Source organism: Streptomyces sp. WM6372, assembly GCF_001279655.1.
In the GTDB taxonomy this organism is placed as follows: Bacteria; Actinomycetota; Actinomycetes; order Streptomycetales; family Streptomycetaceae; genus Streptomyces.
In genome coordinates this window covers 1-55,815 of the sequence record NZ_LGDB01000226.1, presented here as the reverse complement: position 1 = coordinate 55,815, position 55,815 = coordinate 1, and the positions used below count along the sequence as shown (strand labels likewise).

Sequence of the window (55,815 nt, the reverse complement as noted above, 5' to 3'; positions counted from 1 at the left end):
GAGCCGGGCGCGGACCTGCGACGGCAGGTCGGTGCGCACCCGCTCGTCGTCCCAGTGGCGGCGCTCCAGGGTCTTCTGCACCGCCTCGGCCACGTCCACGTCGTCGAGGTTGAGCTCGGCCGCGCGGGCGTCGAAGCGGGATATCTCCATGAGGTCCTCGACGAGGACGGCGAGTTTGCCGGTCTCGGCGCTGACCAGCCGCAGGGCGGCGGCCGTGTCGGGGTCGAGGCGCTCGGCCTCCTCGTCCAGGACCTCGGTGACGGCGAGCATCCCGGCCAGCGGGGTGCGCAGTTCGTGGGAGACGTCGGAGGCGAAACGGCGGGCCCGGACCTCGGCCTCCCGCAGTTCGTCCACCGACTGTTCGAGGGCGACGGCGGTCTCGTTGAAGGTGCGGGCGAGTCCGGCGAGCTCGTCGGAGCCGCGGACCTCGATCCGCGTGTCGAGACGGCCGCTGCCGAGCCGCTGGGCGGCGCGGCGCATGTCCCGCACGGGGCGCAGCACGCTGCGCGCGGCGAGCAGGGCGGGGATGACGGCGATGGCGAGACCCGGGACGGCGCCGCGCTTGGCGGCTTCGACCATGGCGTCGACCGTCTTGCCCTCGGTGGTCAGCGGCATCGTCGCGAAGAGGACCAGGCCGGTGGGTTCCCGGACGTCGTGGTGGAGCCAGACGGCCGGCATGCCGACGGCCAGGTACGGTCTGCCCGCGGGATCGGTCACCCGTTGGAACGCGCCGTGCGGATGGGCCGTCACCTGGCGGCGGAGCTCGTCGGTGACCACGGTGGAGGTGGGCGCGCTGGTGCTGGAGGCCCGCAGGGTGCCGTACTCGCCGAAGACGTTCCAGGGGTTCGGCTTGCCCCTCTTCCCCAGCTCGGTGACGATCCGCTGGAGCTGTGCCTGGTCCAGCGGCAGATCGAGGGGCTGGGTCTCGATCTGGTCGCGCAGGGTGCTGACCGCGGTGTCCTGGCTCTGCTTGAGGACGGCCGTGCGGGCCTGCTGGTAGGTCAGCGTCGCCGTGGTCACCGCGCTGATCGCGGCGACGAGCAGGAAGGCCGCGATCAGGCGGGTGCGCAGCCCGAGCGGCGCGATGCGCCTCACAGCGGGCCGAAGCGGTAGCCGAAGCCGCGCACGGTCTGGATGTAGCGGGGGCTGCCGGCGGGGTCCTCGACCTTGGTGCGCAGGCGGCGTACGCAGGCGTCCACGAGCCGGGCGTCGGCGTGGTAGCTGTGGTCCCAGACGTACTCCAGGAGCTGCTGGCGGGAGAAGACCTGCTCGGGCGAGGCGGACAGGTGCAGCAGGAGTTTGATCTCGCTGGGGGCGAGGGGGACGCGCTCCCCGTTCTTCGCGACGGTCAGTCCGGCCCGGTCGATGGCGAGCTCGCCGTGGAACTCGACCTCGGGGCGGCTGCCCGCCGGGGCTCCGAGGCGGCGCAGCACGGCCTTGATGCGGGCCTCGATGACCTCGGTGCGGGCGGGTTTGACGATGTAGTCGTCGGCGCCGGCTTCGAGGCCGACGACTATGTCGAAGTCGTCGCCGCGGGCGGTCAGCATGATGATCGGGAGCTGGCTGGTCTCGCGGATGCGGCGGCAGACCTGCACGCCGTTCATCCCGGGCAGCATCAGGTCGAGCAGGACCAGCTCCGGGAGGAAGGTCCCCATCAGCGCGAGGCCCGCCTCGCCGGTTTCGGCGGCGGCCACCTCGTGGCCGCGGCGGCGCAGGCCGAGGCCCACTCCTTCCCGGATGGAAGGGTCGTCCTCGATCAGCAGTACGCGTGGCATCCGGTCATTATCCAAGATGGCTCTATGTCTCGTTCTCCCGCTAACGGCCGGTCTTGCGCCGCAGGGAGTCCAGCAGGTCGGTGATTTCGGTGAGGCCGAGCGGCCTGGCGAGGAGGACGACGACCAGCGCGAGCGCCGCGGTTCCCGCACCGACGGCGGCGAAGTCGCCGAGGCCGTCGGCGGCGCGGGCGGCCGCGTAGGCCGCGGCCACCCCGGGCAGGCAGGCGGTCAGCAGCCGCAGGTGGGTGCGGAGCGCGGTGGCGCGGCGCTGCGTACGGGTCCCGGTGCGCGGGCCGAGCCGCCGCGCGAGGGTGTACGCGGTCACCGCGAGGCCCGCGAACAGGGCGACGGAGTAGGCGCCGGCCATGCCGGTGACCGCCCAGCGCGGGGGCAGCAGCAGGTAGGCGGCGGCCGACAGCCCGGCGTTCAGGGCGGCGATGACCAGGTTCAGGAAGAAGGGGGTCCGGGTGTCGGAGAGGGCGTAGAAGGCGCGCGAGAGGACGTACTGGCCGGAGAAGGCGATCAGGCCGGGTGCGAAGGCCGTCAGCATGCCGGCCATGACCGCGGTGTCGGCGGCGCCGGTGCGCCCGTACCCGAAGACGCTGCCCATCACCCAGGGGGCGAGCGCGGCGAAGAGCGCGGCGGCGGGCACGACGAGTGCGGCGCTGGAGCGCAGCGCGTACGACACGTCCCGGCGGAGCGCGCCGAGGTCGCCGTCGGCGGCGGCCGCGCTCATCCGGGGCATCAGGGCGGTCACGAGGGAGACGGTGATGATGCCCTGCGGGACGATCCACAGCTGGTAGGCGTTGCTGTAGGCGGTGTATCCGGCGCCGCCCGCGAGCCCGGCTTCCACGGCCCGGTGCCCGGTGGCGGTGGAGAGCCGGGTGACGACCCAGTAGCCGATCTGGTTGGTGAAGACGAGCATGACCAGCCAGCCCGCGTTGCGCAGCGGGCGGGCGAGGCCCTGGCCGCGCCAGTCGAAGCGGGGGCGCCAGCGGAAGCGGGCGGCGCGCAGCGAGGGGACCAGGGCGAGGGCCTGGATGACGATGCCGGCGGTGGTGCCGAGGCCGAGGAGGCGGGTCTCGCCGGCCGTCAGGCCCTCGGGCGCGTCGTGGGAGACGTACAGGAAGAGCCCGAAGACGCCGATGATCACGATGTTGTTGAGGACGGGGGTCCACATCATCGCGCCGAACCGGCCGCGGGCGTTCAGCACCTGGCCGAGCAGGGTGAACAGCCCGTAGAAGAGGATCTGCGGCAGGCAGTACCGGGCCAGCGCCACGGTGGTGCTCGCCTGGCCGCCGGTGTACGGGGTGTACGCGGAGACGATCAGCGGCGCGGCCAGCACGGCGACGGCCGTCAGCGCGACGAGCGCCGCGGTGCAGGCGGTGAGCAGCCGGTCGGTGTAGGCGGCCCCGCCGTCCTGGTGCTCCTTCGCGGCCCGCACGAGCTCGGGGACGAAGACCGCGTTGAGCGCGCCGCCGATGAGCAGCATGTACAGGATGTTCGGGACGGTGTTGGAGACGGCGTAGCTGTCGCCGAGCAGCCCGGTGCCGAGTGCGGCGACGACGACGGCGGAGCGGACGAACCCGGTGGCGCGGGAGACCATCGAGCCGGCCGCCATGAGGGCGCCGCTGCGCAGCACCGAGCTCTTCCCCGGTGCCGCGTCGGCGGCGCCTTCGGCGGACGGGCCGGTGGCCGGTCTGGTGTCGGTGGTGGTCACCGGCGGGCCAGGTAGGCCTGGAATGCCTTGTGGAGCGCCGTGTTGGCGTATCCGTCCATGGGGGTCTCCCACTCGCCGAGCGTTTCGACGACCTGCCCGCCGGTGCCGAGCTTCCAGCGCAGCAGCCCGAAAGAACGTTCGTCGGGGTCAAGGGTGGAGGGTACCCCGCGCATGTCGTACTCGTCGGCTCCGAGGTCGTGGGCGTCGCACATCATCCGCCACTGGAGCGCGTTGCTGGGGCGGACCTCGCGGCGGTGGTCGGCGGAGGCGCCGGTCTGGTACCAGACCCGCTTCCCGGCCACGATCATGGTGTGCGCGGCGAGGATCTCGCCCTGGTGGATGCCCAGGTAGAGCCGCATCCGGCCGGGTGCCTCGGCGTTGAGGACCTCGTACTGCTGCTCGTAGTACGCGAGCGAGCGGCCGAGCCGGAAGCCGTCGCGCTCCTCGGTGATGCGCAGCAGCCGGTAGAACTCGGGCAGGTCGGCGGCGGTGCCGAGGACGGTCTGCACGCCCGCCTTCTCGGCCTTGCGGACGTTGCGCCGCCACTCCTGGTTGAGGCCGGACCACAGCTCCTCGCGGGAGCGGCCGGCGAGCGGCACGCGGAAGACGTGGCGGGGCTGGGCGTCGCCGTCGTCCTCTCCGCCGCAGCGCTTCCAGCCGCGGGTGCGCAGCCGGTCGGCGAGGGCGGCGCCGACCGGGTCGACCTCGGTGGCGAGCACGTCGGAGATCTGCCGGCCCGCTCCGGTGGCGGACTTGACGGCGGCGGCGTCCCAGCGGCGGTAGGCGGGCGTGGGGCCCATCCGGACGGCGAAGGCGCCGGCGGCGCGCAGATGCCGCTTGAGGGGGTCCAGCCACCGGTCGATGTGCGGGTCGGACCAGTCGGCGACCGGGCCTTCGGGGAGGTAGGCGAAGTATTTGCGGGTGCCGGGGAATTGCCGGTAGAGGACCAGCCCGGCACCGGCTGTTTGTCCGTCGGGATAGTGCCATCCGACCCTTTCCGAGCGCCAAAGGTCCTTTACCTCGGCCCAGGACGGGTACTGGAGAAAGCTCGCGTTCCGGTTACGGGAAAGGAAGCCCTGGTATTCCGGTACGGACATCGGACGCACACTCAGCTCCCGCTCCGGGGACTGGTGTCGCTGGGCGGAGCTCACGAGCAGTGCGCACACGGCGAATCGGCCTTCCTGTACGTCCGGGGATGCGGGACGCACAGGACTCTCACAGGAGTCCGTGACCGGGGTGCGCGGCGATTGTGACCGGACGATGACCGTTTCGCTGCGGTCCACGTCACAACCGAAAGTCGGATCTTTTCGGCGGATTGTGCAACCTACAGTCGTGCCGTCCGCATCTCCATTTGCGAACGATCATTACTTGGAGGGGTTTTCGTTGAGCCGCACACGCCGTACCGCACGCAGTCGCCACGCCATGCTGGCCGGGACCGCACTCATGGCCGCCGCGCTGACCGCTTGCGGCGGCTCGGGCGGAAACGGGAGCGCGGGCGCTTCCGGCACTGCGGACGCGAAGAAGAAGCCGGACATGGCGATGTCCGTGAACCTCACGGGAGATCAGGCCAAGCCCGGCGAGCCGGTGAAGGTGACCCTCGCCGAGGGGAAGCTGGCTCTGGTGAAGGTGTCCGACGGCAAGGGCGGCGAACTGCCCGGGAAGATAGCCGACGACGGCAAGACGTGGACCTCCGAGCGCAACGCCTCGCCGGGCACGGACTACAAGGTCGAGGCGCAGAACACCGACAGCCAGAGCGCGAGCGCCCAGTTCAAGACGGTCGCCGCGGACAAGGTGAACAAGGTCACGATCAACCCGGGCAAGGCCAACCCGGTGGTGGGCGTCGCCCAGCCGGTCTCGATCGTCTTCGACAACCCGGTGAAGAACAAGGCCGAGGTCGAGAAGCACCTGAAGGTCACCACCTCGAACAACACCGAGGGCTCCTGGGGCTGGTTCAAGGACTACACCGGCAACGACCGGGTGGACTGGCGGCCGAAGGAGTACTGGAAGTCCGGCACCGACGTGAAGGTCGAGATGAACCTCAACGGGGTGGACTCGGGCCAGGGCGGCGGGATGTTCGTCAAGGACTACAACACCGAGTTCAAGATCGGCAAGGACCGCCGGCTCCAGGTGAACCTCGACACGCACAAGATGACGGTGACCGAGGACGGCCAGGCCGTGAAGACGATCCCGGTCTCGGCGGGCACCCCCGGCGGCCAGAAGGCCTCCTGGTCCGGGAAGATGGTGCTGATGTCCAAGGAGGGCACCATCCGGATGGACTCCCAGACGGTGGGCCTGGGCGACTCCTACGACAAGATGGTCGACTACTCGATGCGGGTGACCTGGTCGGGCATGTACATCCACGCCGCCCCGTGGAACAGCGGCAACTTCGGCCGGGCCAACACCAGCTCCGGCTGCGTGGGCATGAGCGACTCCGACGCGAAGGCCCTGTTCGCCGAGGCCCAGGTGGGCGATGTGGTCGAGGTCACCGGCGACGGCTCCAAGGGCAAGGCCGACATCGGCAACGGCTACGGCGAGTGGAACCTGTCCTGGGACGAGTGGAAGGCCAAGAGCGCCCTGGCCGGCGGCGCGGGCGGCGCCGGCGCCACGCCCCAGAACGGCTGATCCGCGCACGTGACGCCCGTTCAACCGCCCTGGGCCCGGACCCGCACCAGGCCCGGGCGGTACCCGCCGTCACCCCCACCGCCCACGACGTCACCGAGGGCCGCCGGCCCGCCCTCGGGATCGACACCGCCGACCCCCTCTACGTCGAGCACGACCCCACCGGCGCACAGCTGACCTTCTCCTCGCCGCGCACCGATCCCTCGTACGTCTCGGTGCCGCTGCGCGAGCAGTGATCTGCGGCTGCTGCCGGGCGGGGCGGCTCTTCGGAGCTACCGTTGCGTGCCCGGCAGCACCGTTCCGGGATCGGGCTCGACGACCTCGACCGCCTCGGTCTTCACGCTGCGCCGCTCGAACCGCGCCACCCAGCCGGCGAACCAGGAGAGCAGCATGCACATCCCGATGTAGATCGGGGAGATGATCATCACGACGGGGATGAACGGCAGGTCGTAGTCGAGGTTCGAGGCGATCAGCTTGCCCGCGTGCAGGAACTCCTCGTAGGTGATCAGGTAGCCGAGCGAGGTGTCCTTCAGGGCCACCACCAGCTGGCTGATGATGGTGGGCAGCATCGCCCGGACCGCCTGCGGGGCGAGCACGAACGTCATCACCTGGGTCTTGCGCATGCCGAGCGCGTACGCCGCCTCGCGCTGGCCCCGGTCGACGGAGTTGATGCCCGTACGGAAGACCTCGGCGAGCACCGAGCCGTTGTAGAGGGTCAGGCCCGCCACCAGCGCCGGCAGCGGCTGGACCTTCAGGGCGACGAAGATGAAGAAGATCATCACCAGCACCGGCATGGCCCGGAAGAACTCCACGCACAGGGTGGCCGCCCAGTGCACCGGCCGGTGCACGGAGAGCCGCCCGGCCGCGAGCACCGCGCCGAGCACGAGCGAGAACACCGAGGCGTACAGGAAGGCCTTGAGGGTGTTCCCCAGCCCCTTGAGCAGCAGTTCCTGGATGCCCTTGTACGTGAAGGGGCTCCACTTGGCGGAGGTGAACTGGTCGGTGTCGAAGAGGAGGTAGAGGATCCAGGCGAGCAGTCCGAGGATCACCACCGTGGAGGCGATCCCGTAGAGGAAGTGCCGGCGCCGGGCCTGCGGGCCGGGCAGGTCGTAGAGGGCGGTGGACTCCAGCTCCCCGTGGAGCGCGTGCGCGGTCATCGGGCGATCCCCCAGCGCTTCTCCAGCACGTTGAAGAGCGCGCTGATGGACAAGGTGATGATCAGGTAGCCGACGGCGATCCAGACGAAGGTCCAGATGATGTTGTAGCCCAGCTCGCTGAGGGTCTTGTACGTGCCCAGCAGCTCGGTGACGCTGAAGGCGCCGGCGATCGCCGAGTTCTTGGCGAGGGCGATCAGCGTGGAGCCGATGGGCGGGATGACGCTGCGGAAGGCCTGCGGCAGCACCACCGAGCCCAGGGTCTGGGTGAAGCTCATGCCCAGGCTGCGGGAGGCCTCGCCCTGGCCCTTGGGCACGGTGTTGATGCCCGAGCGCAGCACCTCGCAGATGAAGGCGGAGGTGTAGCAGCCCAGCGTGAGGACCGCGAACACCTGGAACGGCAGGACCAGCCCGAAGCGCGGCAGACCCAGCAGCACGGCGAAGAAGAGCAGGGTGAGCGGGGTGTTGCGGAGCACGGTGACCCAGACCGTGCCGAACACCCGGAAGGAGCCGACGGGCGCGACGCGGAAGGAGGCCATGACGAAGCCGAGGACCAGGGCGAGGAGCGAGGCGTAGACCGTGAGTTCGACGGTCCCGAGGAAACCCTTCCAGTAGAGCGGGAAGTTCTGCGTGAGTACGTCCATGGTGGTGGGCTCTCCCCTCAGCTCGCCGGGTAGCGGTCGATGGCGGGCGGCTTCGGGGCGGGTACGCCGGACAGGCCGAGCGTGGCCTCGTACGCCTTCTTCCAGTTCCCGTTCTTCTCCTGCTCCTCCAGGGCGTCGTCGAGGGCGAAGCGCAGGGCGTTGTCGCTGCGCGGTACGCCGATGCCGTAGGGCTCCTTGGAGAAGGGCGCGCCGACGACCTTGAGCTCCTCGGGGACCTTGGCCGCGTAGCCGAGGAGGATGGAGTCGTCGGTGGAGACGGCGTCGACCTGGTAGGTCAGGAGGTTGTCCACGCAGGCCGAGTAGGTGTCGTAGGCGACCAGGACCGCCTGCGGGTACTCCCGCTGGAGCCGCTGGTAGGGGGTGGATCCGGCGGCGGAGCAGACCTTCTTGCCGGCGAGGTCGTCGGGGCCCTTGATGTCCTTCTCGTTCTTGCGCACGAGCAGGGACTGGCCGGCCATGAAGTACGGGCCGGCGAAGCCGACCTGCTTCTTGCGGTTGTCGTTGATCGTGTAGGTGCCGACGTAGTAGTCGATCTGGCCGTTCTGCAGGGCCGTCTCGCGGTTGGCCGAGGCGATCGTCTTGAACTCGGTCGTCTTGGGGTCGAAGCCGAGCGAGGCCGCCATCATCTTGGCGATCTCGACGTCGAAACCGGAGTAGCGGCCGCTCGCGGGGTCCTTCTCGCCCAGGTACGGCTGGTCCTCCTTGACGCCGACCACGAGGCGGCCGCGCCGCTTGGCGCGCTCCCAGGTACGGGACTGCGGCAGCTCGAAGCCGCTCGCGACCTTGTAGACCGGCAGGTCCTCGGGTTGAGGGCCCTTGACCGGGGGGCTGCCTTCCTTGCCGCAGCCGGCGAGGAGGGCCAGCAGGACGGAGACGAGGAGTAGGAGGCGGAGACGGAGGCGGGCGCGCGGGCGCGCGCCGGGGGTGCGCTTCATCGGCCCGCCCCTCAGTGCTTGAGGATCTTGGAGAGGAAGTCCCTGGCCCGCTCGCTCTCCGGGGCGGTGAAGAACTCCTCCGGCGTGCGGTCCTCGACGATCCTGCCGTCGGCCATGAACACGACGCGGTTGGCGGCGGAGCGGGCGAAGCCCATCTCGTGCGTGACCACGACCATCGTCATGCCGTCGGCGGCGAGCTGGCGCATGACCTCCAGCACCTCGTTGATCATCTCCGGGTCGAGGGCCGAGGTGGGCTCGTCGAAGAGCAGGGCCTTGGGGTTCATGGCGAGGGCCCGGGCGATCGCGACGCGCTGCTGCTGGCCGCCGGAGAGCTGGGCGGGGTACTTCGGGGCCTGGTCGGCGAGGCCCACGCGGCCGAGCAGCTCGCGGGAGCGTTTGTCGGCCTCGTCCTTCTTGCGCTTCCTGACCTTGACCTGCGCGAGCGAGACGTTGGCGAGGACGGTCTTGTGCGCGAAGAGGTTGAAGGACTGGAAGACCATGCCCACGTCGGCGCGGAGGGCGGCCAGCTCCTTGCCCTCGTCGGGCAGCGGCTTGCCCTCGAGCAGGATCGTGCCCGACTCGATGGTCTCCAGGCGGTTGATGGTCCGGCACAGGGTCGACTTCCCGGAACCGGACGGGCCGATGATCACCACCACCTCGCCGCGGCCGACGGTGAGGTTGATGTCCTGGAGGACGTGCAACGCCCCGTAGTGCTTGTTGACGTCCCGCAGCTCGATCAACGGATCGACGGCCATACGCTGCCCTGCCCACCTGTCGGAGTGTCGAGGTCAGCGCAAACTATCCAGCGACGGAAGGGCACTTCCGCTCGACACGCCTAAAGGCGACATAAAGATCAATCGGGTCAGCCTTCGGAGGCTTCGGCGTACGCCTGGGAGAGTTCCGGGGAGCCCGTCATCGCCCACGACACCCCCGACTCCACCACGTTCAGCTCGCGGCCCGAGGCCAGGCGGATCACCGGCTGGCCGTTGGGCCAGACCTGCCAGGCGGCGCCCAGTGTGGTCCGGATGATCACCGTGCCGAGGTAGAAGCCCGCGTCGTTGCCGAGCCAGGGCACGACCTCGGGGTCCCGCCGCCAGCGGGGCATCAGCTGGTCGAGCGCCTCCAACGAGGCCGGGCTCTCGTCGAGTTCCAGCCCCGCCGCGCGCGCGTGGACGCGCAGCATCTCGCATTCCGAGAACAACTCGTTGACGCCCTCGGGGTCGTCCGCGAGGGCGGCGGCGAGTCCCGCACCCCGTTCCGTTTCGTGCCGGTTCAGCCAGTTGTCCAGGAAGGGGATGTTCATACCGCCCAGCCTGGCACCAGGATCCCGCGCTGGCCACAGGGCGCGCGGGATCCGTCCGCCACGGCCGGCTAGGGGGTGTCGAGCGTCAGGTCCACGACCACCGGCGCGTGGTCCGAGGCTCCCTTGCCCTTGCGCTCCTCGCGGTCGACGTAGGCGTCGGTGACGGCCTTGGTGAAGGGCTCGTTCCCGTAGACCAGGTCGATGCGCATGCCCCGGTTCTTGGGGAAGGCGAGCTGGCGGTAGTCCCAGTACGTGTACGGCCGGTCGTACTTGAGCGGGCGCGGCAGCACGTCGGAGAGCCCCGCGGCACGCAGTGCCTCCAGGGCGGCGCGCTCGGCGGGGGTCACGTGGGTCAGGCCCGCGAAGACCGCCGGGTCGTACACGTCCTCGTCGGTCGGGGCCACGTTGTAGTCGCCGAGCACCGCGAACGGGCGCGGGCCGGCCGCGTCTTCGGCGACGGCGGCGGTCAGCGCGCGGAACCAGTCCAGCTTGTACCCGTAGTGGTCGTGCTCGACCTCGCGCCCGTTCGGCACGTACACCGACCACAGGCGCACGCCGCCGCAGGTGGCGGAGATCGCCCGGGGCTCCTCGACGCCCTCGTAGTCGGGCCCGCCGGGCAGGCCCTTGACCACGTCCTCCAGGCCGACCTTGGAGATCAGGGCCACCCCGTTCCACCTGCCGGTGGCGTTGACGGCCGACTCGTAGCCCAGCTCGCGCAGCTGCTCGCGCGGGAACTGCTCCTCGGAGCACTTGGTCTCCTGGATGCACACGACATCCGTGCCGGAGCTCTCCAGCCAGGCCAGCAGACGGGGCAGCCGGGCGGTGATCGAGTTGACGTTGAACGTGGCGATACGCATGCCGTCCAACCTACCGCCCGGCACCGACCGTCACAGCTGGGCGGCGTCCCCGGCGGCGAGCCGCCCGTGGTCGGTGCCGCCGAGGGCCGCGAGGACGTTGTCGTAGATCGGCCGGGCGATGTCCGAGAGGTAGGCGTCGTGGATGTCGACGGCCCGGCGCGGCTTGACCTCGCGCAGGTAGTCGATCACCTCGGAGACCTTGTTCCAGGGTGCGTGCACCGGGAGCATCAGGGTGTCCACGGGCACCTCGGGGACGGTCAGCGCGTCACCGGGGTGGAAGAGCGAACCCTCCACGAGGAAGCCGACATTGGTGACCCGCGGGATGTCCGGGTGGATCACGGCGTGCAGCTCGCCGTGGACCTGGACCTCGAAGCCGGCGGCGCTGAAGGCGTCCCCGTGGCCGACGGTGTGCACCCGGCCCGGATAGGCGGGGGCCAGCCGCTCCGCGACGCTGCGCAGCGTCCAGAGCGCGGACTCCGGATTGGCGTCGAGGGCGGCGCGCAGCCGGCCCTCGTCGAAGTGGTCGGGGTGCTCGTGGGTGACGAGCAGGGCGTCCGCCCCGAGCCCCGCGTCGGGCTCGCTGAAGACGCCCGGGTCGATGACGAGCACGCGCCCGTCCTTCTCCAGTTGGACACAGGAGTGCAGCCGCTTGGTGAGCTTCATGGCAGAAGGCTAGGGGGTGTCCGGCCGTGGTCCGCCGAACGCCCCCGGCTACGGGGTCGCGGTGGAGACCACGTAGACCCTCGGCTTGGCCGGGTCCGTGAGGTCGACCGTGACGTCCCGGGTGGGGCGGGGGTTCGGCTGCTCCAGGGTGGTGCCGTACCAGGTGTTCTGCGGGCCCCAGCTCCAGCCCGCGATCGCCGCGTCGTGCGCCCCGACGGAGACCTCGCGGGTCAGCTCGGAGCGGCTGGTGCCGACGTCGGCGAGGAAGGTGTCCAGGTCGGCGGGGGTGACGGCGAACTGCACGTACAGCCGGCTGGTGCGCCAGTTGTTGGTCTCCAGGAACCCGACCCGCCACGCCTTCGGCGGGATCGGCACCTCGTAGATGCTGCGCTGCACCTTGGAGGGCCAGCCGGGGCGCACCTTGGTCGCGCCGACCTTGGCGGCCTTGTCGCGGCCGCTCTCGCGGCTCTGCCGGGCGGATACGGCGAGGTAGCCCGCGGGTACGCCCACCAGCAACAGGATGATGATCGCGGTGATCCAGCGGCGCCGGACGACGTGCTTGCGGTCCTCGGCCGGGGCGGGCGTGCCGCCCTCGTCGGGGGCGGGCGCCTGGTGGGGCAGGGAGGGCGGTGTCACTGCGTCTCCCCGTCCTTGAGGTCCGCGGGCTTCGTGTCCACGGCCTCGGCCTCGGCGGCCTTCAGCTCGGCGGCCTTGCGCTCCGCGGTGGCCGGGGAGTCGATCAGGCCCCACTGCGCGTAGCGCTCGTACCGCTCGACGCGCCGGCGCGTGGCGCGGCGGAAGCGTCGGGCGACGAGCCGGGCCAGGTCGGCGGCGCCGACCATGCCGGCCTCGGGGCCGAGCTGGGCCTTGGCGATGCGGGCCTCGGGGCGGTAGCCGCGGCCGGTGAGGTGGCGCCGGAAGGCGTCCCGGGCCGGGCCGATCAGCAGGTCGTCGGCCGCGCTGACGCCGCCGCCGATGACGAAGCAGGAGGGGTCGAGGGCGGCGGCGAGGTTGGCGATGCCGACGCCCAGCCACTGGCCGATGTCCTCCAGGAGCTCGACGCACATGGCGTCGCCCTCACGGGCCAGCTCGGTGATGAGCGGCCCGGTGATCTCCGCGACGTTGCCGCCGACCCGGGCGATGATGTCGTGCGCGACCGGGGAGTCGGCGGCGGCCAGCTCGCGGGCCTCGCGGACCAGGGCGTTGCCGGAGCTGTACTGCTCCCAGCAGCCGCGGTTGCCGCACGGGCAGCGGTGGCCGCCGGGGACGACCTGCATGTGGCCGAACTCGCCGGCGACCCCGAAGCGGCCGCGCTTGACCTGGCCGCCTTCGAGGATCGCACCGCCGATGCCGGTACCGAGCGTGATCATGACGAGGTGGTCCTCGCCGCGCCCGGCGCCGAAGCGCCATTCCGCCCAGGCGGCGGTGTTGGCGTCGTTGTCCACCATGACCGGGACCGCGAGCCGGGACTGGAGCGCGTCGCGCAGCGGCTCGTCGCGCCAGGCCAGGTGGGGTGCGAAGAGCACCCGGGAGCGGTCGGCGTCGACCCAGCCGGCCGCGCCGATGCCCACGGCGTGGACGTCGTGCCGGTCGGACAGGTCGAGCACCAGCTCGACGATGGTGTCCTCGACGACCTTGGGGCTCTTGGACTTGTCGGGGGTCTCGGTGCGGATCTTCTCCAGGATGACCCCGTCGGCGTCGACGACGCCGGCCATCACCTTGGTGCCGCCGATGTCGATGCCGACGGTCGGGACGCGCGGGGCGGTCAGGTGCGACCGGCGCTCACGGGTCCCGATGGTCCGCAGGACGGTGCCTCGCGCCGACCCCCGGTGGGTGAGCGCAAAGTCCCGGTACGTGCTCATCGAGTCGTGTCGTCCCTCAGGGTGCGGTGGTGCCGGACGCCGGATCGGCTGCTCCGGACGGGTGGTCCGGTCCTGATTCTGCCACCCGCTCCAGTTCGTGGCTCAGCTCGTCCAGCTCGGAGCCGCCCGCCATCTGCCGGGTGAGCTCGTCCAGGGTGATCGAGTCACGGGTGTGGCTGCCGGCCATCGTGCCGCGCTTGAGCAGCACGAACCGGTCGCCGACCAAGTAGGCGTGGTGCGGGTTGTGGGTGATCAGGACCACGCCGAGGCCCGCGTCCCGGGCCGCGGCGACGTACTTGAGGACCACGCCGGACTGCTTGACTCCGAGGGCGGCGGTCGGCTCGTCGAGGACGAGGACCTTCGCCCCGAAGTAGACGGCGCGGGCGATGGCCACGCACTGCCGCTCGCCGCCGGACAGGGTGCCGATCGGCTGGTCCACGTCGCGCAGGTCGATGCCCATGCGCAGCAGCTCGGCGCGGGTGGTCTCGCGCATGAACTCCACGTCGAGGCGGCGGAGGGGGCCGCGGCCCTTGGTGGGCTCGGAGCCGAGGAAGAAGTTCCGCCAGACGGGCATGAGCGGGACGACGGCCAGGTCCTGGTAGACGGTGGCGATGCCGTGGTCGAGGGCGGCGCGCGGGTTGGCGAGCACGGTCTCCTCGCCCTCGATCTCGAAGCGGCCGGCGTCGTGCCGGTGCAGCCCCGCGATGATCTTGATGAGGGTGGACTTGCCGGCGCCGTTGTCACCGAGGACGCAGGTGATCTCGCCGGCGTGCACCTCCAGGGAGACCCCCTGGAGGGCCCGGATGTTGCCGTAGAACTTGCTGACGTCGCTCATCTTCACGAGCGCCGTCACGGAGGACTTCTCGTACGGGGTCGCGGACACGGCCTTGGTCATCACTTCGCCTCCGCCCGCTTGCGGACCCATGCGTTGAGCAGCGTCGCCAGCAGGAGCATTGCGCCGAGGAAGAACTTGAACCAGTCCGGGTTCCACTGGGCGTACACGATGCCGTTGCTGGTCATGCCGAAGATGAAGGCGCCGACGGCCGAGCCGATGGCGGAGCCGTAGCCGCCGGTCATCAGGCAGCCGCCGATGACGGCCGCGATGATGTAGAGGAACTCGTTGCCGACGCCCTCGCCCGACTGGACGACGTCGAACGAGAAGAGGATGTGCTGCCCGGAGATCCAGGCGCACAGGGCGACGCCCATGTAGAGGCCGATCCGGGTCTTGACGACGGGGACGCCGGTCGCGCGGGCCGCGTCCGCCCCGCCGCCGACCGCGAAGATCCAGTTGCCGGCGCGGGTGCGCAGCAGGATCCAGGTGGCGACGGCGACCAGGGCCAGCCACCACAGGATGGTGACCTTGAGGGTGACCGAACCGACGTTCCACTGCGAGGCGAAGAGCGCGCGGGCGGAGTCGAAGCCCTCCATGTCGGCGATGGTCTTCGTCGAGACGGAGCCGCTGATCAGTTTGGTGAAGCCGAGGTTCAGGCCCGTCAGCATCAGGAAGGTGCCGAGCGTGATGATGAAGCTGGGCAGCTTGGTACGGGTCAGCATGAACCCGTTGAAGAAGCCGATGGCCAGGGTGACCAGCAGGGACACCCCCACGCCCACCCACACGTTGGCGGTCATCTGGTAGCTGAACATCGAGCTGACCAGCGCCGAGGTGGTGACCATGACGCCGGCGGAGAGGTCGAACTCGCCGCCGATCATCAGCAGGGCGACCGGGCAGGCCATGATCCCGATGGTGGAGGCCGAGTAGAGGACCGTGCTCAGGCTGGAGGCCTGGAGGAAGCTGGGCGCGGCGATGGAGAAGAAGACGAAGACGGCGGCCGCGCCGACGACCGCGCCGAGCTCGGGGCGGCCGAGCAGCTTGCGGACCAGCGAGGTGGGGGCGAGCCGTTCGTCGACGGCCGTTGCCGTGCTCATCGGCTGCCCCGCTTGATGAACTCCTCCAGCTTGCCGGCCTCGTCGGCCGTCACGATCTGAGGTCCGGTCAGCACCGGGCGGCCGCCGCCGAGCACGTTCGCGTTGTAGCGGTAGAGCCAGAGCAGGTCGATGGCCTCGTAACCCTGGAGGTAGGGCTGCTGGTCGACGGCGAAGCCGAGGGCGCCGGACTTGAGGTCGCGGGCGACGGACGCGTTGAGGTCGAAGGTGTCGACCTCGGCCTTGCTGCCCGCCGCGTCCTTCGCCTTGACCGCCGTCGGAGCGAAGGGGGCGCCGAGGGTGACGATCGCGTCGACGGAGGGGTCGGCCTGGAGCTTCGCCTGGATGGCCGCCTGGACGGAGGGCATGTTGGTGCCCTCGACGTACAGGTTCTCCATGGTCCCGCCGAAGGTCTTCTTCGCCCCGGCGCAGCGCTGCTCGTGGCCGACGTTGCCCTGCTCGTGCAGGACGCAGACGGCCTTCTTCTTGCCGCGCTTGGTCAGCTCGGCTCCCACCGCCTCGCCGGCGATCTGCTCGTCCTGGCCGATGTGGGTGAGGGCCCCGTACTCGGCCGACTGCGCGGATCCGGAGTTGACCGTGATCACCGGGATTCCGGCCTTGACCGCCTTGCCGATGACGTCCTTGAGCGCCTCGGGCTTGGCCAGGCTCACCACGATCCCGTCGACCTTCTGGTCGATGGCGTTCTGCACGAACTGGGCCTGCTGCTGAGCCTGGTCGTCGTGGGCGTAGACGAAGTTGATGTTGTCCTTCGCGGCGGCCTCCTTGGCGCCCTTCTGGACGATGTCCCAGAAGGTGTCGCCGTCTCCCGCGTGCGTGACCATCGCGAAGGTCCAGCGCGGGGTGGACACGGCGGGCCGGCCCGCCTGGGCGGCCTTCGCCCGCTCCTCGGCACGCTTGCCGCCCGTGCTGCTGCAGCCCACGAGGGAGGCCCCCAGTACCGCCGCGAGCACGGCGCCCACGACGCGTACCCCTGTCCGAACCCTAGCCACGTCTGCGTGCCCTTCCCTCGTCCTGTGTCTTGTGCGGTCCGCTGCTGCCAAAGCGGTCATTACGGTTCCAGCCGCTCAGTATCCGCCACAGTGGACCATGTGCGGTCATCGGGGCCTTCGAGCCCATCTGGGCCATACGGGTACTGTCGGGCGGATTGACAGCCCCCGGTGAGGGGGTCAGGTTGATTGCATGCGCATCGGGGTGATCGGAACGGGCCGGATCGGCTCCTTCCACGCGGCGGCACTGGCCCGCCACCCGGACGCCGGCTCGCTGCTGCTCGCCGACGCCGATCCCGCGCGGGCGGCGCGCCTCGCCGACCGGCTGGGGGCGACCGCCGCCCCGTCCGTGGAGCAGGTCTTCACCTGGGGCGTGGACGCCGTGGTCGTGGCCTGCGCCACCGACGGGCACGCCGAGCTGGTCCTGCGGGCGGTCCGCGGCGGGCTCCCGGTGTTCTGCGAGAAGCCCCTGGCCACCGATCTCGCCCGGACGCTGGCCGTGCTGCGCGAGGTGGCCGCCGCGGACGGGGTGCTCCAGCTGGGCTTCATGCGCCGCTTCGACGCGGGCTGCCGCACCGCGCGGGAACTGGTGCGCTCCGGAGCCCTGGGGCGGCTGCACACCGTACGGACGATGACCGCCGATCCGGCTCCGCCGCCCGCCGCGTACCTGGCGACGTCGGGAGGCCTGTACCGGGACTGCCTGGTGCACGACTTCGACATGGTCCGCTGGGTGACCGGGCACGAGGTGACCGAGGTGTTCGCGACCGGCTCCGACGCGGGTCCGGCGGTCTTCCGTGAGCTCGGCGACGTGGACACCGCCGTCGCCGTCCTCACCCTGGACGACGGGACCCTGGCCACCTGTACGGGCACCCGCTGCAACGGCGCCGGGTACGACGTGCGGATGGAGCTGGCCGGGGAGCTCGACCAGGTCTCCTCGGGGCTGGACGACCGTACGCCGATCGCCTCGACCGAACCGCACGGCCCGCCCCCGGCGAGCAAGCCCTGGACGGGCTTCCTGGAGCGGTTCGCCCCCGCGTACGAGGCCGAGCTGGCGGCCTTCGTCCGGCTGGTGCGCGGCGACGGCCCCAATCCGTGCGACGGCCGGGAGGCGCTGGCCGCGCTGCGGATCGCGGAGGCGTGCGAGGTGTCGCGGCGTGAGCGGCGCCCGGTCCGGATGGCGGAGCTCCCGGACCTGTAGCTGCAGGGGCGCCGGTGGGGCGGGCGGGGGTGGTACGGAATCGGCCACGGGCGGGGTTACCAGCGCACCGGGAGCCGGGTCACGCCGCGGATCAGGCTGCCCCCGATGTACGTCGGCGCCTCCTCGGCCGGGTCCTCGGCCAGGTCCGGGAAGCGCTCCAGCAGGCCGCGGAGCGCGATGCGGCCCTCCATGCGGGCGAGCGGGGCGCCGATGCAGAAGTGCAGCCCGTGCCCGAAGGCGAGGTGGCCCTGCGGGGCGCGCCGGATGTCGAACGCGTCGGGGGCCTCGTACCGCCCGGGGTCGCGGTCCGCTCCGGCCAGCGAGACGAGGACGGTGGCCCCGGCCGGGATGGCGGTGCCGCCGAGCTCCATGTCCGCGCGGGCGTAGCGGTAGGTGGTGTTCTGCACCGGGCCGTCGTAGCGGAGCATCTCCTCGACGGCTCCGTCGAGCAGGCCGTCGTAGTCGGCGCGCAGGGCGGCCAGTTGGTCCGGGTGGGCCAGCAGGGCGCGCGTGCCGTTGGATATGAGGTTGACGGTGGTCTCGTGGCCGGCGATCAGCAGCAGGAAGGCCATGCCGATCAGCTCGTTGGGCGACAGCGCGTCGCCGTCCTCGTCGCGGGTCCGGATGAGGGCGCTGAGCAGGTCCTCGCCGGGGTCCTTGGCCTTGGCCTCGACGAGCTCCGCGAGGTAGTCGCCGAGCTTCTGGTGCGCGGTGGTGCTCGGCGTGACGGAGGTGGGCGCGAGGACCTCCTTGGACCAGTAACCGAAGCGCTCGCGGTCCAGGTCGGGGACGCCGAGGAGTTCGCCGATGACGGTCATGGGCAGCGGGAAGGCGAGGGCCTTGATCAGGTCGGCCGTGCGCTGCGGGCGGGCGGCCATCGCGTCGAGCAGTTCGTCGGTGATCTGCTGGACGCGGGGGCGCATGGCCTGCACGCGGCGCAGGGTGAACTCGCGGGCGACCAGACGGCGCAGCCGGGTGTGGTGCGGCGGGTCGGCCTCCAGCATGTTGCTGTTGGCGGCGGTGGTCGCGATGCCCGGCAGGACCTCGCTGCTCGTCCAGTTCTTCAGCAGACCGGGGTGGTTGAGTGCCTGGCGGGACTCCTCGTACCCGACGACCAGGAACGTGGGCGCGTACTCGGCGGCCGTGACCTCGACCTCGTGCACCGGGCCCGCGGCGCGCAGCCGGGCGTAGAAGGAGTAGGGGTCTGCGTGGAAGTCCGCGTCGTTCACGCTGATGTCCGGTTGTGGCATGCGGTCACATTAATGTGACCGCTCGGTGCTGGAACCATCGATTTCCGGTCACGCCACGGCCCGGCGGCCCCAGGCGGTGCCGCCGAGGACGAGCGCGGCGCCCGCGAACCCGGCCGCGCCGAGGTGTTCGCCGCCGATGACGATGCCGACGGCGGCCGCCCACAGGGGTTCGGTCCCGAGCAGCAGGCTGACGCGGGAGGGCGAGGAGCGGCGTACGGCCCACATCTGCACGAAGAACGCGAAGAGCGTGCAGAAGACGGAGAGGAAGGCGAGCCCCGCCCACTCGGCGGGCCCGAAGGCGGCGGCCGCCGCCCAGGGGCTGTCGCCCGTGCCGGGTACGGCGGCCAGTACGGCGAAGACGAGGACGGCGCCGCCGAGCTGAACGGTGGTCAGCGACAGCGAGTCGGCGTCCTGGACGGCCTTGATCCGCGCCATCAGCAGGACGTGCAGGGTGCGGGCGAGGGCCGCGCCGAGGATGAGCAGGTCGCCGGCGCCGGGGACGGTGAACCCGGCGCCCTGCGTGAGCAGGACGACACCGGCGACGGAGGCCGCGGCGCCCGCGAGGAACGCGCCCGAGGGGGCCTCGCGCCGTACGGCGGCCTCGGCGAGCGGGGTGAAGATCATGGTCAGGCTGATGATCAGCCCGGCGTTGGTGGCGGAGGTGTGGACGACCCCGTACGTCTCCAGCAGGAAGATCCCGCCGAGTACGAGGCCCAGCACGCCCGCACCGGACAGCTGCCGGGCGGTGAGCGCCCGCAGCCGCTGCCACCCGGCGACGGCGAGCACGGGCAGCACGAGCGCGAAGCGCAGGACGAGGACGGCGATCACGGTGGGGGCCGTGGTGATGCCCTTGGCCGCGAGATAGCTGGCGCCCCAGACGACGGCGACGGCCAGGACCGGCAGGTCGGCGAGCCAGGCGCGGCGGGGGGCGGCGGTGCGTGCGAGCAGGGCGGGCGAGCTCACCAGGGACTCTCCATCGGCGTGAAGCGGGTGGAGACTGCGGCGGCTCCCTCGGGCGCGGCTCACCGTACCGGAGCCGATCATGGCGGTCGAGCGGTTTCACCGCCGGCCGGGGCCGGGGCGGGCCGGCCCGGTGGCCGCCTCCGGTCGCCGCCCTCCGGGGACCGTCCTCCGGGGGCCGTCCTCCGGGGGCCGCCCGCTCCGGCCCCGGTGGGCGGTGGCCGGGTCAGACGAAGGTGCCGAAGGTGGCCCGGCCCGTCGGGCGGTAGGTGAGGATGGCCGTGCCGTTCGGCGTCGTGCGCGACGCGGCCAGCTCGCAGGCCGTCGGCAGCCCGCCCGTGGGGAACAGCCGCTGCCCGGCGCCCAGGAAGACGGGGAACACCAGCAGGTTCAGCTCGTCCACGAGGTCCCGCGCCAGCAGCCACTGGGCCAGCGCCCCGCTGCCGTGCACCTGGAGTTCCCGGCTCCCCTCCAGCGCGTCCTTGACCCGCATGATCTCGGCCTGGAGGTGTTCGCCGTCGATGACCGTGGTCCCGGCCCAGGCCGGTTCCGTGAGCGTGGTCGAGGCGACGTACTTCGGCAGCCCGTTGAGCCGGCTCGCGATCGGGTGCGTGGGGTCGGTCACCTTCGGCCAGTAGTCGGCGAAGATCTCGTACGTGCGGCGCCCGAGCAGGAAGGCACCGGCCCGGTCGAACACCTCGTTCATGAACGCCCCCATGCCCTCGTCGCTGAACGGGACCAGCCAGCCGCCGTACGCGAACCCGCCGCTGGGGTCCTCCTCCGGTCCGCCGGGAGCCTGCATGACGCCGTCGAGGGTCACGAAGGTGGTGAGGGTCAGCTTGCCCATGGTTCTGCGCTCCTTGTGTCCGGTGTCTGCTGCACGTGTTCAGACTCCCGGGCGCCCCGGAACTCATCGGGGCGACGCGCACGAACGCGACGTCCGATTCCCGCCAGCGCGCGCCCCTCGCCGCTCGTTTCATTGAACCCGCAACGACTTGTCGGACGAGAGCGGGGAGAAGACCATGAGCAGCAGTGGCACGGTGGCACTGGTGACCGGCGGCGGCCGCGGGATCGGGGCGGCCACCGCCCTGCGCCTGGCGCAGGACGGGGCCGACGTCGCCCTCACGTACGTCCACGGCGCGCAGACCGCGGCCGAGGTCGTGGGCCGGATCGAGGCGCTCGGCCGGCGCGCCCTGGCGGTCCGGGCCGATGTGGGCGATCCGGCACGGGCGGTCGCCGCGGTGGAGGAGACCGTACGGGGCCTGGGGCGGATCGACACCCTGGTCAACAACGCCGGCATCGGCGTGCTCGGGCCGCTGGAGGCCCTGACCCCGGCCGATGTGGACCGGGTACTGGCGGTCAACGTGCGCGGCGTGTTCCTGACCACCCGGGCCGCGGCCGCGCGGATGGGCTCCGGCGGCCGGATCGTCACCATCGGCAGCTGCATGACCTCGCGGGTCCCCGGCCCGGGCGGCACCCTGTACGCGATGAGCAAGGCCGCGCTGACCGGCCTGAACAAGGCGCTGGCGCGGGAGCTCGGCGGGCGCGGCATCACCGCGAACCTCGTGCACCCGGGCCCGGTGGACACCGACATGAACCCGGCGGACGGCCCCCACGCCGCCGCGCAGAGCGCGCTGACGGCCCTCGGGCGCTTCGGCACCGCACAGGAGGTGGCGGGCCTGGTGTCCTTCCTCGCGGGCCCGGACGCCGCTTATGTGACGGGCGCCGAGTTCGCGGTGGACGGCGGCCACGCGGCGTAGCGGCCGCAGGCGCGGGCGCCGGGCGCCGGGGCGCGGGTGCCGGGCGCGCGGGTGCCGGGCGCGCGTCCGGCACCCGGATGCGCCGACGGGGCGCGCCGCTGCTGCGGTGCGCCCCGTCGGGGCGTGCGGGCCCCGGGGGTGTCGGCCCCCGGGGCAGTCACGGGGACGGCGTCAGCCGCCCAGCTCCTGGTGGCGGGCGGTCAGCGCGGCCGCGCCGGTCTCCGTCAGCGAGCCGTACAGGCGCAGGCGGGAGAAGCCGCCGTCCGGGAAGATGTCGATCCGCACGTGGGTGCCGACCGCCGGGGCGTCCAGTACGAAGCGGTGGTTGGTGTCGGGCTGCAGGCGGGTGCGCGGCAGGAACTCCGTCCACTCGCCCTCCTCGCCGGACTTGACGGACAGTGAGGCCCAGCCGGCCGAGTTGCCCTTGAGGTAGGCGGTGTCGATCTCGACGGCGCGGATCTCGGAGTCGGCCACCAGCTGGTAGCGGATCCAGTCGTTGCCGTCGTCGCGGCGGCGGGCGGTCTCCCAGCCGTCGTCCATCTTGCGGGAGCGGCCCGGGTTGATGGTGTTGGTCGGCGGGGAGTAGAAGCGGTTGGAGGCATCCTGGACGGAGCCGCCGTTCTCCAGGGCGACGACGTCGAAGGTGCCGAGCGCGGCGAGCCACTTCGGGTCGGGGCGGACCTCGCCGTAGACGCGCAGGCGGGCGATGCCGCCGTCCGGGTGCTGGTTCAGGCGCAGGTGCGTGAAGCGCTGCTCCACGTCGACCTCGAAGCCGTTGGCCGCGTGGCCGCCGACGGGGGTGCGCGGTACGAGGGTCGTCCACTTCACGTCGTCGGAGAGGAGCTCCTGCGCGGTCGGGGAGCCCTCGACGGAGGTGGCCTCCACCGAGACGGCCTGCGGCATGTTGCCGCGGAAGTGGGCGGTGTCGACGACGATGCCGCGGATGACGCCGGGGGCGCCGAGGCGGATCAGCGCCCAGTCGTGGTCCTCGGCGGTCGGCCAGGGCTGCCCGGCCGAGACGCCGCGCCGGCGGCGGGTCTCCCAGCCGTCCATGACCTTGCCCTTGTGGCCGAAGTGCTCGGGGTCGAAGTGCGCGGCCTCCTCGACGAGCAGGTTCTCGCGCTGGGCGAAGAACTCGTCGTTGGCGGCGAGGACGCCCGCGCCGAGCTGACGCGCGGCGAGGTTCGCGTGCTGGGTGAACGGGAAGTCCGCGGTGCGGTAGTCGGCGTACGGGTCGCCGCCTCCGTACGGGTTCGCGTTACCGGTGAAGGAAGGAATCGCCACTGGTCAGTTCTGCCTTTCGAGGAGTCGGCCCGTGGGCTCGGTCGGGGTGCCGTGGTCGGCGATCTGCCTGCCGCGCAGCCAGGTGGACTTCACGACGCCGTGCAGGGTCTTGCCCGCGTACGCCGTGACCCGGTTGCGGTGGTGCAGTTCCGCGGGATCCACGGTGAAGGTCTCTTCGGGGGCCAGCACGGCGAAGTCGGCGTCGCGGCCGGCCTCGATCGCGCCCTTGTCGGCGAGGCCCGCGAGCGCGGCCGGGGCGGCGGACATCCAGCGCACGACGTCCTCGAGGGTGCGTCCGCGGCGCCGGGCCTCGGTCCAGATGGCGGGCAGGCCGAGCTGGAGCGAGGAGATGCCGCCCCACGCGGTGGCGAAGTCGTCCGTCTTCAGGTCCGCCGTGGAGGGCGAGTGGTCGGAGACGATGCAGTCGATGGTGCCGTCGGCGAGCGCGTCCCACAGGAGGTCCTGGTTGGCGGCCTCGCGGATGGGCGGGCAGCACTTGAACTCGCTCGCGCCGTCCGGCACTTCCTCGGCGGTGAGGGTGAGGTAGTGCGGGCAGGACTCGACGGTGATCCGGACGCCCTCGGCCTTGGCGGCGGCGATCAGCGGCAGCGCGTCGGAGGAGGACAGGTGCAGTACGTGGACGCGCGCGTCCAGCCGCTTCGCCTGGGCGATCAGGTTGCCGATCGCGGTGTTCTCGGCGTCGCGCGGGCGGGAGGCCAGGAAGTCGGCGTACTTGGGTCCGGGGACGGCCGGGGCGGAGTCCAGGTGGTGCGGGTCCTCGGCGTGCACGATCATCAGGCCGCCGAAGCCGGTGATCTCGGCGAGGGAGGTCGCCAGCCGCTCCTGGTCGAGCTCGGGGAACTCGTCGACGCCGGAGGGCGACAGGAAGCACTTGAAGCCGTAGACGCCGGCGTCGTGCAGCGGGCGCAGGTCCTTGACGTTGTCCGGCAGGGCGCCGCCCCAGAAGCCGACGTCCACGTGCGCCTTGGTCCGGGCGACCTCCTGCTTGACGCGGAGGTGGTCGACCGTGGTGGTCGGCGGCAGGGAGTTCAGCGGCATGTCGAGGATCGTGGTGATGCCCCCGGCCGCGGCGGCGCGGGTGGCCGTCCAGAAGCCCTCCCACTCGGTGCGGCCCGGGTCGTTCACGTGCACGTGGGTGTCGACCAGGCCGGGGAGCAGGACGTCGTCCCCGAAGTCCTCGAACCGGGCGCCGGCCGGTACCTCGGCGTCGTGCGGCAGTACGGCGACGATCTTCCCGGCGGCGACGGCGACCGAAGCGGCGCGCGTCCCCCCGGGGGTGATGACGCGAGTCGAGCGCAGTACCAGTTCCACGTCGTCGGACACGCCGGAACCTCCCCATCTACTTCCACAGAGCGAAATTCAACGTTCTGTTGACGGAGTCTCGCCGCCGATCCGGGGCCCGTCAAGAGCGGCCGGACAGAGCACCGACACACCGGTGCCGCAATTGGATGTTTCCACAGGATGGAATTAAGATTTCACTATCCAGAATGTAGCTACCACCACCGGGGGCGGACGGGTAACTTCCCGAGGAGGTCCGCGACCCGGACAAACCCCCTCTGACCGGCGGGGACGGCTTCGACCCGGCTCTAGGGCCGACGCCGACCGACCGGTAGGCTGCTTCCTTGCCTGCCAGCACCGAAAGGACCGCGCCGTGCCGACGTCCAGCGCCAGCACCACCGACGCTTCCGCGAAGCCCACCGCCGCCAGCGGTGGCGTTCAGTCCCTTGAGCGCGCCTTCGATCTGCTTGAACGCATGGCCGATGCCGGGGGCGAGGTCGGCCTCAGCGAGCTCTCCACCGCCAGCGGTCTGCCGCTGCCCACCATCCACCGCCTCATGCGCACCCTGGTGGCATGCGGCTACGTCCGGCAGCAGCCCAACCGACGGTACTCCCTCGGCCCCCGGCTGATCCGCCTCGGCGAGTCCGCGTCGCGCCTGCTGGGGACCTGGGCCCGGCCCTACCTCGCCCGCCTGGTCGAGGAGACCGGCGAGACGGCGAACATGGCCCTGCTCGACGGGGACGAGATCGTCTACGTCGCCCAGGTGCCGTCCAAGCACTCCATGCGCATGTTCACCGAGGTCGGCCGCCGCGTGCTGCCGCACTCCACCGGCGTGGGCAAGGCGCTGCTCGCGTACACGCCCGCCGACGAGGTACGGGCGCTGCTGGCGCGCACCGGGATGCCGGCCGCGACCGAGAAGACCATCACCACGCCGGAGGGGTTCCTGGAGGCCCTGGAGCAGGTCCGCAAGGCGGGCTACGCGGTCGACGACAACGAGCAGGAGATAGGAGTCCGCTGCCTGGCCGTGTCGGTGCCGAACTCGCCGACCGCCGCCGCGATCTCCATCTCGGGTCCGGCGGGCCGGGTGACCGAGGCCGTGGCCGAGTCCTTCGTGCCGATCCTGCAGAACGTCGCGGCCGAGCTGTCGGTGGCGCTGCAGAGCCAGAGCCCCGCGTAGCTTCCGTCCGTACGTGAAGGCCCCGGCCCCCTCCGCCGCGAGGGGGCCGGGGCCTTGGCGTACGTACGGGCGCGGGCGCTCAGGCGGCCGGGACCCGCTCGGACTCGGAGTCCGTCAGACAGCCGTCGGCCATCGTCGCCGTCCGGTCCATCCGCTCCAGATGGGCATGGTCGTGGGTGACCAGCACGGTCGCGGTGGAGCGCTCGCGGGTCAGGGTGACCAGCAGGTCGAGGACGGCCGCCCCCCGCTCGTGGTCCAGGGCGCTCGTCGGCTCGTCGACCAGGAGCACGGCCGGCTCGTTCATCAGGGCGCGGGCGATGTTGACCCGCTGGCGCTGGCCGCCGGAGAGCTGGTGGGGCCGCTTGTCGGCCTTGTCGGCCAGCCCCACCGCGTCCAGCAGGTCCAGCGCCCGGCGGCGCAGCGCCCGCGAGGGGCGGCCCGAGAGGTGGGCCATCACCTGGAGCTGCTCGGCGGCGGTGAGCGAGGCCAGCAGGTTCGGCTGCTGGAAGACGATGCCGATCTTCTCGCGGCGCAGGGCCGACTTCTCGGCCGCGCTCAGCCGGGCGGTGTCCTGGCCGGCCACCACCACCCGCCCGGAATCCGGGGTGACCAGGGTGGCGGCGACGGCCAGCAGGCTGGACTTGCCGGAGCCGGAGGGCCCGATCACCGCGGTCAGGGTGCCCGCGGGCACCTCCAGGCGGACCCGGTCGAGGGCGGTGAGCCGGCTCTCGCCGTCCGGGTAGGTGAGCGTGACGTCGTGCACGAGCAGGGTCATCGGGCGCTCCCGAGGGCGGTCAGGGGGTCGACGGCGGTGATCCGCCGGATGGACAGGGCCGCGCCCAGCGCGCCGAGCGCGATCATGATCGCGGCGGGCACCAGCACGGTCGCCGTGTCGAGGACGAAGGGGACGTTGCCCCCGCTGATCAGCACGCCGACGCCGGCGGCGAGCGCCGTACCGAGCCCGGTGCCGATCGCGAGCATGACGACGGCCTGGCCGAGGGCGTCCTTCAGCAGGTACGGGGTGGAGGCGCCCAGTGCCTTCAGTACGGCGATGTCCGCGCTGCGCTGGATCGTCCACACGGTGAAGAAGGCCCCTATGACCAGGGCCGAGATGGCGAAGAGAAAGCCGCGCATGAGCTGGAGCGAGCCGTTCTCGGCCTGGTAGGACCCTATGGCGCCGAGTGCCTCGTCGATGGTCCGGGCCGAGGTGCCGGCCGCCTCGTCGCCGGCGGCGAGGTCCGCCGAACCGGCGGTGTCGAGCGCGATCACGGTGGCGAGGGTGTCGATGGAGGTGCCGGGGTTGCCGATGCGCTGCCAGTCGTTGAGATCCATCCAGACGACCGGGGTGTGGCTGTAGGCGGCGGTGCCGGAGACGGCGGCCACGGTCAGTTCCAGCGGGCCGATCTTCAGCTTGCCGCCCGCGGTCAGAGCGCCGAGCTCCTTGGCGGCCTTCTCGGTGAGGACCACCTGCCCCTGGGCGAGACCGCTGCCGCGCGGCGGGAGGGGGCCGGCCGGGTCGACGCCGAAGACGGAGACCGCGGCGGTGCGGGCGCCCGCCGACGCGTTGGTGGTGCGGATGCCGAGCGGTTCGGCCGACTTCACTCCGGGCTGCGCCCGCCAGGCCCGCCAGGCCTTCTCGGACACCTGGGAGTTGGTGAAGGACACCTTCTGGTCCCCGGCGGGCGCGGCGAAGGCGAGGTGGCCGGCGGGCAGTCCGGTGACGGCCGAGACGTTCTCCCGGGCCAGGCCGGCGGTGAGCCCGGACAACAGGCCGACCAGCAGCGTGATCAGCAGTACGACCGAGCCCATGAGGGCGAAGCGGCCCTTCGCGAACCGTAGATCTCTCCATGCGACGAACATGATCCCCACCCTGGTCTCCGGCGTGGACACAAGGCATCGCGCCACGGTAGCGATCCTGGTATCGAACGACGCATCCGGACATCAAACTTTCGATTGACCGGGCCCCGCCGACCCCCGCTTAGGCTGGTCGGGCCATGGCCACTGCTCTTGAATCCCCCGCTCCGCGTCCCCTCACCCCCGTCTCGCGCGTGCTGCGCCTGTGCCTGCACGCGCTGCTGTTCGGGCTGCTCGCGCTGGCCGCCGGGCGGGCCGTCACCGACTCCGCGCCGGAGGCCGGCCGGGTGGTCGCCGCCTGCGCGGTGCTGGCCGCGGTGTACGCGGGGGGCGTACGGGCACCCTCGGTGCGCCGCTCGCCGCGCGCCGGGGCGGTGTGGCTGGCCGGGCTGGGCGCGGCCTGGGCGGGGCTGCTGGTCCTCTCCCCCGACGGGCTGTGGATCGCGTTCCCGCTGTACTTCCTGGAGCTGCACCTGCTGCGGCTGCGCTGGGGCATCGCGGCCGTCGCGGTGACGGCGTGCGCGGCGATCGGCGGCTTCCTGGCGCACGCGCAGAGCGGCGCGGTCTCGCCGGGGGCCTTCCTCGGACCGCTGCTCGGCGGGGCCGTGGCGGTGGCGACCGTACTGGGTTACCAGGCGCTGTACCGCGAGAGCGAGCGGCGTCGCGAGCTGATCGAGGAGCTCATCGCCACCCGGGCCGAACTGGCCGCGGCCGAGCGGAACGCCGGGATCCTGGCGGAGCGGGAGCGCCTGGCCCGCGAGATCCACGACACCCTGGCCCAGGGCCTGTCCTCGATCCAGCTCCTGCTCCGCGCGGCGGAACGCTCCCTCGCCGAGGCCGCGCCCCCCGCACCCGACGCACCGGACGCGCCGGACCCGGATCGCCCTGACGCCGCGGGCCCGGAGCCGGGCGGCTCCGCCGGCCCCCGGGCCGCGGCCCTCGCGCACATCGCGCAGGCCCGGGAGGCCGCCCAGGAGAACCTCGCCGAGGCGCGGCGGTTCGTACGGGCGCTCACCCCGCCCGATCTGGAGCACGGGTCCCTCGCGGCCGCGCTGGAGCGGCTGTGCACGGCCGCGCCGGGGCCGCGCGTCCGGTTCTGCCTGAGCGGCGCGCCCCGGGTCCTGCCCACCCCGTACGAGGTCGCCCTGCTCCGGGTCGCCCAGTCGGCACTGGCCAACGTCGTCCGGCACGCCCGCGCGGACCGCGCCGAGATCACCCTCACCTTCATGGACGCCTCGGTGACCCTGGACGTCGTCGACGACGGGACCGGCTTCGACCCCTCCTCGGCCCCCTCCGGCGAGGGCGGGTTCGGGCTGCCCGCGATGCGCTCGCGGGCCGAGACGCTGGGCGGGCTGTTCACCGTGGAGTCCGCGCCGGGCCAGGGCACCGCCGTGGCCGTCACCCTGCCGCTGCCCCTGGAGGCATCCCGATGACGATCCGCCTGCTGCTGGCCGACGACCACCCGGTGGTCCGGGCCGGGCTGCGCGCGGTGCTGGACACCGAGCCGGACTTCGCGGTGGTCGCGGAGGCCGCCACCGCCGAGCGGGCGGTGGAACTGGCCGCCTCCGAGCCGGTGGACGTGGTCCTGATGGACCTCCGGTTCGGGACGGGCATGCACGGCTCGGCGGCGACGGCGGCGATCACGGCCCGGCCCGGGGCGCCCCGGGTCCTGGTGCTGACCACGTACGACACGGACGCGGACATCCTGGCGGCGGTGGAGGCGGGCGCCTCGGGCTACCTGCTGAAGGACGCCCCGCCGGAGGAGCTGGCGGCGGCGGTCCGCACGGCGGCGGCGGGCCAGTCTGCGCTGGCCCCGGCGGTCGCCCTGCGCCTGATGGACCGCATGCGGATGCCGGCGGAGGCGCTGACGAAGCGGGAGCTGGAGGTGCTCCAGCTGGTTGCGGACGGCCTGTCCAACCAGCAGATCTCGAAGGAGCTCTTCCTGAGCCAGGCCACGGTCAAATCCCACCTGGTCCACATCTACGCCAAGCTCGGCGTCGACTCCCGCACCTCGGCGGTGGCCACGGCCGCCACCCGCCGCCTGATCCGCACTCCGTAGCCTCCGCGGGTGCCGGCGCTCGCCGGGAGACAGCGCTCCCCCGGGACTGCCCCGCAGGGTGGGGCTACCCCCCGCGCGGACACACCGGGCGGCAGGCGGGTGCCCGGTATACCGGCCCGGAAGCATGGGGCGTACCGACTCCCGACCAGAGAGCGAGCCCTCGTGCACACCACCGCCAGGCCTGCCCCCACCGCCACGCCGGGCCCGACCGCCCCGCCGTCGGCCGTCCGCACCGCCTACGCCCTGTGGCTCACCGCGGTCGCGGCCGGCGCCTTGGAGACCGCCCTCGCCGTCGGCCGCATGGCGGCCGACGGGACCGGCTCGGCCGCCGAGATCGGCGTCGGGCTCGCCGTCCGCCTCACCGTGTTCACCGCCGCCGTCCTCATCGCCCGCCGGATGCGCACCGGCACCCGCTGGGCCCGGATCACCCTCGCCATCGGCCTCGGTGTCCTCGGCACTGCCTCCATGGTCGCCCAGCCCCTCGGGTACCTCCTCGACGGCGGGTCGACGGCGGCTGCGCTCCAAGGGGCCGACGCCCTCGACCTGGTCTTCGGCGCCAGCCGGGCCGTCCACGTGGCTGCCGTCCTCACGGCTGTGTTCCTGATGTTCCGTCCGGCGGCCAACGTTTACTTCCGCACCGTCCGCAACCCGGCCCGGGCCGTCTAGGCGTGTCGTCAACGTCCCGTCCGGCTGGCGGGGCTCCCTAGGCCACCCAGTGCGGCCGCTCCACCGCCGGAGCCAGCGGAACCCCGTCGTGGAAGGCCGCCGCGAGACGCCGTACCGCCTCGTCCAGGCGATCGGCGTCCAGCGTGTACGGGATCCGCAGCCGGTGCTCGAACGTCCCCGGATCCACCCCGAACCGCGCCCCCCGCCCGATGTGCACGCCGCAGGCCCCGGCCCGCTCCGCCAGGGCCGAGCTCACCGGCTCCCCCAGATCCACCCACAGCGACAGCCCGCCCGGCCCGCGCCGCCACGACCACTCCGGCGTGTGCCGCTCCAGCGCCCGCTCCAACGCCTCCCGCTGCCCCCGCAACCGCGCGAGCCGCGCCGGCAGCGTCCGCTCCAGCCCCTCCAGCAGCGGCAGCGCCACCAGCTGGTCCAGGACCGACCCCGTCATGTCCGCGGCCACCTTCACCGCCGTCAGCTCCGTGATCATCTTCGCGGTGGCCCGGACCCACCCCACCCGCAGCCCGCCCCAGTGCGTCTTGCTGAGCGAGCCGATCGTCACCACGTGCTCCGCCCCGCCCCTCGGCGCCAGCGAGGCCAGCGGCGCCGGCGCCGGTACGTCCAGGGCGATGTCGGCGATGGTCTCGTCGACCACCAGCCACGTCCCGGTCCGCCGCGTCGCGGCGAGCAGCCGCAACCGCTGCTCCTGCGGCATCAGCAGGCCCGTCGGATTGTGGAAGTCCGGGATCACGTACGCCAGCCTCGGCACGGTCTGCCGGAGCGTGGACTCGGCGATCTCCATGTCCCAGCCCGCGTCGGAGACGGCGATCGACCCGGTGCGCAGCCGCGCCTGCCGCAGCGCGTCGAGGGCGTTCGCGTACGTGGGGTTCTCGGTCACCACCCGGTCCCCGGGCCCGCACAGCAGGCTCACGACCAGCGAGAACGCCTGCTGGGCGCCGGCCGTGACCAGGATCTGCTCGGGGCGGGTCGCGAGCCCGCGCCGGGTGAACCGCTCGGCGATGGCACCGCGCAGGTCGGGCAGACCGAAGGGGTGGTAACCGGGGGTCCGGGCGAGCGCGGGCAGCCGGGGCGCGGCCCAGGCGAGGGCCTCGGTGAGGCTGTCCTGCGGGGCGCCGAGGGCGGCGATGGCCAGGTCGATCCCGGGTTCGCCGTCGGACAGGTACCCGCCGGAGCCGGCTAGCAGGTGCGCGCCGACCGGGCCGTGGCCCTCGGGGAGCTCGGTCCAGGTGCCGGAGCCGCGCCGGCTGCGGACGTAGCCGCTCTCGCGCAGCAGGTCGTAGGCCCCGGTGACGGTGGCCCGGCTGGCGCCGAGCGCCTCGGCGAGCTCGCGCTCGGCGGGCAGCCGTACGTGCAGGGCGATCCGGCCGTCGAGGATCAGCGTGCGCACGGCGTCGGCGAGGGACCGGTAGCCGGGGCGGGCCAGCACCTCGGAGGGCAGCAGCGCCGCGAGCTGGCGGCTGCCGAGGGTTCTGTCCGCCGTCTGGACGACTCGCCCGTTTGCCATGCCAACCTCCCCTGATTGGCTCTGCCGACCAGACCAATCGAGGTCCAGACTCGCGGTATTGGCCCCCGATTGGCAAGGAGACCGCCCATGGCGACCCCGCTGACCCAGCCGCCGACGCGCCTGACCGACCGCGACGAACGGGCCCTGGTGGCCGCCGCGGAGAACCGGATCTCCCGGCCGCTGCGGCTCGGGCCCGCCCTGGCCGCCGTACGACGCCTGCTGACGCGGCGGCCGCGCACTGGCCCGCAGGGGCGAGAATCGCTGACATGCCAGCCAACGCGAACCCCAGCCCCACCCCGAGCGCGCGTCCGGGCCCGGGCCCGAGCCCGGTGATCGCGGGCCTGCTCCTCGCCGCCGGCGGCGGCCGCCGCCTGGGCGGCCGCCCCAAGGCCCTGCTCCCGTACCGCGGCCGCCCGCTGGTCGAGAACGCGGTGCGGGTGCTGCGCGAGGCGGGCTGCGGTCCGCTCCACGTGGTGCTCGGCGCCTCCGCGGCCGAGGTCCGCGAACGGGCGGACCTGACGGGCTGCGTGGTCGTGGACAACCCCGACTGGGCGGAGGGCATGGGCTCGTCGCTGCGCGTGGGCCTCGCCTCGCTCGCCGGCACGGGCGCCCGCGCGGCCCTCGTCTCGCTGGTGGACCAGCCGGGGATCGGGCCGGCGGCCGTGGCCCGGGTCCGGGAGGCGTACCGCTCCCCCGCGAGCCTGGTGGCGGCGGCGTACGGCGGGGAGCGCGGGCATCCGGTGCTCTTCGGCGCGGACCGCTGGGCGGACATCGCGGCGACGGCGACGGGCGACAAGGGCGCGCGGGTGCACCTGACAGATCACGCGGAGGAGCTCACGCTGGTGGAGTGCGGGGACATCGCCGAGGCCTTCGACATCGACACCCCGCCCGACCTGGCACGACTCGCTTGAGCGGCGGCCGAGGGGCAGTTGAGCGGGCAGTGACGAAGGTGGCACTGAGGGCCACCGGGCGCAGGACTCTGTCGACTCAGAGAATCTCGACATCAACAAACCATTGAACTTCCACCATAAGGAAATTACTATCCACTGGTCAGAAGCGCCCTGAACCCCCAGACGGCGCCCGCGACCGTATCCCGGAACTCTCCACACCCGGCGGCACTGCGTGCCGTCCTGCGCGAGCATTCCCCGCGGCCGCCAGGCACCGCCGCTGAAGGAGTGACAGATATGTCCGCACCAGCGCCGTCATCGCTGGCCATCGTCGACGCCGAGCCCCTGCCCCGGCAGGACGAAGTCCTGACCGAGGCGGCCCTCCCCCGCCGTGACGAGCTCCTCGCCCGCCGCGGTGAGCGCCGCGCCGAAATCGCCCGCACCTCCCACCTCGACTTCCTCCCGGACACCGCACAGGTCCGCGAGGGCGAGTGGAAGGTCGCACCGGCGCCGGCCGCGCTGAACGACCGCCGTGTGGAGATCACCGGTCCGACCGACCGCAAGATGACCGTCAACGCCCTGAATTCGGGCGCCAAGGTCTGGCTCGCCGACTTCGAGGACGCCTCCGCCCCCACCTGGGAGAACGTCGTCCTCGGCCAGCTCAACCTCATGGACGCCTACGAGCGCCGCATCGACTTCACGGACCCGCGCACCGGCAAGTCGTACGCCCTGAAGCCGGCCGAGCAGCTGGCGACCGTCGTGATGCGCCCGCGCGGCTGGCACCTGGAGGAGCGCCACCTCCAGGTCGAGGGCCGCCCGGTCCCCGGTGCGCTGGTCGACTTCGGCCTGTACTTCTTCCACAACGCCAAGCGCCTCATCGAGCTCGGCAAGGGCCCGTACTTCTACCTGCCGAAGACGGAGTCGCACCTGGAGGCACGCCTCTGGAACGAGATCTTCGTCTTCTCGCAGGACTACGTCGGCATCCCGCAGGGCACGGTCCGCGCGACCGTCCTGATCGAGACCATCACGGCCGCGTACGAGATGGAGGAGATCCTCTACGAGCTGCGCGACCACGCGGCGGGCCTGAACGCGGGCCGCTGGGACTACCTGTTCTCGATCGTGAAGAACTTCCGCGACGGCGGCGAGAAGTTCGTCCTCCCGGACCGCAACGCGGTGACGATGACCGCCCCGTTCATGCGGGCGTACACCGAGCTCCTGGTCCGCACCTGCCACAAGCGCGGCGCGCACGCCATCGGCGGCATGGCGGCCTTCATCCCGTCCCGCAAGGACGCCGAGGCCAACCGGATCGCGTTCGAGAAGGTCAAGGCCGACAAGGACCGCGAGGCGGGCGACGGCTTCGACGGCTCGTGGGTCGCCCACCCCGACCTGGTGCCGATCGCGATGGCCTCCTTCGACGCGGTCCTCGGTGAGAAGCCGAACCAGAAGGACCGGCTGCGCGAGGACGTCTCGGTGGCCCCGGGCGAGCTCATCGCGATCGACTCGCTGGACGCGAAGCCGACGTACGAGGGCCTGCGCAACGCCGTCCAGGTCGGCATCCGCTACATCGAGGCCTGGCTGCGCGGCCTGGGCGCGGTGGGCATCTTCGGCCTGATGGAGGACGCGGCCACCGCCGAGATCTCCCGTTCGCAGATCTGGCAGTGGATCAACGCCGGTGTCGTCTTCGAGCACGACGGCGAACCGGTGACGGCCACCGCCGACCTCACCCGCGAGATCGCCGCCGAGGAACTGGCCGCGATCCGCGCCGAGATCGGCGAGGAGGCGTTCGCGGCCGGAAAGTGGCAGCAGGCCCACGACCTCCTCCTCCAGGTCTCCCTGGACGCGGACTACGCGGACTTCCTCACCCTTCCCGCCTACGACCAGCTGGTCGGCTGACCCCCGGTTTCCGACCGCCCGCACAGCGGCCGACCCCACCTCCGCCCCCCAGGCCCCAGGCCTCGGGGGCGGAGGTGTTTCCGCGTGCGGGCGCGGGGCCTTCGAGCGGCGCTCCTCGGCGCGATCGGCGGAACTCGGCCGCGGAAGCGGAATGTTGACGGCCCGAACGACCGGTCGGTCGTTACGTCATCGTAATCTGCGGCTACCTAGCGGTAACAACGTGCTCCATGTCACCTTTCCGATGCCACCGGCCGGCGGTACCCCCACTTTCCCAGCCATGCACCGGAGTTCTCTTCGGCTTGGGCATGGCCGACCGCAGGAGTTCCGCCGTGATCGGATTCCGCAACGCCAGCAAGGACCGGGCCCGTAGTCGAGTGCGAAGGCTCGCCGGGGCCGGGATGGTTCTGCCGCTCGCCGTCAGCGCTCTGGTGGCCGGCTCCGCCGGGACCGCCGCGGCCTCTCCCGGGACCGGGCCCACCGCCGTGGTGTCCATGGGCGACAGCTACATCTCGGGCGAGGGCGGCCGCTGGAAGGGCAACAGCCTGACCAACAGCGGGAATCGCACCGGGACCGACCGCGCCTGGGTCTCCGGGAGCACGTACGACCCCGCCAAGGTGTACGGGAGCACCGCCGGGGGGTGCCACCGCTCCGACTCCGCCGAGGTCAAGAGCGCCGGGGCGATCGCCGACGTGGCCGTGAACCTGGCCTGCTCCGGGGCGATTTCCGAGAACGTCTTCCGCGCCTCCAACGGCGGCGTGGCCTTCAAGGGCGAGGCCCCGCAGGCCGATCAGCTCGCCGCCGTGGCCGCCGCCGACAACGTCAAGGTCATCGCCCTGTCCATCGGCGGCAACGACCTCGGCTTCGCCGACATCATCAAGGACTGCGCCCTCGACTTCGTCCTGTGGGGCTCGTACTGCTACGACGACCAGCAGTACGGGGTCGACCAGAAGATGGACGGGGTGATGGCCAACGTCGGCAAGTCGGTTGACGAGATCCGCGCCGTGATGCGGGCCGCCGGGTACACCGACTCCTCGTACCGGATCGTGCTCCAGTCCTACCCGTCGCCGATCCCGCGCGGCGCCGAGAACCGGTACACGCAGAGCGACTGGAGCCGCCTGAACACCGGCGGCTGCCCCTTCTGGAACCGGGACTCGGACTGGGCGCGCGACTCGCTCGTGCCGCAGATCGCGGGCCGCCTCAAGGCCGTCGCCGCCGCCAAGGGCGTGCAGTTCCTGGACCTGCGGGACATGATGCAGGGCCGTGAGGTGTGCGCGAAGGCCAGCAAGCTGGTGAGCAGTTCGGCGCCCGCGTCGGCGAAGACGAGCGAGTGGGCCCGCTGGATCGACAGCAGCGAGACGCAGGGGCCGGTCCAGGAGTCCATGCACCCGAACTACTTCGGCCAGCTGGCGGTCGGGCGCTGCCTGAACCTCGCCGTCGCCCAGCCCGCGAACTCCGCGTCCAGCTGCAAGAACACCGCCGGAGCCGACCACACGGGCATGTTCCTGACGTCCGCCCCCTGATCCGTACGCACCGCGTCCGGGGCGCCCGCGGAGTCTTCCGCGGGCGCCTTTTCGCGTCAGCCGCGTACGGCGGCCAGTGCCTCGTCGTAAAGGGCCGCCAGGTCGGCGCTGCCGCCGCCGCGGACCCAGGCCTCGGTCGCCGCGTCCACGCAGGCGAAGACGGTGGCGGTCACCGCCGCGGCGCGCAGCTCGGGGACCGCGCCCGGGCCCTTCCCGGCGGCCATGCGGGCCGTGACGGCGGGCAGGACCATCTCCTGCCAGCGCAGCCGCTTCTGCGTGTAGCGGGCGCGCAGCGGCGGGGTGTCGAAGATCAGCGTCGTGATCTCCAGCAGCTGCCCGGGGTCGCCGTGCGCCTCCATGAGCGCCTCGAAACCGGCGCGCAGCGCCTCCCACGGGGTGGCGGCGGCGGGCTGGGCCTCCACCGTCGCGCGCAGCAGCTCGCCGAGCTCTTCCTGCTCACCGCAGACGATGTCCTCCTTGGTACCGAAGTACCGGAACAGCGACCGCTGGGAGATGCCCGCCTCCTTGGCGATCTGCGCGATGGTCGTGGCCTCGTACCCCTGCTCGGCGAAGAGCCGCATGGCCGTGTCGAAGATGCTCGCGACCACGGCCTGCCGGGAGCGGTCCCACAGGCTCGGCTGCGTTGCGGTTGTCCCCATCCGGCCAGCATATAGGCGGGCCGCCAACCTTGCCCAAACTGCCCGGTTGGCAGTCACTGCCAACCGGGCATACAGTGATGCCAGACGATGTCCCCGATGGCAGGAGAGCCACTGTGAACGCGGTCGACTACCGAGGCCGGACCACCCTGATCACCGGCGCGAGCTCCGGCCTGGGCGCCGAGTTCGCCCGCCAGCTCGCCGCGCGAGGATCCGACCTCGTGCTCGTCGCGCGCCGGGAGGACCGCCTGAAGGAGCTCGCCGGGCAGCTTTCGGCGGCACACGGCGTCACGGTCGAGGCGGTCGTCATGGACCTGTCCGTCGAGGGGTGCGGCGAACTGCTGGCCGCCGAGGTCGAGCGGCGCGGGATCACGGTGTCCGGCGTCGTCAACAACGCCGGCTTCGGCACGTACGGGCGCTTCCACGACGAGGACCCGCAGCGGCTCCGCCAGGAAGTGGCCCTCGACGTGATGGCCGTCGTCGACATCAGCCACGCCTTCATCGGCCCGCTGCGCAGCCGCGGCGACGGCGTCCTGGTCAACGTCGCCAGCGTGGCCGGCTACCAGCCCGTCCCGAACATGGCCGTCTACGGCGCCAGCAAAGCCTTCGTCCTCAGTTTCACCGAGGCCCTCTGGCAGGAGTCCCGGGGCACCGGGCTGCGCGTCCTGGCGCTGTCGCCCGGTGCGACGAAGACGGAGTTCTTCGACGTGGTCGGCACGGAGGACGCCGCCAGCGGCACCAGGATGCAGACCTCCGAGGAGGTCGTGCGCACCGCACTGAGGGCGCTGGACCGCAGGAACCCGCCGCCGAGCGTGATCTCCGGAGCCATGAACCGCGTCATGGCCTTCAGCGGGCGGCTCGCGAGCCGCCGCACGGTCGTACGGATGGTGGACCGGATGTCCTCGCCCCGGACCCCCGCCTAGGGAGTGTCGTCAAAGTAGCGTCGGCCGCCCGAAGGGCGGAGGGAATCGACGCGGTGGGGGCACCTCCCAGCGGTAGCTGGGGGACGTCGGTGACCGACGACAACGCGGCGAGCGTGCGTGCCAGACCCCGCCAGCCAGACGGGACTTTGACGACACGACCTAGGGAGTGTCCCTTCCGGCGCCGGGAATTCGGATGATCGGGGCGGCGCGGGCTGGCATGATCCCGCTCATGCCGGCCCGCAGCGCACGCCCCAGCCTCTACATCTCCGTCGACATCGAGGCCGACGGCCCGATCCCCGGCCCGTACTCGATGATCAGCTTCGGTGCCGCCGTCGCGGGGCGGCAGGACGGCGCTTCGTATACGGCCGCGGACCCCGAGCGGCACACCTTCTACCGCGAACTCCGCCCGATCAGCGACCAGTACGTACCCGAGGCGCTCGCCGTCAGCGGGCTCGACCGGGACCGGCTGCTCCGGGAGGGCGCCGAACCCGGGGCCGCCATGGCCGAGTTCCGCGCGTGGGTGCGGGAGGTCTCCGCCGAGGCCGGGGCGCAGCCCGTGATGTGCGGCTACCCGGCTTCCTTCGACTGGACCTTCCTGTACTGGTACTTGATGCGCTTCGGCGGCGACAGCCCCTTCGGGCACTCCGGCTGCCTCGACATGAAGACCCTGTACGCGACGAAGGCGCGGGTCCCGCTGCGCGCGGCGGTCAAGGGCCGGATGCCGCGCGGGCTGCTCTCCTCCCGCCCGCACACCCACCACGCGCTGGACGACGCGGTCGAGCAGGCGGAGCTGATGAACAACCTCATGCTCTGGACACCTCCGGCCCCCGACACCGCCGGCTGACTCCCCCGCCCCGGCGGGTGGGCGAAGACGGCGGTGCGCACGCCACGCCCGCAGTGGGTGGCGTACGCACCGCCGTGAGCGGCCGGACGGCCGGGTCAGTGCACCGGGACCGGTTCCGGCGCGGCGGCCGGGGCCCGCTGGGCGCCGAAGTGGTTGAAGGCCAGGTTGAGCACGATGGCCACCACGCAGCCGGTGCTGATGCCGGAGTCCAGGACGACCAGCAGGTCCTTCGGGAACGCGTGGTAGAACTCCGGCGCCGCGATCGGGATCAGGCCGATGCCGACCGAGGCGGCGACGATCAGGGCGTTCTCGCCCTTCTCCATGGCCGCGCCCGCCAGGGTCTGGATCCCGCTCGCCGCGACCGAGCCGAACAGGACGATGCCGGCCCCGCCGAGCACCGGCAGCGGGACCACGCCGATGACGGAGGCCGCCATCGGGCACAGGCCCAGCAGGATCAGGATGCCGCCGCCCGCGGCGACGACGAACCGGCTGCGCACCTTGGTCATCGCCACGAGCCCGATGTTCTGCGCGAAGGCACTGCACATGAAGCCGTTGAACAGCGGGCTGAGCGCGCTGCCGAGCGTGTCCGCGCGCAGTCCGCCCTCGATGGTCCTCGCGTCCGCCGGGCGTCCGACGATCTTGCCCAGCGCCAGGATGTCGGCGGTGGACTCGGTCATGCACACCAGCATCACGATGCACATGGAGACGATGGCGGCGACCTGGAACTGCGGGGCTCCGAAGTGGAACGGGGTCGGGAAGCCCACCAGCGAGGCGTTCTTGACGGCGTCGAAGCTGGTCATCCCCAGCGGGAGCGCGATCAGCGTGCCCGCCACCAGGCCGAGCAGGATCGAGATCTGCTGGAGGAAGCCGCGCAGGAACTTGCGCATCAGCAGCACGATGACGAGCGTGACGGCGGCCATGCCGATGTTCCGCATCGAGCCGTAGTCGGTGGCGGTGCGGTTGCCGCCCTGCGACCAGTTGAAGGCGACCGGCAGCAGGGACACGCCGATCAGGGTGATGACCGTACCGGTGACGACCGGCGGGAAGAAGCGGACGAGCTTCCCGAAGTACGGGGCGGCGAAGAAGCCGACGACCCCGGCGACGATGATCGCGCCGAAGATGACGGGGATGGCGTCCGCGCCCTCCCCCTTGCCTATGGCGATCATCGGGGTCACACCGGCGAACGAAACGCCGTTGACGAAGGGGAGTTTGGCACCGATCTTCCAGAAACCGAGGGTCTGGAGGAGGGTGGCGAGGCCGGCGGTGAAGAGCGAGGCGCCCATCAGGAAGGCGGTCTCGGTGGCGGAGAGTCCGACGGCCGGTCCGACGATCATGGGCGGGGCGACGACACCCGCGTACATGGCGGCCACGTGCTGGAGGCCGCTCGTGAACATCTTCAGAGGAGGCAGGGTCTCGTCGACCGGGTGCTTCTCCTCCGGTACTGCGACTGCATCTTTGCGAAACCTGGGCGTGAGTGCCACGGCTTCCTCCGGTCGGGTAACACGTCGGCAGGGACGTGGGTGTCTTGGAGGTGGTGCGAAAGCTGTGCGAGTCGAGCCTGTATGGAGTTGTGGGTGGTGCGGGTGGTGCTCGTTCTTGTCCCAAGAGGTGCAGAAACGATTCGCCCAAACCGTTCCGGCCAAGCAGTGGCACGAGTCACCGCCCCGGGAACGCCCTCGGAAAAACCTCGGGCGCTTCCCGGGAACGGCTGCCGCGGACCCCGCTCGGGTCCGCGACGACCGGCCGGGGGCCGTCCCCCCCGGCCGGACTCCGAGGGGATCAGCCCTGCGCGGTGATGCGCGCGAGGCGCTGGGCCTCTTCACGGGTGGACACCGCGATGGCGTCCTCGTCGGCGAAGAGGAGTCGGTTGTTCTCGACGATCTGCTTGCCGTTGACGAACGACGCGGTCACCGGGGCGGCCGCACCGAAGACCAGCGCGGTGACCGGGTCGGCGATCGAGGAGTGCAGGAAGGTGCTGATGTTCCAGAGCACCAGGTCGGCGCACTTGCCGGCCTCCAGCGAACCGATGTTGTCGGCGCGGCCGAGGACCTGCGCGCCGCCGTACGTACCGAGGCGCAGGGCCTGGCGGGCGTTGAGCGCGGCCTCGCGGTGGACCGGGTTCAGCCGGTTGATCAGCAGCGCGTTGCGCAGCTCGGTGTGCAGCTCACCGGACTCGTTGGAGGCGGTGCCGTCCACGCCGAGGCCGACCGGGACGCCGGCGGCCAGCATGTCCGGGACGCGGGCGATGCCGGCGGCCAGACGGGCGTTGGAGGACGGGCAGTGCGCGACACCGGTCTTGGTACGGGCGAACGCGGCGATGTCGGAGTCGTTCATGTGGACGCTGTGCGCCATCCACACGTCCTCGCCGAGCCAGCCGGTCGACTCGAAGTAGTCGGTCGGGCCCATCCCGAAGAGCTCGTGGCAGAACTTCTCTTCCTCGACGGTCTCGCTGCCGTGCGTGTGCATGCGCACACCGAGGCGGCGGGCCAGCTCGGCGCCCTGCTTCAGCAGCTCGGTGGAGACCGAGAAGGGGGAGCAGGGGGCGACGGCGACCTGGGTCATCGCGTCGAAGGAGGCGTCGTGGTACTTCTTCACGGTCGCCTCGGTGTCGGCGAGCGCACCTTCGAGGGTCTCGACGGCGTGGTCCGGCGGCAGGCCGCCGTCCTTCTCGCTGCGGTCCATCGAACCGCGGGCGAGGGTGAAGCGGACGCCCATCTCGGACGCGGCGCGGATGATCGAGCCGGAGAGGTCGCCGGCGCCCTTGGGGTACACGTAGTGGTGGTCCATGGCGGTGGTGACACCACCGCGGACCATCGCGGCGAGAGAGCCCTGGGCGGCCGAGTAGGCCATCTGCTCGTCGATGCGCGCCCACGTCGGGTACAGCGCGACGAGCCAGTTGAAGAGGTTGTGGTCGGTGGCCAGGCCGCGCGTGATCCACTGGTAGAAGTGGTGGTGCGTGTTGACCAGACCGGGAGTCACGAGGTGCCCGGTGCCGTCGATGCGGCGGACGACGTTGTCGAGGTTCTCGGGGGCCCTGCCCGCACCGATGGACTCGATCTTGTTGCCGGCGATGACGATGTGACCCGAGGCGTACTCGGTGTCGTTCGCATCGACCGTTGCGATCGCGCAGTTCTCGATGACGATGCGCTCTACTGCGCCGTCCTGGGCTGCCGATGCTGCCATGGGACTTCCTCGTGCTTTCAGTGGCGGTGCGGGCACGGCAAAACCCAGGGGATTTGAGTGCCGGAGCCGGGGGCCTGACAGCTGACAGTACTGTCGCCCCGTGCGTTGCGTCCGGGTGCCGATTCAGGAAGTGGGGGGCGTGTCGTGCGGTCCCGGGGCCACTGCGGGGCCCCGGGACGCGCGTGCCGCGCTCAGAGGTTGGTCATGTCCACGGGGATGCGGGCGTCAACGCCGTCCCGCAGGACCGTGGCCTCGATCAGACCGTACGGACGGTCCGCGGCGAAGTAGACCTCGTTGTCGTTCTTGAGGCCGAAGGGCTCCAGGTCGACGAGGAAGTGGTGCTTGTTCGGGAGCGAGAAGCGGACCTCGTCGATCTCCGAACGGTGGTTGATGATGCGCGAACCCATCTGGTACAGGGTCTGCTGCAGCGAGAGGGAGTAGGTCTCGGCGAAGGCCTGAAGCATGTGCTTCTTGGTCTCGGCGTAGGACTTCTCCCAGTTGGGCATCCGCTGCTCGTCGTCGGTCCAGTTGAAGCGCCAGCGACCCGACACCTGGGTGGCCAGGATGCGGTCGTACGCCTCCTGGAGGGTCGTGTACTTGTCCTTCACGTAACCCCAGAACTCGGAGTTCGTGGAGTTCATGACGATCAGGTCCTTGAGGCCGGAGATGACCTCCCAGTTCTGCCCGTCGTACGTGATCTGGGTGACGCGGGTCTCCATGCCCTTGCGGACGAAGGAGTGGTTGACCTCGTCGGAGCCGATGAACTTGGAGTTGGCGTCCGAGGTGGCGATCCGGTCCCAGGCGTACTCCTCGATCCGGATGCGCGCACGCTGGATCGGCTCCTGGCTGTTCACGAACCAGCGCGCCAGGTGGATGCCAAACTGCTCGGCGGACTCGATGCCGTACTCCTTGGCGAACGCGTACACCGTGTTCTTGGTGGTGTCCGTCGGCAGGACGTTGGCGTTCGAGCCGGAGTAGTGGACGTCGTCCATGTCGCCGGAGAGGGCGACCGAGACGTTCAGGTCCTTGATGTGGTGGGTGTCGCCGTCCCGCGTGATCTTGACGACGCGGTTCTCTGCTTTGCCGTACTGGTTCTGGCCCAGAATCGTGGCCATGCTAGCTCCCTCGGTAAACGGAGTAGCCGAACGGGTTGAGCAGCAGCGGTACGTGGTAGTGCTCGCCGGGAGTGACCGCGAAGGTGATCGTCACTTCCGGGAAAAACGCACCGCTGTCCCTTACGCGGGGGGCGTCCTGCTGCGCCTCGGCTTGCTTATTGGAACTGTGCTTACTAAAGAAGTACGTCTCGGTCTCGAAGTCGAGACGTACGTGGGTGGTGCCCTCCGGCAGCGCCGGCAGGTCCTTGCATCGCCCGTCCGCATCGGTGGCGGAGCCGCCCAGGGCCGCCCACTCACCATCGAGACCCGTACGGGCCGACAGGGAGATGGCGACGCCCTCGGCGGGGCGTCCGATGCTGGTGTCCAGGATGTGCGTGGACACCGACGCGGTGGTCTCGGTGCTCATGCTCACGCTCCTTCTTCTGCGAGTTCGACGAGGCGGGTCAGACGGATCCGGTTGATCTTCACCAGCTCACCGCGGGCGATCTCCCGCTCCTGCTCCGGCGAATTGTCGATCCGGACCCTGACCGCGTCCCGCATGAACTCACCGGTCGCACCGGTGGCGCAGATGAGGAAGACGTGGCCGAACTTCTCCTGGTACGCCAGGTTCAGTTCGAGGAGCTCGTTCTTGAGCTCCTCCGAGGCACCGGCCATGCCGCGCTGCTCGCGGGCGGAGGTCGGGTCTCCCGGCTTCGGCCGGCCGATCGGCGCGTGGCCTGCCATCGCTTCGGCCAGGTCTTCGGCGGTGAGCTCCGCCATGGCGGACTCGTTGGCCGAGAACAGGGCTTCGGAGCCGGCGAAGGGGCGCTGGGCGAGCAGCTTGCTCCCCCATGCCGAACTGGCGCACACCTCGTGCAGCTCGGCCGTGGCCGCACTGTCGTCCAAGGCGTTGAACCGGGTGAGACCCGGGGTCGGACTCGAAGTCACGGTAGGCCTCCGTGGCCTGTTGTTGCTTTGACGGGCTGCGCATAGCTAACGCCCTCGACAACACGGCGTCAACACTTTGTTGAAACTTCCCGTACACAAAAGCCGCCGCCCGGATGAATTGGGCGGCGGCTCGTCACCTTGGGTCAGGCGGGTGTCACGTTTGGTTGCTTTTGTTTGCGTTTTCCCTGTTCAGGTAGTTGTAGACCGTGAAACGGCTTACGCCCAGGGCGCCCGCGACCGTCTCCACACCGTGCCGGACGGAGAAGGCGCCGCGCGCCTCCAGTATCCGTACGACGTCCTGCTTGGTCTTCCGGTCGAGCTGCGACAACGGTACGCCGTGCCGTCGCTCCAGCGCCGCCAGGATGTGGTCCAGCGAGTCGGACAGCTGGGGCAGCCGTACGGCCAGCAGGTCCTGACCTTCCCAGCTGAGCACGACGTCGTCGGGCTGCGCCAGGGCCGGATCCATCAGCTCGCCGCCCATCGCGTCGACCAGCGGCTTGACCGCGGTGACGAACGGGTGGTCGCGGGGCTCGGTCATGGGGTGTCCTCCCCGATCACGTTGACCTGGAGCGAGACGCGGGTGGCCCCGGACTCCAGGGAGTCGCGCAGCAGCGCGGCCACCGCGGTCAGCACCGCGTCGGCGTCACCCTCGGCGGTGTTGCCGAACGGGCCCACGTCGACGGCGTCCAGCTGGGCCTTCTGGATGACCTCGCGAGCGGCCACGGCGTGGGCGGGGGCCTCTTCGAGATCGAACGGCTCGGTCGTGAACTCCACTCTCAATCGCACGTGGTCAAGCTACCTCTCGGTCGCGTTTTTTCGGCAGCCCGGGCTTGACATCCACGCAGAAGCCCATGCAGTCTTCCATCAAGCAGAAACTAACTTCCGCAATACGGAAGGAGCGCACACCCCTCATGGGATACACGGACCAGCGCTTCGATGTGAACCTTTCGATCCTCTTCACGGAACTCCCGCTCCTGGAGCGCCCCGCGGCAGCCGCCGCGGCGGGCTTCACCGCGGTCGAGCTGTGGTGGCCCTGGATCGAGACCCCCACCCCCGCTCAGGAGGAGCTCGACGCCCTCAAGAAAGCTCTTGAGGACGCCGGCACCCAGCTGGTGGGCCTGAACTTCTACGCCGGCCGGCTGCCGGGCCCGGACCGCGGCGCGGTCTCGGTACCCGGCGAGGAGTCGGACCGCTTCAACGCCAACATCAACGTGGCGGCGGACTTCGCCGCCTCGGTGGGCTGCAAGGCGCTGAACGCCCTCTACGGCAACCGCGTCGAGGGTGTGGACCCGGCCGTCCAGGACGAGCTCGCCCTGGAGAACCTGGTCGTGGCGGCCCGGGCCGCCGACCGCGTCGGCGCGATCCTGCTCATCGAGACCCTCAACAAGCCCGAGTCGCCGCTCTACCCGCTGGTGAGCGCCCCGGCCGGCATCGAGGTCGTGGACAAGGTGAACGAGGCCACCGGCCTCGGGAACGCCAAGTTCCTGCTCGACCTGTACCACCTGGCGATGAACGATGAGGACCTCTCCGAGGTCATCGAAAAGTACGCCGCCAAGACCGGCCACGTCCAGATCGCGGACAAGCCCGGACGCGGTGCCCCCGGCACCGGCGAGCTGCCCCTGGAGGCGCTGCTCGACCAGCTGAAGAAGGCCGGATACGAGGGCTACGTAGGCCTGGAGTACAAGGCCGCCGACGCCGCCGCCTCCTTCGCGTGGCTGCCGGCCGAGGCCCGCGCCGCCCAGTAGGCGGACGAAGTCCGGGCGATCAGCCAGGCACCCCTCGCACTTTTCGTACGAAGCATTAAGAGAAGGACCCTCATCATGAGCACGCTCCCCAACATCGCCTGGATCGGCCTCGGCATCATGGGCTCCCCCATGGCCGAGAACCTCCTGAAGGCCGGCTACTCGGTCACCGGCTTCACGCTGGAGCAGGACAAGCTCGACCGCCTGGCCGCCGCCGGCGGCACCGCGGCCGGCTCGATCGCCGAAGCCGTCAAGGACGCCGACGTCGTCATCACGATGGTGCCCGCCTCCCCGCACGTCGAGGCCATCTCGTACGGCGAGAACGGCATCCTGGAGAACGCGAAGTCCGGCGCGCTGATCATCGACATGTCGTCGATCACCCCGCAGACCTCGATCGACCTCGCCAAGAACGCCGCCGCCAAGGGCATCCGCGTCATCGACGCCCCGGTGTCCGGCGGCGAGGCCGGCGCCATCGAGGCCGTCCTGTCGATCATGGTGGGTGGCGAGCAGGCCGACTTCGACGCGGCCCTGCCGATCCTCCAGACCCTCGGCAAGACCATCGTGCTCTGTGGTCCGCACGGCTCCGGCCAGACGGTGAAGGCCGCCAACCAGCTCATCGTCGCCGTCAACATCCAGGCGTGCGCCGAGGCCGTGGTCTTCCTGGAGAAGTCCGGCGTGGACCTGAACGCCGCCCTGGACGTCCTCAACGGCGGTCTGGCCGGCTCCACGGTCCTGACCCGCAAGAAGGACAACTTCCTGAACCGCGACTTCAAGCCCGGCTTCCGGATCGACCTGCACCACAAGGACATGGGCATCGTCACCGACGCCGCCCGCAACGTCGGTGCGGCCCTCCCGGTCGGCGCGGTCGTCGCCCAGCTGGTCGCCTCGCTGCGCGCCCAGGGTGACGGCGGCCTGGACCACTCCGCCCTGCTCCGCGCGGTCGAGCGCCTCTCCGGCGCCCAGATCTGAGCGCTTCCCCTCTCGCAGGGGCCCTGAGTTTCCGGATGGTGCCGGTGCTGACACCTGTCCTGTCGCGCCCAAGCGCCGGCACCGTCCGGATCACCTCTCTCCATCTTTGTTCAACAAACTGTTGACGCTGCGTTCGGCCTGAAATTAGGCTGTTCCGCATGACGGAAGACGCTTTCCGTCAGCAGGTTTCCCGTACGGAAGGTCACCATGTCGAAGCGCACGCTGACGACCGAGTCCGGCGCCCCGGTCGCCGACAACCAGAACTCCGCCACCGCCGGCGTCGGTGGCCCGCTCCTGATCCAGGACCAGCAGCTCCTGGAGAAGCTGGCCCGCTTCAACCGGGAGCGCATCCCGGAGCGCGTGGTGCACGCCCGCGGCTCGGCCGCGTACGGCCACTTCGAGGTGACCGACGACGTCACCGCGTACACCAGCGCCGCGTTCCTGAACACGGTCGGCAAGAAGACCGAGACCTTCCTGCGCTTCTCCACCGTCGCCGACTCCCTCGGTGGCGCGGACGCGGTCCGCGACCCGCGCGGCTTCGCGCTGAAGTTCTACACCGAAGAGGGCAACTACGACCTCGTCGGCAACAACACCCCGGTGTTCTTCATCAAGGACCCGATCAAGTTCCCCGACTTCATCCACTCCCAGAAGCGCGACCCGTTCACGGGCAAGCAGGAGCCGGACAACGTCTGGGACTTCTGGGCGCACGCCCCCGAGGCGACGCACCAGATCACCTGGCTGATGGGTGACCGCGGCATCCCGGCCTCGTACCGTCACATGAACGGCTACGGCTCGCACACCTACCAGTGGACGAACGCGCAGGGCGAGGCCTTCTTCGTCAAGTACCACTTCAAGACGAACCAGGGCATACGCTGCCTGTCGGGCGAGCAGGCCGCCGAGCTCGTCGGCAAGGACGCCAACTCGCACCAGACCGACCTGCTCCAGGCGATCGAGCGCGGTGTGAACCCGAGCTGGACCCTGTACGTCCAGATCATGCCGGCCGCCGAGGCCGCGGACTACCGCTTCAACCCGTTCGACCTCACCAAGGTGTGGCCGCACAGCGACTACCCGCTGCAGCGCGTGGGCCGCCTGGTCCTCGACCGCAACCCGGACAACGTCTTCGCCGAGGTCGAGCAGTCCGCCTTCTCCCCGAACAACTTCGTCCCGGGCATCACCGCCTCGCCGGACAAGATGCTCCAGGGCCGCCTCTTCGCGTACGCCGACGCCCAGCGCTACCGCCTCGGCGTGAACCACACCGTGCTGCCGGTCAACGCCCCGAAGGCGACGAAGGCCGACAACTACGGCCGCGACGGCGTCATGGCGCTGCGCAACGGCTCGCGCCACGACAAGAACTACGAGCCCAACTCGTACCAGGGCCCCGCCGAGACCGGTCTCGCGCTCGGCGCCCCGAAGGCCGTCTCCGGCTACACGGGCACCCACGAGGCCCCGGCCCACACCAAGGACGACGACTTCTTCCAGGCCGGTGAGCTCTACCGCCTGATGTCGGAGGCCGAGAAGCAGCGTCTGGTGGCGAACATCGCCGGCGGCCTGTCTCAGGTCACCCTGGAGGACGTCATCGAGAAGAACCTGGCTCACTTCCACGCCGCGGACGCCGACTACGGCCGCCGCGTCGAGGAGGCCGTCCGCGCCCTGCGCGACGCCTGAGCCTCACAGCTGCACCGGGGACCTGGCGGGAGGTCAGGTCCCGGGTGCCGAGCCCGAACCGCGGACCCGGATGAGGGGTGGTACGCGGTAAGGGCCGGACGAGGGCCGCGACGGGCGTGTGAGCCAGTGCGGTGGTAATGGGTGCCGAGGCCCGTCTCTTGACCTGAGGGAGACGACGCCGGAGCTCTCGTCACCGCCCGTCGCGGTCCCAGCCGCTCCTCCCACCTACGCCTTATATACAGGGGGCCACGCACAGAGCCCCCTGTACATGAGCCGCCAAGCTCCGCCCGGCGGCGCGAACGTCCTGTCGCGCCAGCCTCGCACCGTCGGGCGGTCACACTCAAAGCGCCGAGTCACGGACGGTCCCGTGACTCGGCGCTTTGTCGTGCGTGCGATCAGGCGGTGCGGCGGTCGTCGATCTCCACAGACAGGTGCGGCCACGCGTTCGTGAGAGCGGCCAGTTCCTCGGGAGCCGGTGCGCCGCCCGCTGCGCGCAGGGTCTCGGTGGGGCGGAAGTGGACCGTGGTGCCGGTCGTAGGTGGCGTACGTGGCGTGCGTGGCGTGCGTGGCGTGCTGGTCGTACCGGTCGGGCCGGCGTCGGCGATCGGTGTCAGGCCGGTGGTGGGAACGCCGTGTTCGTAGCGCTGGACCCAGGCTCCGTGCGCGCGGCGGTTGGTGTGGACGAGCCACTCGCTCAGCGCCGCCACGACGGACATGCCGCGCCGCGGGTGGCCGTCGGGCAGGGTCTGCGCCTCGGGGTGGTCGAAGAACCGGAGGTCCTTCGTCGCCATGATCGGCTTCTTCACCGGCCGGCCGTGGTCGTCGAGCCGGGTGTCGGTGCCCCGGCCCTCGTCCGCCACGGACACCGAGCCGTCGGCGTGGAGCGTCACGCTGCAACGCCCCGCGCCGGTGCACCGCGCCTCGTCGGCCGCGTACGCGACGACTTCGAGCAGCAGGTGGGGAAGGCCGCCGGGGGCGAACTCGTCCTGGTCCTGGCGGATGCGGGCGAGGTGGTCGGCGTCCACGGAGCGGGCCCAGTCGTGCGTCGTGTTGCGCCAGGCGGCCGTTGATCTGTCCATCGGAGCAGTATGCCGATGATCGGCGGCCGGGCCGCCCCGGCGTCGGACAACGCGGAACGGCCCCCGTTCCTCCTCGCGGAGGGACGGGGGCCGCTTGGTACCGCAGTCGTCAGACGATCAGGCGATCAGGCCGACGGCGCTCAGGCGGACAGCGGGCGGATCGCGGTCGGGGCGTGGCCCGGCTCGGTCGCGAGCTCCTCGAACTCGGTGACGTCGCTCATGTCGACCGTCTTGCTCATCGAGATGTTGGTGACGCGCTCCAGGATGGCCTCGACGACCACCGGGACGCTGTACTCGGCGGCCAGCTTCTTGGCCTCCTCGAAGGCGGCGCCCAGCTCGTTCGGGTCGGTGACGCGGATGGCCTTGCAGCCCAGGCCCTCGACGACCTTGACGTGGTCGACGCCGTAGACGCCGAGCTCCGGGGCGTTGATGTTCTCGAATTCGAGGTTGACCTCGAAGTTGATGCCGAGACCGCCCTGCGCCTGGCGGATCAGGCCGAGGTACGCGTTGTTCACGAGGACGTGGACGTACGGGATCTTGTGCTGCGCGCCGACCGCCAGCTCCTCCAGCATGAACTGGAAGTCGTAGTCGCCGGACAAGGCGACGACGGGGGTCTGCGGGTCGGCGGTGGCGACACCCAGCGCGGCCGGGATGGTCCAGCCGAGCGGGCCGGCCTGGCCGCAGTTGATCCAGTGGCGCGGCTTGTAGACGTGCAGCATCTGCGCGCCGGCGATCTGGGAGAGGCCGATGGTGGTGACGTAGCGCGTCTCCGGGCCGAAGGCCTTGTTCATCTCCTCGTAGACGCGCTGCGGCTTCATCGGGACGTTGTCGAAGTGCGTACGGCGCTGCAGCGAGCCCTTGCGCTCCAGGTGCGAGGCGACCCAGGCGCTGTAGTCGGGCAGCTTGCCCTCGGCCTTGAGCTCCTTCGCGACCTCGATGAAGAGTTCGAGCGCAGCCTTGGCGTCAGAGGCGATGCCGAAGTCCGGGGCGAAGATCTTGCCGATCTGGGTGGGCTCGATGTCGACGTGGACGAACTTGCGGTCGCCGAGGTACGCGTCCAGGTTGTAACCGGTGTGGCGGTTGGCCCAGCGGTTGCCGATGCCGAGGACGAAGTCCGACTCCAGGAACGTCGCGTTGCCGTAGCGGTGCGAGGTCTGGACGCCGACCATGCCGGCGGCGAGCTCGTGGTCGTCCGGGATGACGCCCCAGCCCATGAGGGTGGAGATGACCGGGACGCCGGTCAGCTCGGCGAACTCGACCAGCAGGTCGGAGGCGTCGGCGTTGATGATGCCGCCGCCGGCGACGATCAGCGGGCGCTCGGAGTCCAGCAGGAACCGGATGGCCTTCTCGGCCTGGGCGCGGGTCGCGCGCGGCTTGTAGACCGGCAGCGGCTCGTAGGTCTCCGGGTCGAACTCGATCTCGGTCAGCTGGACGTCGATCGGCAGGTCGATGAGGACCGGGCCGGGGCGGCCGGAGCGCATCAGGTGGAAGGCCTGCTGGAAGACGCCGGGGACCTGCGCGGCCTCCAGGACGGTGGTCGCGGCCTTGGTGACCGGCTTGGCGATCGAGGCGATGTCGACGGCCTGGAAGTCCTCCTTGTGGAGCTTCGCGACCGGAGCCTGACCGGTGATGCACAGGATCGGGATGGAGTCCGCGATGGCCGAGTACAGACCGGTGATCATGTCGGTGCCGGCGGGGCCGGAGGTACCGATGCAGACGCCGATGTTGCCCGGGTTGGTGCGGGTGTAGCCCTCCGCCATGTGCGAGGCGCCCTCGACGTGGCGGGCGAGGGTGTGGCTGATCCCGCCGACGTTCTTGAGCTCGCGGTAGAACGGGTTGATCGCGGCGCCGGGCACGCCGAACGCTTGCGACACACCCTCGCGCTTGAGGATCTCCACTGCAGCGGCGGCGGCTGTCATACGAGGCATCGAGTTCTCCTGCGGGTCAGGCGGTCAGGCGATCAGGCGGTCCGGCTGCTTCCGGATTCCGGGGCATTTCCGCAATCCGGAAGTTTTGTTCTGCTATACGGAACAAGCTAAGCGGCGAGTCCCGGCACGTCAAGGAGCTTCAGGACCCCGGAACGCACCAAAAGCCGCGTCTCGCGCAAGCGACTTGTACGAACGACCGGGACGCGGCGGAATATCAGCGGAAAATCGAGGGCACGCTCGCCCCGTCGGTGGCCGGTGGTGGAGCATGGGTCTACGCAGAGCGACGGAGGGGCAGTACTCATGGCGGAAGCGGTACCGGTGCGCTGCCCGGCGTGCCTGCGCGAGAACGACTACGCCGCCCCGGTCTTCCCGTGCGCCTGCGGCAGCCCGGTGGCCCCGCCGCTGGACCTGGCGGCGCCGCCCCTGCCGCTGACGCACCGGACCTGGTCGGACACGTGGGTGGCGGTGCGCTGCGCGGCCTGCGGGCGGGTGAGCGAGTGGCCGCATCCGGAGCTGGGCTGCGCGTCGTGCGGGACGGTGGTGCGGATTCCGGTGCATCCGGTGGAGCCCGCGTCCGCGCCGGGCGGCGGCGTACGGGACGCAAGGGATGTACGGGACACACGCGACGTACGGGACGGGCTGCGTCCGCGCCCCGACGTACGCGGAGAGGTACGCGGGGACGCACGGGGAGACGTATGGGGGCAGGCGCGGTCGAGGTCGGGCGGGCCCGGCGGCACCGGACCGGGCGGACCCGGCTCCCTCGGCCGGCCTCCGGCGGCTTCCGCGCAGCGGCCCGCGTTCCACCCGGTGACCATCCGTACCGCCCGGGACGCGGTGGCCACGGCCGCGCTGTACCTGCGGTGGCTCGGGTTCCAGGACGTCCGCCAGCCCGACGGGCGGCCCATCCCCTCGGCGGCCGTGGACCTGCGGGCCCCCGGGCTGGTGGCGCAGGTGGACCCGACCACCGCGCCGGCCGGGCTGCGGGCCGTGGAGTGCGTCTGGCTGAACGGACTGACGGCCTCCGCGACCAGCGTCTACTTCGCGCTGGCCGGGTACACGCAGGACGCCCGCTCCCGCGCGGACGACCTCGGGATACCGCTGTTCGTCATGGACCTCACGGGCATGCCGCAGCCGGTCAACGACCCGGCGGACGCCCTGGTGGGCCCGGGGGCATAGGGCAGCCGGAGGCCCGGCCGACCGGGGCGACCGGGTCGATCAGGGCGCCGGGGCAGGACGTAGGCTCGGAGCACATGGCGGAACACGTATCCGTATCTGTGCCGAGGAGAGCCCGATGAGCCTGTACGACATCCCGCTGACCACCCTGTCCGACGAGCCCACCAGCCTGGCGGCCCACGAGGGCAAGGCGATCCTGCTGGTGAACACCGCCTCGCAGTGCGGTCTCACCCCGCAGTACTCGGGACTGGCGCGGCTGCAGTTCGCGTACGAGGAGAAGGGCTTCACCGTCATCGGCGTGCCCTGCAACCAGTTCGGCGGGCAGGAGCCCGGCACCGCCGACGACATCGCGACCTTCTGCGCGGCGGGCTTCGGCGTGACCTTCCCGATGCTGGAGAAGACCGAGGTCAACGGCGAGAACCGGCACCCGCTGTACACGGAGCTGGTGAAGACCGCGTACGCCGACGGCGAGGCGGGCGACGACATCCAGTGGAACTTCGAGAAGTTCCTGATCTCCCCCGCCGGTGAGGTCGTGGCGCGCTTCCGTCCGAGCGTCGAGCCCGAGGCCCCCGAGGTCATCGCCGCGATCGAGGCGCAGCTGCCGGCCTGACCGGACGTACCGGCAGCCTGACGGGCCTGCCGGGACGGGCCTGCCGGGACGGGCCTGCCGGGACGGGCCTGCCTACGGTCGGCGGCCCGCCCCGGCGGTGTCCGTACGAGCTGCTCAGCCGAGCTCGGCCTCGTCGTACTCGGCGCCCGACCCCGCCGCGGTGAGCTCCCGCAGCTCCACGCGGCGGATCTTGCCGGACACGGTCTTCGGGAGCTCCGCGAACTCGATGCGGCGGATCCTCTTGTACGGGGAGAGCACGGCGCGGGAGTGCGCGAAGAGCGCCCGGGCCGTCTCCGGCCCGGGCTCCCAGCCGGCGGCGAGCGCGATGTACGCCTTCGGCACGGCCAGCCGCAGCGGGTCCGGGGCCGGGACCACGGCGGCCTCGGCGACGGCCTCGTGTTCGAGCAGGGCGCTCTCCAGCTCGAACGGGCTGATCTTGTAGTCGGAGGCCTTGAAGACGTCGTCCGAGCGGCCGACGTAGGTGAGGTACCCGGCCTCGTCGCGCGAGGCGATGTCGCCGGTGCGGTAGAGCCCGTCCGCCATGGCCTCGGCGGTGCGCCCGGGGTCGTCCCGGTAGCCGGTCATCACCCCGGCGGGCCGGGGGCGCAGGTCCACGCAGAGCTCGCCCTCGTCGGGGGACTCCTTGCCGGTGACGGGGTCGAGCAGCACGATCTCGTACCCGGGCGCCGGACGCCCCATCGAGCCGGGCTTGACCGGGACCCCCGGGAAATTGCCGACCTGGAGGGTGGTCTCGGTCTGGCCGAAGCCGTCGCGGATGGTGACGCCCCAGGCCTCGCGGACCTTCTCGATCACCTCGGGGTTGAGCGGCTCGCCCGCGGCGACGGCCTCGCGGGGAGGGGTGCGGAGCTTGGTGAGGTCGGACTGGATCAGCATCCGCCACACGGTGGGCGGGGCGCAGAAGGTGGTCACGCCGTGCCGGTCCATCTCCGCCATCAGGCGCTCGGCGTCGAAGCGGGTGTAGTTGTGGACGAAGACGGTGGCGCCGGCGTTCCACGGGGCGAAGAGGTTGGACCAGGCGTGCTTGGCCCAGCCGGGCGAGGCGATGTTGAGGTGCACGTCGTCGGGGCGCAGCCCGAGCCAGTACATGGTGGAGAGGTGCCCGATGGGGTACGAGGCGTGCGTGTGCTCGACGAGCTTGGGGCGGGCGGTGGTGCCGGAGGTGAAGTACAGCATCAGCGGGTCGGTGGCCAGGGTCTCGCCGTCCGGGCTGAAATGGCCGTCGGCCGCGTACATGTCCTCCAGCCGCCGCCATCCGGTGGGTACGTCCGCGCCGGCGGCGATCCGGGTGTAGGTGCCGGGGACCTCGTCGAACTTGCCGGTGTCGTCGGCGCGCACGATGACGTGCCGTACGTGGCCCCGCTCGATGCGGTCGCGCAGGTCCGCCGCGCCGAGGAGGGGGGTAGCGGGGATGACGACGGCGCGCAGCTTCATCGCGCCGAGCATGACCTCCCACAGCTCGCGCTGGTTGCCGAGCATGACCAGGAGCCGGTCGCCGGCCGCGACGCCCTGGTCGCGCAGCCAGTTGGCGGCGGAGGACGACCGTACGGACAGCTCCCCGAAGGAGACGGAGCGGCTGGTGCCGTCCTCCTCGACGATGCGCAGGGCGTCGGCGGCGTTGCCGGTGGCGATGTGGTCGAACCAGTCCAGGGCCCAGTTGAAGCGCTCGGGGCGGGGCCAGGTGAATCCGGCGTGGGCGGCTTCGTAGTCCCCGCGGCGTTCGAGCAGGTAGTCGCGTGCGGCCAGGAACTCGGCGGTGGCGCCGGTGTTGTGCGTCATGGAAGGCATCGTGCCGTGCCGCCGGTGCGCCCCACCAGAGCGGCGTCAGCCGTGGATTGACCCGAAGCGCACGTGTCCGGGGCCGCCGCTCCCGGCCATCTCGGCGATGACGCGCTCCCCTTCGGCGACGATGTGCTCCTTCTCCGCCTTCGAGACCTTGCCGAAGAGCTCGACGGTGAGCGATGCCTCCTCCCAGTGCCACAGCCCGGCGACGAAGCCGTCCACGAGGAGGGTGCGGTGGGACTGGTTCCCCGTCCAGGTGCGTCCCTTGAGCCCGGGGGCGATCACGCGGGTCCGGTCGGCGTGGGAGAGCAGCAGGTTGTCGTACTCCGGGAGGAACCGGGGCGGGGCCGGGGTGGCGGCGTCGGGCCGGGGCGCGTCGGGCAGGTCGAACAGCTCGACGCCGTTCTCGTCGCGGAAGACGGCGAGCCGGGGGCGCAGCCGCTCGAAGGCCTCCCGCAGCCGGGTGAGACCGGCCCAGGTCTGCATGTCCTTGACGGAGGCGGGCCCGAAGGCACCGAGGTAGCGCAGGACGACATCCTCGACGGCATGCGCCGGTGGCGCTCCGCCCGCCGCCGGCGTGCCGGTCCACTGCTGCAGGGTGGTCAGCCGTACCTGCCCGCTGCGCCCCCAGACCCCGCGCGGCGTGACCTGGACGAGCGGCAGCCGGCACCGCGCGGCGACGGACAGGGACTGCGGATCGGCGTCCGGCCAGTGCGTGAGCAGCTCCGCGCGGATCTCGCCCATCGTGCGGGGCTCGGCCTCGACGAAGGCCCGGGCGAGCTCACCGAGCCGCTCCAGATCGACCCCGACGAGGCCCTTGCGGAAGACGTTGACCTCGCGGTCGCGGGCGGCTTGGACCAGCGGGCGCAGGGTCAGCGCGTCGTGCGCGGTGTGGGTGTGGATGGTGGACCGCATGGTGACCATCCGGACCACTTTCCGGGACTCCATCAGCTCCGCGAGCGCGGCGGGGCGGAAGCCGGCGAGCCGGGCGTGCAGCTGGAAGTACGGCGGCTTCACGTTCTGCGCCTGGAGTCCGAGCAGGTGCGTGACGGCGTCCTCGGCGGACAGCGCGGCGCGGCTCAGGAGCAGCTGGCGCGCGAGCGTGGCACGGTTCAGTGAACGGGTGTCGAGTACGGAGCCCATACCCGGCAAGCTACCCGTGCTTCCGGACAGAAACCGTCCGCAATGAGGGGCGGACAGGAATGACCGCTATCCTTACCTCTCGCCACTTCTCGCCCGAAATGCACGTTCGACGTGGAGCTGACCTGCGATGCCGGAGCGCCCGGACCACCGCCACCGCCGCCCCTCGCCGTCCGGGAAGCGCACCGGATGGCGCCGCCCCGCGCCCCCGCCCGCGACACCCCCCCCCCCCAGCTCATGTCCGGC

Annotated in this window: 54 protein-coding genes (1 of these 54 only partly in view); 18 read left to right on the top strand and 36 right to left on the bottom strand. The window is 71.4% G+C overall.

What is annotated here, in order from left to right; all coding sequences use genetic code 11:
• The 4 genes in view from ADK52_RS32835 to ADK52_RS32820 are tightly spaced (at most 40 nt apart) and all read right to left on the bottom strand, a layout consistent with a single transcriptional unit that may run on beyond the window.
• Positions 1-1,095, bottom strand: partial view of a sensor histidine kinase gene (locus tag ADK52_RS32835; RefSeq protein WP_053693506.1) — the 5' portion only. Its footprint begins 348 nt before the window's first position; only the first 1,095 of its 1,443 coding nucleotides appear in the window; its start codon is at positions 1,093-1,095; the stop codon falls past the left edge of the window.
• On the bottom strand, positions 1,092-1,775 hold the full coding sequence (locus ADK52_RS32830; RefSeq protein ID WP_053693505.1) for a response regulator transcription factor: 684 nt from the start codon (positions 1,773-1,775) through the stop codon (positions 1,092-1,094). The genes ADK52_RS32835 and ADK52_RS32830 overlap by 4 nt, the downstream gene beginning before the upstream one ends.
• A gap of 40 nt (positions 1,776-1,815) precedes the next feature.
• On the bottom strand, positions 1,816-3,495 hold the full coding sequence (murJ, locus tag ADK52_RS32825; RefSeq protein WP_053693504.1) for a murein biosynthesis integral membrane protein MurJ: 1,680 nt from the start codon (positions 3,493-3,495) through the stop codon (positions 1,816-1,818).
• The gene (locus ADK52_RS32820) at positions 3,492-4,592 is read right to left on the bottom strand and encodes a lipid II:glycine glycyltransferase FemX (protein WP_107090234.1); all 1,101 of its coding nucleotides are present in this window, start codon (positions 4,590-4,592) and stop codon (positions 3,492-3,494) included. Before ADK52_RS32820 ends, murJ begins: the two co-directional genes overlap by 4 nt.
• Positions 4,593-4,878: 286 nt before the next feature.
• Between ADK52_RS32820 and ADK52_RS32815 the strand changes: the two genes are divergently transcribed.
• Positions 4,879-6,117, top strand: a complete 1,239-nt coding sequence (locus tag ADK52_RS32815) for an Ig-like domain-containing protein (protein ID WP_420714973.1) — start codon at positions 4,879-4,881, stop codon at positions 6,115-6,117.
• A complete protein-coding gene (locus ADK52_RS32810) occupies positions 6,051-6,350 on the top strand; it encodes a hypothetical protein (RefSeq protein ID WP_053693501.1) in 300 nt (99 codons plus the stop codon). The genes ADK52_RS32815 and ADK52_RS32810 overlap by 67 nt, the downstream gene beginning before the upstream one ends.
• 36 nt (positions 6,351-6,386) lie before the next feature.
• Here ADK52_RS32810 and ADK52_RS32805 read toward each other — a convergent pair whose 3' ends face one another.
• The 12 genes from ADK52_RS32805 to ADK52_RS32750 form a co-directional block, all read right to left on the bottom strand.
• The gene (locus tag ADK52_RS32805) at positions 6,387-7,271 is read right to left on the bottom strand and encodes an amino acid ABC transporter permease (RefSeq protein ID WP_053693500.1); all 885 of its coding nucleotides are present in this window, start codon (positions 7,269-7,271) and stop codon (positions 6,387-6,389) included.
• Positions 7,268-7,912 carry an amino acid ABC transporter permease gene (locus tag ADK52_RS32800; RefSeq protein ID WP_053693499.1) on the bottom strand — a complete coding sequence of 215 codons (645 nt, stop codon included), beginning with the start codon at positions 7,910-7,912 and terminating at the stop codon, positions 7,268-7,270. The genes ADK52_RS32805 and ADK52_RS32800 overlap by 4 nt, the downstream gene beginning before the upstream one ends.
• A 17-nt stretch (positions 7,913-7,929) precedes the next feature.
• Positions 7,930-8,868 carry a glutamate ABC transporter substrate-binding protein gene (locus ADK52_RS32795; protein ID WP_053693498.1) on the bottom strand — a complete coding sequence of 313 codons (939 nt, stop codon included), beginning with the start codon at positions 8,866-8,868 and terminating at the stop codon, positions 7,930-7,932.
• 11 nt (positions 8,869-8,879) lie between these two features.
• A complete protein-coding gene (locus tag ADK52_RS32790; protein WP_053693497.1) occupies positions 8,880-9,623 on the bottom strand; it encodes an amino acid ABC transporter ATP-binding protein in 744 nt (247 codons plus the stop codon).
• Positions 9,624-9,730: 107 nt separating this feature from the next.
• Positions 9,731-10,171 (bottom strand): DUF6278 family protein, encoded by a 441-nt coding sequence (locus ADK52_RS32785; RefSeq protein WP_053693496.1) that lies wholly within the window; start codon positions 10,169-10,171, stop codon positions 9,731-9,733.
• Positions 10,172-10,239: 68 nt separating this feature from the next.
• A complete protein-coding gene (locus ADK52_RS32780; protein ID WP_053693495.1) occupies positions 10,240-11,028 on the bottom strand; it encodes an exodeoxyribonuclease III in 789 nt (262 codons plus the stop codon).
• A 30-nt stretch (positions 11,029-11,058) separates the two neighbouring features.
• Entirely contained in the window at positions 11,059-11,691 is a 633-nt protein-coding gene (locus tag ADK52_RS32775; protein WP_053693494.1) for an MBL fold metallo-hydrolase, read from the bottom strand.
• A 48-nt stretch (positions 11,692-11,739) separates the two neighbouring features.
• Positions 11,740-12,327, bottom strand: a complete 588-nt coding sequence (locus ADK52_RS32770) for a hypothetical protein (protein ID WP_053693493.1) — start codon at positions 12,325-12,327, stop codon at positions 11,740-11,742.
• Positions 12,324-13,553, bottom strand: coding sequence for an ROK family glucokinase (locus ADK52_RS32765; protein ID WP_053693492.1), 1,230 nt, complete (start codon positions 13,551-13,553; stop codon positions 12,324-12,326). The genes ADK52_RS32770 and ADK52_RS32765 overlap by 4 nt, the downstream gene beginning before the upstream one ends.
• Before the next feature lie 16 nt (positions 13,554-13,569).
• Positions 13,570-14,448 (bottom strand): ATP-binding cassette domain-containing protein, encoded by an 879-nt coding sequence (locus ADK52_RS32760; RefSeq protein WP_053693491.1) that lies wholly within the window; start codon positions 14,446-14,448, stop codon positions 13,570-13,572.
• Complete coding sequence (locus ADK52_RS32755) at positions 14,448-15,479, bottom strand: ABC transporter permease (protein WP_053693490.1); 1,032 nt, start codon at positions 15,477-15,479, stop codon at positions 14,448-14,450. Before ADK52_RS32755 ends, ADK52_RS32760 begins: the two co-directional genes overlap by 1 nt.
• A complete protein-coding gene (locus ADK52_RS32750) occupies positions 15,476-16,456 on the bottom strand; it encodes a sugar ABC transporter substrate-binding protein (RefSeq protein WP_053693489.1) in 981 nt (326 codons plus the stop codon). The genes ADK52_RS32755 and ADK52_RS32750 overlap by 4 nt, the downstream gene beginning before the upstream one ends.
• A gap of 220 nt (positions 16,457-16,676) precedes the next feature.
• Between ADK52_RS32750 and ADK52_RS32745 the strand changes: the two genes are divergently transcribed.
• Positions 16,677-17,681, top strand: coding sequence for a Gfo/Idh/MocA family oxidoreductase (locus tag ADK52_RS32745; protein ID WP_053693488.1), 1,005 nt, complete (start codon positions 16,677-16,679; stop codon positions 17,679-17,681).
• Positions 17,682-17,737: 56 nt separating this feature from the next.
• Here the strand turns inward: ADK52_RS32745 and ADK52_RS32740 are convergent, their stop codons facing one another.
• The 3 genes from ADK52_RS32740 to ADK52_RS32730 all read right to left on the bottom strand — a co-directional run bounded on the left by ADK52_RS32740 (position 17,738) and on the right by ADK52_RS32730 (position 20,738).
• Positions 17,738-18,931, bottom strand: coding sequence for a cytochrome P450 family protein (locus tag ADK52_RS32740; protein WP_107090232.1), 1,194 nt, complete (start codon positions 18,929-18,931; stop codon positions 17,738-17,740).
• Positions 18,932-18,979: 48 nt separating this feature from the next.
• Positions 18,980-19,894 (bottom strand): DMT family transporter, encoded by a 915-nt coding sequence (locus ADK52_RS32735; protein WP_053693487.1) that lies wholly within the window; start codon positions 19,892-19,894, stop codon positions 18,980-18,982.
• A 223-nt stretch (positions 19,895-20,117) separates the two neighbouring features.
• The gene (locus ADK52_RS32730) at positions 20,118-20,738 is read right to left on the bottom strand and encodes a dihydrofolate reductase family protein (RefSeq protein WP_053693486.1); all 621 of its coding nucleotides are present in this window, start codon (positions 20,736-20,738) and stop codon (positions 20,118-20,120) included.
• A gap of 175 nt (positions 20,739-20,913) precedes the next feature.
• Between ADK52_RS32730 and ADK52_RS32725 the strand changes: the two genes are divergently transcribed.
• A complete protein-coding gene (locus ADK52_RS32725) occupies positions 20,914-21,651 on the top strand; it encodes a 3-oxoacyl-ACP reductase family protein (RefSeq protein ID WP_053693515.1) in 738 nt (245 codons plus the stop codon).
• Between the two features lie 171 nt (positions 21,652-21,822).
• Here the strand turns inward: ADK52_RS32725 and alc are convergent, their stop codons facing one another.
• Both alc and allB read right to left on the bottom strand, forming a co-directional pair.
• A complete protein-coding gene (gene alc, locus ADK52_RS32720) occupies positions 21,823-22,935 on the bottom strand; it encodes an allantoicase (protein WP_053693485.1) in 1,113 nt (370 codons plus the stop codon).
• 3 nt (positions 22,936-22,938) lie between these two features.
• A complete protein-coding gene (gene allB, locus ADK52_RS32715; protein WP_053693484.1) occupies positions 22,939-24,279 on the bottom strand; it encodes an allantoinase AllB in 1,341 nt (446 codons plus the stop codon).
• A gap of 328 nt (positions 24,280-24,607) precedes the next feature.
• Between allB and ADK52_RS32710 the strand changes: the two genes are divergently transcribed.
• The gene (locus ADK52_RS32710) at positions 24,608-25,411 is read left to right on the top strand and encodes an IclR family transcriptional regulator (RefSeq protein WP_030155279.1); all 804 of its coding nucleotides are present in this window, start codon (positions 24,608-24,610) and stop codon (positions 25,409-25,411) included.
• A gap of 79 nt (positions 25,412-25,490) precedes the next feature.
• On the opposite strand, the gene ADK52_RS32705 is transcribed toward ADK52_RS32710, so the two are convergent.
• Together ADK52_RS32705 and ADK52_RS32700 are read right to left on the bottom strand one after the other, a co-directional pair.
• Positions 25,491-26,186: an ABC transporter ATP-binding protein gene (locus ADK52_RS32705; RefSeq protein WP_053693483.1), complete on the bottom strand. Its 696-nt coding sequence runs from the start codon at positions 26,184-26,186 to the stop codon at positions 25,491-25,493.
• A complete protein-coding gene (locus tag ADK52_RS32700) occupies positions 26,183-27,271 on the bottom strand; it encodes an ABC transporter permease (RefSeq protein WP_053693514.1) in 1,089 nt (362 codons plus the stop codon). The genes ADK52_RS32705 and ADK52_RS32700 overlap by 4 nt, the downstream gene beginning before the upstream one ends.
• Positions 27,272-27,405: 134 nt before the next feature.
• Between ADK52_RS32700 and ADK52_RS32695 the strand changes: the two genes are divergently transcribed.
• The 3 genes from ADK52_RS32695 (at position 27,406) to ADK52_RS32685 (ending at position 29,990) form a co-directional block, all read left to right on the top strand.
• On the top strand, positions 27,406-28,698 hold the full coding sequence (locus tag ADK52_RS32695; RefSeq protein ID WP_053693482.1) for a sensor histidine kinase: 1,293 nt from the start codon (positions 27,406-27,408) through the stop codon (positions 28,696-28,698).
• Entirely contained in the window at positions 28,695-29,324 is a 630-nt protein-coding gene (locus ADK52_RS32690) for a response regulator (protein ID WP_053693481.1), read from the top strand. The genes ADK52_RS32695 and ADK52_RS32690 overlap by 4 nt, the downstream gene beginning before the upstream one ends.
• Positions 29,325-29,486: 162 nt before the next feature.
• Entirely contained in the window at positions 29,487-29,990 is a 504-nt protein-coding gene (locus ADK52_RS32685; protein WP_053693480.1) for a hypothetical protein, read from the top strand.
• A gap of 37 nt (positions 29,991-30,027) precedes the next feature.
• Here ADK52_RS32685 and ADK52_RS32680 read toward each other — a convergent pair whose 3' ends face one another.
• Complete coding sequence (locus tag ADK52_RS32680; RefSeq protein ID WP_053693479.1) at positions 30,028-31,515, bottom strand: PLP-dependent aminotransferase family protein; 1,488 nt, start codon at positions 31,513-31,515, stop codon at positions 30,028-30,030.
• A gap of 266 nt (positions 31,516-31,781) precedes the next feature.
• Between ADK52_RS32680 and ADK52_RS32675 the strand changes: the two genes are divergently transcribed.
• From ADK52_RS32675 to ADK52_RS32665, 3 genes are all read left to right on the top strand, one after another.
• A complete protein-coding gene (locus tag ADK52_RS32675) occupies positions 31,782-32,426 on the top strand; it encodes a nucleotidyltransferase family protein (protein WP_234344349.1) in 645 nt (214 codons plus the stop codon).
• Positions 32,427-32,699: 273 nt separating this feature from the next.
• Complete coding sequence (gene aceB, locus ADK52_RS32670; RefSeq protein ID WP_053693478.1) at positions 32,700-34,295, top strand: malate synthase A; 1,596 nt, start codon at positions 32,700-32,702, stop codon at positions 34,293-34,295.
• 329 nt (positions 34,296-34,624) lie between these two features.
• Positions 34,625-35,815, top strand: coding sequence for a GDSL-type esterase/lipase family protein (locus ADK52_RS32665; protein WP_420714972.1), 1,191 nt, complete (start codon positions 34,625-34,627; stop codon positions 35,813-35,815).
• A 56-nt stretch (positions 35,816-35,871) separates the two neighbouring features.
• Here the strand turns inward: ADK52_RS32665 and ADK52_RS32660 are convergent, their stop codons facing one another.
• The gene (locus ADK52_RS32660) at positions 35,872-36,474 is read right to left on the bottom strand and encodes a TetR/AcrR family transcriptional regulator (protein WP_053693476.1); all 603 of its coding nucleotides are present in this window, start codon (positions 36,472-36,474) and stop codon (positions 35,872-35,874) included.
• Between the two features lie 113 nt (positions 36,475-36,587).
• Here ADK52_RS32660 and ADK52_RS32655 point away from each other — a divergent pair, with 113 nt between their 5' ends.
• Positions 36,588-37,394 (top strand): SDR family NAD(P)-dependent oxidoreductase, encoded by an 807-nt coding sequence (locus ADK52_RS32655; protein ID WP_053693475.1) that lies wholly within the window; start codon positions 36,588-36,590, stop codon positions 37,392-37,394.
• 229 nt (positions 37,395-37,623) lie between these two features.
• Positions 37,624-38,238 (top strand): 3'-5' exoribonuclease domain-containing protein, encoded by a 615-nt coding sequence (locus ADK52_RS32650; protein WP_053693512.1) that lies wholly within the window; start codon positions 37,624-37,626, stop codon positions 38,236-38,238.
• 95 nt (positions 38,239-38,333) lie between these two features.
• Here ADK52_RS32650 and ADK52_RS32645 read toward each other — a convergent pair whose 3' ends face one another.
• The 7 genes from ADK52_RS32645 to ADK52_RS32615 all read right to left on the bottom strand — a co-directional run bounded on the left by ADK52_RS32645 (position 38,334) and on the right by ADK52_RS32615 (position 44,249).
• Positions 38,334-39,719 (bottom strand): nucleobase:cation symporter-2 family protein, encoded by a 1,386-nt coding sequence (locus tag ADK52_RS32645; protein WP_078988772.1) that lies wholly within the window; start codon positions 39,717-39,719, stop codon positions 38,334-38,336.
• 298 nt (positions 39,720-40,017) lie between these two features.
• Positions 40,018-41,421 (bottom strand): 8-oxoguanine deaminase, encoded by a 1,404-nt coding sequence (locus tag ADK52_RS32640; RefSeq protein ID WP_053693473.1) that lies wholly within the window; start codon positions 41,419-41,421, stop codon positions 40,018-40,020.
• A 191-nt stretch (positions 41,422-41,612) separates the two neighbouring features.
• A complete protein-coding gene (pucL, locus tag ADK52_RS32635) occupies positions 41,613-42,536 on the bottom strand; it encodes a factor-independent urate hydroxylase (RefSeq protein ID WP_030155302.1) in 924 nt (307 codons plus the stop codon).
• Position 42,537: 1 nt separating this feature from the next.
• Complete coding sequence (gene uraH / locus ADK52_RS32630; protein ID WP_053693472.1) at positions 42,538-42,942, bottom strand: hydroxyisourate hydrolase; 405 nt, start codon at positions 42,940-42,942, stop codon at positions 42,538-42,540.
• A 2-nt stretch (positions 42,943-42,944) separates the two neighbouring features.
• Positions 42,945-43,463 carry a 2-oxo-4-hydroxy-4-carboxy-5-ureidoimidazoline decarboxylase gene (gene uraD / locus ADK52_RS32625; RefSeq protein WP_053693471.1) on the bottom strand — a complete coding sequence of 173 codons (519 nt, stop codon included), beginning with the start codon at positions 43,461-43,463 and terminating at the stop codon, positions 42,945-42,947.
• A 154-nt stretch (positions 43,464-43,617) separates the two neighbouring features.
• Positions 43,618-44,001: a helix-turn-helix domain-containing protein gene (locus ADK52_RS32620; protein ID WP_053693470.1), complete on the bottom strand. Its 384-nt coding sequence runs from the start codon at positions 43,999-44,001 to the stop codon at positions 43,618-43,620.
• On the bottom strand, positions 43,998-44,249 hold the full coding sequence (locus ADK52_RS32615; protein ID WP_078621981.1) for a thiamine-binding protein: 252 nt from the start codon (positions 44,247-44,249) through the stop codon (positions 43,998-44,000). The genes ADK52_RS32620 and ADK52_RS32615 overlap by 4 nt, the downstream gene beginning before the upstream one ends.
• Before the next feature lie 125 nt (positions 44,250-44,374).
• On the opposite strand from ADK52_RS32615, the gene ADK52_RS32610 reads away from it, so the two are divergent.
• The 3 genes from ADK52_RS32610 to ADK52_RS32600 all read left to right on the top strand — a co-directional run bounded on the left by ADK52_RS32610 (position 44,375) and on the right by ADK52_RS32600 (position 47,839).
• Positions 44,375-45,208, top strand: a complete 834-nt coding sequence (locus tag ADK52_RS32610) for a TIM barrel protein (RefSeq protein ID WP_053693469.1) — start codon at positions 44,375-44,377, stop codon at positions 45,206-45,208.
• Between the two features lie 75 nt (positions 45,209-45,283).
• Complete coding sequence (locus tag ADK52_RS32605) at positions 45,284-46,174, top strand: 2-hydroxy-3-oxopropionate reductase (protein WP_053693468.1); 891 nt, start codon at positions 45,284-45,286, stop codon at positions 46,172-46,174.
• A 207-nt stretch (positions 46,175-46,381) separates the two neighbouring features.
• Positions 46,382-47,839 (top strand): catalase, encoded by a 1,458-nt coding sequence (locus tag ADK52_RS32600; RefSeq protein ID WP_053693467.1) that lies wholly within the window; start codon positions 46,382-46,384, stop codon positions 47,837-47,839.
• Between the two features lie 395 nt (positions 47,840-48,234).
• Here the strand turns inward: ADK52_RS32600 and ADK52_RS32595 are convergent, their stop codons facing one another.
• Both ADK52_RS32595 and gcl read right to left on the bottom strand, forming a co-directional pair.
• Complete coding sequence (locus ADK52_RS32595; RefSeq protein ID WP_053693466.1) at positions 48,235-48,918, bottom strand: DNA gyrase; 684 nt, start codon at positions 48,916-48,918, stop codon at positions 48,235-48,237.
• A gap of 140 nt (positions 48,919-49,058) precedes the next feature.
• Positions 49,059-50,846: a glyoxylate carboligase gene (gene gcl / locus ADK52_RS32590; RefSeq protein ID WP_078988771.1), complete on the bottom strand. Its 1,788-nt coding sequence runs from the start codon at positions 50,844-50,846 to the stop codon at positions 49,059-49,061.
• 300 nt (positions 50,847-51,146) lie between these two features.
• Between gcl and ADK52_RS32585 the strand changes: the two genes are divergently transcribed.
• Entirely contained in the window at positions 51,147-52,022 is an 876-nt protein-coding gene (locus ADK52_RS32585; RefSeq protein WP_053693464.1) for a hypothetical protein, read from the top strand.
• Positions 52,023-52,137: 115 nt separating this feature from the next.
• Positions 52,138-52,629: a glutathione peroxidase gene (locus ADK52_RS32580; RefSeq protein WP_053693463.1), complete on the top strand. Its 492-nt coding sequence runs from the start codon at positions 52,138-52,140 to the stop codon at positions 52,627-52,629.
• Between the two features lie 114 nt (positions 52,630-52,743).
• On the opposite strand, the gene ADK52_RS32575 is transcribed toward ADK52_RS32580, so the two are convergent.
• Together ADK52_RS32575 and ADK52_RS32570 are read right to left on the bottom strand one after the other, a co-directional pair.
• Positions 52,744-54,426: an AMP-binding protein gene (locus ADK52_RS32575; RefSeq protein WP_053693462.1), complete on the bottom strand. Its 1,683-nt coding sequence runs from the start codon at positions 54,424-54,426 to the stop codon at positions 52,744-52,746.
• A gap of 45 nt (positions 54,427-54,471) precedes the next feature.
• On the bottom strand, positions 54,472-55,572 hold the full coding sequence (locus tag ADK52_RS32570; RefSeq protein WP_053693461.1) for a winged helix DNA-binding domain-containing protein: 1,101 nt from the start codon (positions 55,570-55,572) through the stop codon (positions 54,472-54,474).
• Between the last annotated feature and the right edge of the window lie 243 nt (positions 55,573-55,815).

Bases quoted from the DNA above. Each gene is read 5' to 3' on its own strand.
- ADK52_RS32595 (WP_053693466.1), bottom strand. From the start codon at position 48,918: ATGGACAGATCAACGGCCGCCTGGCGCAACACGACGCACGACTGGGCC.
- ADK52_RS32690 (WP_053693481.1), top strand. From the start codon at position 28,695: ATGACGATCCGCCTGCTGCTGGCCGACGACCACCCGGTGGTCCGGGCC.
- ADK52_RS32765 (WP_053693492.1), bottom strand. From the start codon at position 13,553: ATGAGCACGTACCGGGACTTTGCGCTCACCCACCGGGGGTCGGCGCGA.
- gcl (WP_078988771.1), bottom strand. From the start codon at position 50,846: ATGCCTCGTATGACAGCCGCCGCCGCTGCAGTGGAGATCCTCAAGCGC.
- ADK52_RS32830 (WP_053693505.1), bottom strand. From the start codon at position 1,775: ATGCCACGCGTACTGCTGATCGAGGACGACCCTTCCATCCGGGAAGGA.
- ADK52_RS32570 (WP_053693461.1), bottom strand. From the start codon at position 55,572: ATGGGCTCCGTACTCGACACCCGTTCACTGAACCGTGCCACGCTCGCG.
- ADK52_RS32675 (WP_234344349.1), top strand. From the start codon at position 31,782: ATGCCAGCCAACGCGAACCCCAGCCCCACCCCGAGCGCGCGTCCGGGC.
- uraH (WP_053693472.1), bottom strand. From the start codon at position 42,942: ATGAGCACCGAGACCACCGCGTCGGTGTCCACGCACATCCTGGACACC.
- ADK52_RS32620 (WP_053693470.1), bottom strand. From the start codon at position 44,001: ATGACCGAGCCCCGCGACCACCCGTTCGTCACCGCGGTCAAGCCGCTG.
- ADK52_RS32800 (WP_053693499.1), bottom strand. From the start codon at position 7,912: ATGGACGTACTCACGCAGAACTTCCCGCTCTACTGGAAGGGTTTCCTC.
- ADK52_RS32610 (WP_053693469.1), top strand. From the start codon at position 44,375: ATGGGATACACGGACCAGCGCTTCGATGTGAACCTTTCGATCCTCTTC.
- pucL (WP_030155302.1), bottom strand. From the start codon at position 42,536: ATGGCCACGATTCTGGGCCAGAACCAGTACGGCAAAGCAGAGAACCGC.
- ADK52_RS32790 (WP_053693497.1), bottom strand. From the start codon at position 9,623: ATGGCCGTCGATCCGTTGATCGAGCTGCGGGACGTCAACAAGCACTAC.
- ADK52_RS32680 (WP_053693479.1), bottom strand. From the start codon at position 31,515: ATGGCAAACGGGCGAGTCGTCCAGACGGCGGACAGAACCCTCGGCAGC.
- ADK52_RS32585 (WP_053693464.1), top strand. From the start codon at position 51,147: ATGGCGGAAGCGGTACCGGTGCGCTGCCCGGCGTGCCTGCGCGAGAAC.
- ADK52_RS32575 (WP_053693462.1), bottom strand. From the start codon at position 54,426: ATGACGCACAACACCGGCGCCACCGCCGAGTTCCTGGCCGCACGCGAC.
- ADK52_RS32780 (WP_053693495.1), bottom strand. From the start codon at position 11,028: ATGCGTATCGCCACGTTCAACGTCAACTCGATCACCGCCCGGCTGCCC.
- ADK52_RS32605 (WP_053693468.1), top strand. From the start codon at position 45,284: ATGAGCACGCTCCCCAACATCGCCTGGATCGGCCTCGGCATCATGGGC.
- ADK52_RS32730 (WP_053693486.1), bottom strand. From the start codon at position 20,738: ATGGGCAAGCTGACCCTCACCACCTTCGTGACCCTCGACGGCGTCATG.
- ADK52_RS32775 (WP_053693494.1), bottom strand. From the start codon at position 11,691: ATGAAGCTCACCAAGCGGCTGCACTCCTGTGTCCAACTGGAGAAGGAC.
- ADK52_RS32745 (WP_053693488.1), top strand. From the start codon at position 16,677: ATGCGCATCGGGGTGATCGGAACGGGCCGGATCGGCTCCTTCCACGCG.
- ADK52_RS32820 (WP_107090234.1), bottom strand. From the start codon at position 4,592: ATGTCCGTACCGGAATACCAGGGCTTCCTTTCCCGTAACCGGAACGCG.
- ADK52_RS32805 (WP_053693500.1), bottom strand. From the start codon at position 7,271: ATGACCGCGCACGCGCTCCACGGGGAGCTGGAGTCCACCGCCCTCTAC.
- ADK52_RS32660 (WP_053693476.1), bottom strand. From the start codon at position 36,474: ATGGGGACAACCGCAACGCAGCCGAGCCTGTGGGACCGCTCCCGGCAG.
- ADK52_RS32700 (WP_053693514.1), bottom strand. From the start codon at position 27,271: ATGTTCGTCGCATGGAGAGATCTACGGTTCGCGAAGGGCCGCTTCGCC.
- ADK52_RS32695 (WP_053693482.1), top strand. From the start codon at position 27,406: ATGGCCACTGCTCTTGAATCCCCCGCTCCGCGTCCCCTCACCCCCGTC.
- ADK52_RS32785 (WP_053693496.1), bottom strand. From the start codon at position 10,171: ATGAACATCCCCTTCCTGGACAACTGGCTGAACCGGCACGAAACGGAA.
- ADK52_RS32755 (WP_053693490.1), bottom strand. From the start codon at position 15,479: ATGAGCACGGCAACGGCCGTCGACGAACGGCTCGCCCCCACCTCGCTG.
- ADK52_RS32650 (WP_053693512.1), top strand. From the start codon at position 37,624: ATGCCGGCCCGCAGCGCACGCCCCAGCCTCTACATCTCCGTCGACATC.
- ADK52_RS32760 (WP_053693491.1), bottom strand. From the start codon at position 14,448: ATGACCAAGGCCGTGTCCGCGACCCCGTACGAGAAGTCCTCCGTGACG.
- ADK52_RS32600 (WP_053693467.1), top strand. From the start codon at position 46,382: ATGTCGAAGCGCACGCTGACGACCGAGTCCGGCGCCCCGGTCGCCGAC.
- ADK52_RS32640 (WP_053693473.1), bottom strand. From the start codon at position 41,421: ATGGCAGCATCGGCAGCCCAGGACGGCGCAGTAGAGCGCATCGTCATC.
- aceB (WP_053693478.1), top strand. From the start codon at position 32,700: ATGTCCGCACCAGCGCCGTCATCGCTGGCCATCGTCGACGCCGAGCCC.
- ADK52_RS32705 (WP_053693483.1), bottom strand. From the start codon at position 26,186: ATGACCCTGCTCGTGCACGACGTCACGCTCACCTACCCGGACGGCGAG.
- ADK52_RS32580 (WP_053693463.1), top strand. From the start codon at position 52,138: ATGAGCCTGTACGACATCCCGCTGACCACCCTGTCCGACGAGCCCACC.
- ADK52_RS32795 (WP_053693498.1), bottom strand. From the start codon at position 8,868: ATGAAGCGCACCCCCGGCGCGCGCCCGCGCGCCCGCCTCCGTCTCCGC.
- ADK52_RS32740 (WP_107090232.1), bottom strand. From the start codon at position 18,931: ATGCCACAACCGGACATCAGCGTGAACGACGCGGACTTCCACGCAGAC.
- ADK52_RS32725 (WP_053693515.1), top strand. From the start codon at position 20,914: ATGAGCAGCAGTGGCACGGTGGCACTGGTGACCGGCGGCGGCCGCGGG.